Consider the following 57,671-nt stretch of genomic DNA (forward strand, 5'->3'; position numbering starts at 1 on the left):
GGGACGAACCGGGCGCTCAGCCTGCCGCCGACCGCCAACTGGGACACCTGGGGCGTGGCGACCGTACCGCTCGACCTCGCCTCCGGCACCCACCAGATCAGCGTCGTCAAGGGCGCCAACGACACCGGCAACGTCAACATCGACAGCCTGGCGCTGATCCGCCCCGGTGACGCCTACCCGGCGCCGGCGCCGGCCGCGCCGCAGCCGTGCCCGTTCGGCACGGTGTGCGAGGCCGATCAGGGCACTCTTTCCGGCGGCGCCCGCACCGCCTCCGACCACAACGGATACGCCGGTGAGGGCTTCCTGGCCGGTCTCGAGAACACCAGCTCCTCGGCCGCGCTGACCGTGACCGGCGTGCCGGCCAAGGGCACCTACCGGGTGCAGGTCCGCTACGCCAACGGCAAGGCCGGCGCCCAGCCGATCCAGACCCGCACGATGACCGTCAACGGCACCACGGTGACGCTGCCGGCCACGTCGAGCTGGGACTACTGGCGTACGGTCGAAGCGCCCGTGACCTTGGACAAGGGCACCAACACGGTGACGCTGGCCTGCCCCACCGCCGCCAGCTGCAACGTCAACGTGGACACGGTCGCCCTGGTCCGGGCCGGCACCCCGCTGCTCGCCCCGCACGCCGCGCTCGGCGGTTACCGCCGCGGTCTCGACGGCGTCAACGGCGCCGCGCTGACCGAGCCCGGCCTGCTCTACCAGGACGGCTGGTCGCTGCTCGACGACTCCGCGTCGGCGCTGTACAACACCCGGACCGGCAAGGTCACGCCGCGTTCGGGACAGGCGCAGGACGGGTACGTCTTCGCGTACGGCCAGGACTACACCCGCGGCCTGAACGAGCTGTCGAAGCTGACCGGCCCCACGAAGCTGCTGCCGAAGTGGGCGTACGGCGTCTGGTACTCCGAGTACTACGACCGTACGGCGTCCGAGTTCCAGGACATCGTCAAGCGGTTCGAGTCGGAGAACGTGCCGCTGGACGTCCTGATCGTCGACACCGACTTCAAGGCGCCGGACCGGTGGAACGGCTGGAACTTCGACACCTCCCGCTTCCCCGACTACAAGGCGTTCCAGTCCTGGCTGACGAAGCGGGGCATCCGGACCAGCCTGAACATCCACCCGAGCATCCTCGGCTCGGACCCGAAGTTCGCCCAGGCCCAGGCCACCGCCAAGGGCAAGCTGAAGAAGACCGGCTGCAACGGCGGCGCCGACTGCTACACGTTCGACTTCGGCGACCCCGACCAGCTCAAGGCGTACTTCGACCTGCACTCGTCGCTGGCCGACCCGGACTTCTGGTGGCTGGACTGGTGCTGTGACGCCTCGACGTCCACGCAGGCCGGCGTGACCGGCGACGCCTGGATCAACCAGCAGTACGCGGCCCGCGACGGCTTCGCGTTCTCCCGGGCGTACGGGTCGCTGCAGGCCGGCGGCTACGGCAACCCGACGGCGGTGCCGACCGGCCCGTGGGCCGACAAGCGCACCACCCTGCACTTCACCGGTGACACGGTCTCCACCTGGGAGACGTTGCAGGCGCAGGTCGGCTACACGCCGGGCGAGTCGGCCGCGACCGGCCTGGCCGCGGTCAGCCACGACATCGGCGGCCACACCGGCGGCCTGTCGACCGAGAAGGGCGCCGAGCCGGACAGCACGAAGCTCCCGGACGACCTCTACGCCCGCTGGGTGCAGCTCGGCACGTTCCAGCCGATCGACCGCCTGCACTCCAACCACAGCGACCGCCTGCCCTGGCAGTACGGCCCGGCCGCCAGCGCCTCGGCCAAGAAGTTCCTCCAGCTGCGGGAGAAACTGCTGCCTTACACGTACGCGGCGGCCAAGGAGGCCACCCGGACGGGCACCCCGATCGTCCGCCCGATGTACCTGGCCTACCCGGGTCAGCAGGAGGCGTACGCGACGGCCGGCTCGCAGTACCTCTACGGCGACGACTTCCTGGTCGCCCCGGTCACCACCCCCGGCGACACCGCGACCACCACGGTCTGGTTCCCGCCGGGCCACAACTGGAAGGACTACTTCACCGGCAAGGTCTACCAGGGCGGCACCACCGCTCAGGTGACGTCGACCATGGCCACGATGCCGGTCTTCGTCCGCTCCTGACCGCACCGCTCCCCGCGCGCCCCCGGCCTCCGTCAGGCCGGGGGCGCGCGCCCGTCATGATGGAGCGATGCGCCTGGTCTCCCTGCTCCCGTCGGCCACCGAGATCGTCTACGCCCTGGGCCTGGGCGACGACCTGGTCGGGGTGACCTTCGAATGCGACGAACCGGCGTCGGCCCGTGCCGAGAAGACGGTGGTGGTCGGCGGCCGCGACACGCGCGGCCTGACGCCGGCCGAGATCGACGATTACGTACGGACCCGCATGGCGAACGGCGAGGACCTGTACACGCTGCACGCGGGCGCGCTGGCCGCCCTCGACCCCGAGCTGATCCTGACCCAGGACCTCTGCCGGGTCTGCGCGCTCCCGTCCGGGCACGTCAACGACGCGCTCGACCATCTGGGCTGCCGCGCCGAGGTGCTGTCGCTCGACCCGTACACCTTGAACCAGGTCCTGGAGACGTTCCTCGAGGTGGGGATGGCCGCGGGGGTGCCCGAGCGGGCCGAGGCGCTGGTCGCGGGCCTTCGCCACCGCCTGGCCGCCGTCGCCGGGGCGGTCGCGGGCCGTACCCGCCCGAGGGTGGCCGTGGTCGAGTGGGTCGACCCGCCGTTCACTGCCGGCCACTGGGTGCCCGACCTGGTCAGCGCGGCCGGCGGCGTCCCGGTCGCGGCGCGCGGTGGGCAGCGCTCGATCGAGACGACGTACGCCGACCTGGCCGCCCCCGACCCGCGAATGGTCCTGGTGACCCCGTGCGGCTTCCACCTGGACGGCGCCGCCGCCCAGGCCGCCGCGGTGGTCCCCCACTTCCCGGGCGCCCAGGTCTGGGCCCTCGACGGCGACAGCCTGATCGTCCGGCCCGGCCCGCGCCTGATCGACGGCGTCGAGACGATCGCGGCCATCCTGCACCCGGCCGCGTTCCCCCAGGGGCCTAGCCCGAGATCCGCTCGACGTCTTTCTTGAGGGCCTCGGCCTCCTGCTCGGTGACGTCCTTCAGGGCCTCGGCGATCTTGTCGAGCGGCACCCCGGCCCGGGTCAGCGCTTCCACCCACCGCTCGTGAACCGACTTGTCGGCGACATTCGACATGCCCCCAGCCTCTCAGCTGACCCGCCCCCGCCACCGCCTAACCGGGGAAAACCGGCGGTCAGTGGGCCAAGGCGGGGTGGCGGGCCGGTGCGGGGTCGGTCGCCCAGCGGGAGCGGGCGGCCTCGCGGACCCGCATGGCGCGGTAGAGCCAGCGGATGTCCAGGCCGAACGACCAGGCCGGGGTGGCGACCGCGAGGGCGAGCACGGCCACCGTCACCGGCACCGGGAGGAACCCGGCCATCGCCACGACGAGGCCGACGCCCTGGACGACCGCGGGGATCTTGCGGGAGAACCGCGGCGGCAGCGGGGCGTTGAGCCACGGCCACGCCCAGGACGCCGCGACGAACACGTAGCGGAAGGCGCCGATCGCCACCCACCACCAGCCGTAGTGGTCGCCGGCGTAGACGCTGAGCACCAGGACCAGGAACGAGTCGACCTCCATGTCGAACCGCGCCCCGAGCGCCGTCGCCGTGTTGGTGCGGCGGGCCACCTGCCCGTCCACGCCGTCCAGGGCCAGCGCCACCGCCGCGATGGTGACCAGCACCGCCGTGTTGACCGGATCGGTGAACGAGGTCACCACCATCGCGGTCACGCCGCCGGCCAGGATCGCGCGACTGAGCGTGACCGCGTTCGCCGCGCCGAGCCGCGTCATTCCGGCCCGGCCGAGCCCGGCGCCGAGCAGACCGCAGAGCACCAGGCCGTACGCCGCCCCGGCGACCAGCCCGCCCGCGGTGAGGCTGAGGGTGCTGCCCAGCAGAGCCAGCAGGGAAAGCTGGGCGGCGAGACCGAGCACCGGCCCGCGCGAGGGGCCGGTCACTGCTTCGGCGGTACTGAGGGTCACCGTGGCTCCTCCGGTTCACAAGATCGGCCGCCGCGTATGGTTGCCGTCGTCAGCGCTTTACACGAGCGGAACCGGCGAACGGTTCAGCCTGCTGAAGGGAACCTCCCATGTCGGGTGACGCCGAGGCGTTCTGGCTCGCCGAGGCCGGCCGGGGTGAAATCCGCCCGGAGAGGGTCCGCGAGCCGGGTCCGGACGAGGTTCTGGTGCGCACCCTCCACAGCGGCGTGAGCAGGGGAACCGAGACGCTGGTGTTCACCGGCCGGGTGCCCGAGAGCCAGTGGCCGGCGATGCGCGCGCCGTTCCAGGAGGGCGACTTCCCGGCCCCTGTGAAGTACGGCTACCTCAACGTCGGCGTCGTCGAGAAGGGCCCGGAAGATCTTCTCGGCCGTACGGTCTTCAGCCTCTTCCCGCATCAGACCCGCTTCGTGGTGCCCGTGTCGTCGGTCACCGTGGTCCCGGCCGAGGTTCCGGCGCACCGCGCCGTGCTGGCCGGCACCGTCGAGACGGCCGTCAACGCCCTGTGGGACGCGGCCCCGCTGATCGGCGATCGGGTGGCCGTGGTCGGCGCCGGCATGGTCGGTGGTTCGGCGGCGGCGATTCTCGCGCGCTTTCCCGGGGTACGGATCCAGCTCGTGGACATCGATCCGGCCCGTGCCGGCCTCGCCGCGCGGCTGGGCGTGCCCTTCGCGCGTCCGGACGAGGCCCTGGGCGACTGCGACCTGGTGATCCACGCGAGTGCCACGCCGGCCGGCTTGAAACGTTCTCTGGAGCTGCTGGCCTACGAGGGCACCGTCGTCGAGCTGAGCTGGTACGGCGACAAGCAGGTCGACGTGCCCCTGGGCGAGTTCTTCCACTCGAAGCGCCTGACCGTACGCGGCAGCCAGGTGGGCGGCATCCGGCCGGATCACCGCCGCTCGTACGCCGACCGGCTGGCCCTCTCGCTCGATCTGCTGCGCGATGACCGGTTCGAGGCGCTGATCAGCGGCCGGTCCCCGTTCGGGGACCTGCCCGAGATCATGCCGCGGCTGGCCGACGGTAGCCTTCCGGCACTCTGCCACGTGATCGACTACAACTGAGGAGGAGCTGATCTTGTTCAGCGTCACCGTCCGCGACCACATCATGATCGCCCACAGCTTCTCGGGTGAGGTCTTCGGACCGGCTCAGAAGCTGCACGGCGCGACCTTCGTGGTGGACGCCACGTTCCGCCGGCCCGAGCTGGACGACGACAACATCGTCGTCGACATCGGCCGGGCGAGCGAGGAACTGCACGCGATCTGCGGCGGCCTCAGCTACCAGAACCTCGACGACGACCCGGCCTTCAAGGGCGTCAACACGTCGACCGAGTTCCTGGCCAAGGTGATCGCCGACCGCCTGGCCGACAAGGCCGCCGCCGGCGACCTGGGTCCCGGCGCGGCCGGGCTGACCGGCATCTCGGTCACCCTGCACGAGTCGCACATCGCATGGGCCTCGTACGAGCGCGATCTGTGAGCTCATCACCACTCTGGGCGGTGCTGCCGGGCGGGATCGACGACCCGGCGGCACCGAGCGGCGGCAACCGCTACGACCGGCAGGTCCTCTGCCGCCTGCACCGGGACGTCCACGAGCTCGCGATCGGCGGCACGTGGCCGTCGCCGAGCCCCGCCTCCCGGCGCGCCCTGCAGTGGGCGCTGGCCGACATCCCCGACGGCTCCCTGGTGCTCGTCGACGGCCTGGTCGGCTGCGGCGTGCCGGAACTGCTGGCGCCGCACGCCCGGCGCCTGCGCCTGGCCGTCCTCGTGCACCTGCCCCTGAGTGACGAGACCGGTCTCGCGCCCGAGCAGGCGGCGGACCTGCGCGCCAAGGAACGCGCCGCCCTGCACCTGGCCACCACGGTGATCGCCACCAGCGAGGCCGCCGCCGCCCACATCACGGCCATGCACGACCTGCCGCACGTGGAGGTCGCCGCGCCCGGGGTCGGCCAGTTCCCGCCCGCGGAGCCGCACCCCGACGGCCACCGCCTGCTCTGCGTCGCCTCGGTCTCCCCCCGCAAGGGCCAGGACCTGCTGGTCGGCGCCCTCGAGAACGACCTGCCCGGCCTGCGCTGGAAGTGCACCTTCGCCGGCGCCCTGGTCAACCCGGTCCCGTACCTGAGCGGCCGCATCCAATTCGTCGGCCCCCTGGCCGGCGCGGACCTCGACGCCGCGTACGCCGACACCGACCTTTTCGTCCTGCCGTCGCGCAACGAGACGTACGGCATGGTGGTCACCGAAGCCCTGGCCCGCGGCATTCCGGTGCTGGCCACCTCCGTCGGCGGCGTCCCCGAGGCCCTGGGCACCACCCCGCTGGGCCTGCCCGGCATGCTCGTGCCCCCCGAGGACCGTCCCGCCCTGGCCGCCGCCCTGCGCGCCTGGCTCACCGACCCGGCCCTGCGCGCCTCCCTGCGCGCGGCCGCCCTCCAGCGCCGGGAGACCCTGCCCACCTGGACCGCCACGGCCGAGCGCGTCACCGACATCCTCGACGGCATGCCACCAGCGTCGCCGTCGCGCACCACCCCGGCCCCGCCCGCCACCCGGGCGCCGGCCTCGTCGATCGAAGGAGAGTCCGCATGACCGGTGAGTTCAGCGAGTCGTGGCTGGGCCTGCGTGAGCCGGCCGACGCCGTCGCCCGCGCGGCCGACCTGGTCGAACGGCTTCCCGAGCCGATCCATGTGATCCGTGACCTCGGCTGCGGCACCGGCTCGCTGGGCCGCTGGCTCGCCCCGCGGCTGCCCACCCCGCAGCACTGGATCCTGGCCGACCGCGACCCCAAGCTGCTGCACTACGCGACCTCGCACCTGCGGCTGCCCGGCGTCACCGTGGAGGGCGCCCTCGGCGATGTGACGGCGCTCACGGCGCAGGACCTGGACGGCACCGATCTGGTGACCTGCTCGGCGCTGCTCGACCTGCTCACCGAGGACGAGATCGACTCACTGGTCGCCGCGTGCGCCGCGACCGGAACGGCCGCGCTGTTCACGCTGTCGGTGGCCGGCGAGGTCACGTTCGAGCCCGCGCGGCCGGAGGACCAGCAGGTCGTGGCCGCGTTCAACGCCCACCAGCGCCGGGTCGAGGGTGGCCGCGCCTTGCTCGGGCCGGACGCGCCGGCGTACGCCGCGAAGGCTTTCGAGAAGGCGGGCGCGACCGTGGTGACCAGGCCGAGCCCGTGGCGGCTCGGACCGGAACACCCGGAGCTGACCGCGGAATGGCTGCGCGGATGGGTCGCCGCCGCCCGCGAACAGGAGCCGAGCCTCGTCCTGGACGACTATCAGGCCGCCCGTCTGGGTGACTTGCCGAGCGTGTCGGTCGGACATGTCGATCTTTTAGCGATCTTCGGCTGAACCCTTTGTGCCCGCCCCGGCGTACTAGGGGAAAGACGGGCTATCGAAGGGGACGGCGAAGTGACGCGATCGATCTGGGTGTGGCTGCGGATCCTGGGAGGAGCCGGAATCCTCGGCTTCCTCCTGTGGCGGCTGGGCACCGGCGCCTTCCTCGACGGCCTGCGGGTGATCGACGGCCCCTTGCTCGCCCTGGCGTTCGGCATCGGCGTGGTGACGACGGTCTTCAGCGCCTGGCGCTGGTGCCTGGTGGCCCGCGGCCTGGGCCTGCGGCTCTCGCTGCGCGGCGCGATCGCCGACTACTACAAGGCCCTGTTCCTGAACGCCGCCCTGCCCGGCGGCGTGCTCGGCGACGTCGACCGGGCGGTCACCCACGGCCGCGATGAGGGCGACGTGGCCAAGAGCGTGCGGGCCGTGGTCCTGGAACGCACGGCCGGCCAGATCGTGGTGATCGCCGTCAGCGTGACGGTGCTGCTCACGGTGCCCTCCCCCGTGCTGACGGTCCTCTCGCGCCACGGCGCCACGGTGGCGGTCGCGGCCGCCGCCCTGGCCACCGTCGGCGTGATCCTGCTGCTCGCCGTCCGCAAGCTGCGCCAGGGCGGCTCACGGGTCGCCGCCGCGGTCCGTACCGGCGCCGCCGAGATCCGCACCGGCCTGCTGGCCCGCCGCAACTGGCCCGGCATCACGCTGGCCTCGACGGTGGTGCTGGTCGGTCACCTGGCGACCTTCGTGGTGGCGGCCCGGGCCGCCGGTTCGACCGCCTCCCTGCTGCGCCTGGCGCCCCTGATGCTGCTGGCCCTGCTGGCCATGGCCCTGCCCCTGAACGTCGGCGGCTGGGGCCCCCGCGAGGCCGTGAGTGCCTGGGCCTTCGGCGCCGCCGGCCTCAGCGCCACCCAGGGCCTGACCGCGGCCGTCGTCTACGGCGTCTTCGCGTTCGTGGCCGCCCTGCCCGGCGCGGCGGTCCTCCTCATCCGGGCCACCGCCGGGTTGCGCACGACCCTCGCCGCACGCCGCGCCGTCCCGGTCTCCCCCACGCCCGCCCTGCCGGTGCCCGTCTCACCCGCGCCCGTTCTCAGCACGCCGGTGTCGGCGCCGGCGCCACTGCCCGTGCTGGTACCCGCGTCCGCGACCGTGCCGGTCTCCGTCGCCCGCTTCGCGGCCCCGATCGCGCCGGAGATGCTGCTCGGCCGCGATCTCGCCCGCACCGGCGCCTGAGAGGCGGCCCTCCTTGGCCTGGCCCTTACGCCGCGGCCCGTGGCCCCGCCCGGGCCGCGGGCCGAACGCAACCCCAGCCGCCGCACAGCCGCACGCAACCCCAGCCTCCACACAGCAGCACGCAACCCCAGCCGCCGCACCGCAGCACGCAACCCCAGCCGCCACACAGCAGCACGCAACCCCAGCCGCCGCACAGCCGTACGCGGCGCACCGGCTCAGGGCCTCGGAGCGGGCCGATCCGCCGCTGCCCTACCCGGGGAGCTGGTCAGGCTGGCTGGAAGCGGTCGGACAGGGCGTAGCGCAGCAGCACTACGTCACCGATCTGGCGGACCTCCGCCAGCGTGGCGCGACGCCCCGGTCCCCAGGGGAAGTCGCCGTCGGTGACGAAGCGCGGCGCCCGCGAGTCACCCACGAAGAACGGGGCGACCACGAGCTGCAACTCGTCGGCCAGGCCCGCCGTGAGGAACTGGGTGTGCATCCGCCCGCCGCCCTCGACCATCAACCGGCGCACGCCGCGGGCGGTCAGGTCGGCCGCGACCAGGCGCAGGTCGACCGGCTCGCCGCCGTCGACGACGGTGGCGACGTCGCCGAGCTTGGCCCGGGCCGATTCGACCGAGGGCGTAGCACAGTAGACGATTTTGTCCACGTCGCCCGCGGTGAAGAACTGGGCGCCGGGGTCGATCGCGCAGCTGCTGGTCACGGTGACCTTGACCGGGTTGGCCGCCTCGCCCCGGGCGACCCGGGCCGCCCGCCGCTCGGCCGAGCGGACCAGCAGCCGCGGATCGTCCTGCCGGATCGTCGCCGCGCCGACGAGAATCGCGTCGCAACCGGCACGAACCTCATCGACACGGTCGAAATCGGCCTCGTTGGACAGCAGAAGCCGCTCCTGCGCCGCGTCATCGAGGTACCCGTCGATGGACATGCCGCAGCTCAGCAACGTGTAAGGACGCTCAACCACCGATGACGCCTCCCGTCGAGCGACCACCGTCACCCTGGCCGAACAGTTGCGTCCAAGATAATCCGGGACACGATTACTGGCACGTTCGCAATCTGTTGCGGTGCGGTGACTCCGGCGGCGGGTATAGCGATCAACGGGGAACCAACGAGGAGGACCGATGATAGAAGCCACGGTGCGGCAGCAGGTGACCGTTCCGCTGCGGTTCGGGGACGGGTACGCGACGCCGGCCCGGGTGATGACCTTCGACGGCCTCGTCGACGGCAAGGAGCACCTGGCCCTGGGCCTCGGTGACTGGCAGCGGGCTCTGAAGAAGTCCGCCGCCGGCGGCCGCGCCCCGCTGGTGCGGCCGCACAGCGAGTGCCTGACCGGTGATGTGTTCGGCAGCCAGCGCTGCGACTGCGGCCCGCAGCTGCGCGAGGCGGTGGAGCGGATCGCCGAGCAGGGTGGCCTCCTGCTCTACCTGCGCCAGGAGGGCCGCGGCATCGGCCTGTACGCCAAACTGGACGCCTACGCGCTGCAGGACGCCGGCCTGGACACGTACGAGGCGAACGTCGCCCTGGGCCGCGGCGAGGACGAGCGCGACTACGCGCCGGCCGCGCAGATGCTGCTGGCGCTCGGCGCCGACCGGATCCGCCTGCTGAGCAACAATCCCGATAAAGCCGTACAACTCGAGAAAAACGGGATCGACGTGACTCAACGGATCCCGACCGGGGTCCACATGTCCCCGACCAACGTGCGATACCTGGCGACCAAGGCGTCGCACACGGCTCACACGATCGAACTACCCCTGGCCGAGTAACCGACGCCCGGGGTCATCCGGCACCATGAGGGGATGGCGGACGACCCCGAGCTCATCCTCACCGCGGTCGACCAGGTGCCGTTCATCCTGGTCGTGTGCGAAGGCCCCGATCTGCGGGTGCTCCTGTTGAGCGGGGCCACACGCGCCGTCCTGCCCGGCCGCGACTACCACGGCCGTCCGATCCGCGAGGTGATCAGCGACCTGGTCGGCCAGCAGATCGTCGACGCGTACTACGAGGTCCACCGGACCGGCCAACCCTTCGACGGCCGGGAGTGGCGGGTCCATCTGGACATGCCGGACGGATCGGTCCATGAGATGTTCGCCGACTTCACGATCACGCCGTGGACCGTGGACGGCGAGCGGCGCGGGGTGATCGGCATCGGCACCGACGTCACCGAGGCGGTGCACCAGCGCCAGGCCGTGGCCGCCGACACCGAGCGCCTGCGCCGCCGGTACGAGGAGAGCCGCGAGGTCATCACGGCGCTCCAGCGGGAACTGCTCCCGGCCGGGCTTCCCGTGTTGCCCGGCGCCCAGATCGCCGCGAGTTACCTGCTGGCCGACGTCGACTCGGCGGCCGGCGGCGACTGGTTCGACGCGATCGTGCGGCCCGACGGCCGCCTCGCGCTGATCGTCGGGGACGTGGTCGGTCACGGCGTGACCGCCTCGGGCGTGATGGGCCAGCTCCGCGCGGTCCTGCAGGACCGCCTCTGCTCGGGCGCCTCGGTGACCGAGGCGATCGGCGCGGTCGATCGGTTCGCCGCCCGCGTGCCGGCGGCCCACGCGGCGACGGTCGCCCTGGTCGTGCTCGACACCGTCTCGGGCGCGGTCGAGTACTGCACGGCGGGTCACCCGGCCCCGCTCGTCGTCGGCGGTACGGGCCGTACGCGGTATCTGCCCCTCACCGGGGGCGCCCCCCCTGGGCACGGGCGGTTCCTTCCCCGTCGGCCAAGCCCTCCTGCAGGACGGGGACCTGCTCCTTCTCTACAGCGACGGCATTCTCGAGCGGCCGGGCCGCGATCACGTGTCGAGCGCCGCCGAGCTGGCCCAGTTCGTCGCGGACAGCGCGGCCGGACGGGCGTTGCGCGACCCGGGGGCCACCCCGGCCGAGCGGGTGTGCACGCAGACCGTCGAGCTTCTGGTGCGCGCGACGGGCCACGGCGATGACATCACGCTGCTCGCTGTGCAGCGCGTGACCCCCGTACCGGACCTGGCTCTTGATCTGCCGGCCGAGCCGGCGGTGTTGCGGGGTGCGCGCCATGAGCTGGGTGCGTGGCTGACGAAGGCGGGGGCCACGGAGCAGGATGTTTTCGTGCTTCAGCACGCTCTCGGGGAATTGATGACCAACGCGGTGGAGCACGCGGCCGCCGGGGAAGGTTCGACGGTGACGGTGACGGCCTCGCTGACGGCCTCGGGCGCGATCGAGGCGGCCGTGACGGACCGGGGCACGTGGCGGGCGCCGTCGCGGCAGGAGAACCGCGGGCGGGGACTGGCTCTGACCTCTCAGCTGGTCGAGAGCCTGACGGTGACGCACGGCACAGACGGCACGGTCGCGCGGATCCGGCAACCACTGACGCGACCGGCCCGGCTTCTGGACATGCGCGATCCTCCGGCGCCGCCGGAGGCGCCGGCCGCCGTGGAGTTCCGCATCGTCGAGCAGGAGGGTGACGACGAAGCACACGTACGGGTGGAAGGACCGCTGGACGCCACATCGGCGTCGCTCGCTCAGCGCGAGCTGTTGCGGCGCAGCCGGGGTGGAACTGTGCCTCTCAGTGTGGAGTTGTCAACGGTGACGCATTTGTCCAGCGCGGGGGTGTCCGCGCTGCACCACGTCGCGGCTCAGCACACGGCTCAAGGAGCGCCGCTGAGCCTCATCGCGTCGCCGGGATCGCCGGCGCAGACGATTCTGGCACTCGTCGCGCTGCTGCCCTCGAGTTATCCACAGTAAAAAGTTATCCACAGGGCCCGGGCAACTTGTCGGTCCACCTCTCTAATATCGCTTCGTGACTTCGCCACCGACTCCCGCCTACGACGTCCTCAATCGCGTCTTCGGCTACCCCGACTTCCGTGGGCAGCAACGCGAGATCATCGAGCATGTCGTCGACGGCGGCGACGCGCTGGTGCTCATGCCCACCGGCGGCGGCAAGTCGCTGTGCTACCAGATCCCCGCGCTGGTCCGCCCGGGCACCGGCGTGGTCATCTCGCCCCTGATCGCCCTCATGCAGGACCAGGTCGACGCGCTGCGCACCCTGGGCGTGCGGGCCGGCTTCCTCAACTCCGCGCAGGACTACGACGAGCGCCGGCTGGTCGAGGCCGAGTTCGTCAACGGCGAGCTCGACCTTCTTTATGTGGCGCCCGAGGGGCTGGGCGTCGCGGCGACCCAGCGGCTGCTCGACCGCGGCAAGATCTCACTGTTCGCGATCGACGAGGCACACTGCGTCTCCCAATGGGGTCACGACTTCCGCCCCGACTACCTGGGCCTGTCGATGCTGCACGAGCGCTGGCCCGACGTGCCGCGGATCGCGCTGACGGCGACGGCGACCAGCGCCACCCGCGAGGAGATCGCGACCCGCCTGCGCCTCGACGACGCCCGCCACTTCACGGCGAGCTTCGACCGCCCCAACATCCAGTACCGGATCGTGCCGAAGAACGAGCCGCGCAAGCAGTTGCTCGACCTGCTGCGCACGGAACACCCCGGCGACTCCGGCATCGTCTACTGCCTGTCCCGCGCGTCGGTGGAGAAGGTCGCCGAGTTCCTCAACCAGAACGGCGTCACCGCGCTGCCCTACCACGCGGGCCTCGACAACCGGGTCCGCGCGGCCAACCAGTCCCGCTTCCTGCGCGAGGACGGCCTGGTCATGGTGGCGACGATCGCCTTCGGCATGGGCATCGACAAGCCTGACGTACGGTTCGTGGCCCACCTCGATCTGCCGAAATCGGTGGAGGGTTACTACCAGGAGACGGGCCGGGCCGGCCGGGACGGCCAGCCGTCCACGGCCTGGCTGGCGTACGGGCTGCAGGACGTGGTCCAGCAGCGCAAGATGATCGAGGGCTCGGACGGGGACGTCAACTTCCGCCGGAACGCCTCGAAGCACCTCGACGCCATGCTCGCCCTCTGCGAGACCGTCTCGTGCCGGCGGTCCGAGCTGTTGGCGTACTTCGGGCAGGACCAGTCCGCCGACAACTGCGGCAATTGCGACACCTGTCTGGCGCCGCCGGAGTCGTGGGACGCCACCGTGGCCGCGCAGAAACTGCTCTCCACGGTGCTGCGCCTGCAGCGCGAGCGGGGGCAGAAATTCGGCGCCGGGCAGTCCATCGACATTCTGGTCGGCAAGCAGACCGACAAGATCAAGCAGTTCCGGCACGACCAGCTCTCGGTCTTCGGCATCGGCACCGAGCTGCGCGAGACGGAGTGGCGCGGGGTGGTCCGCAAGCTCCTGGCCGCGGGCCATCTGGCGGTCGAGGGTGAGTACGGCACGTTGGTGCTCACCGACAGCAGTGCCGACGTCCTGCGCGGCCAGGCGAAGGTCGCGATGCGCCGCGAGGTCGCGCCGGTCAAGACCCGGGCCCCGAAACAGCGCGCGGCCGCCGCGGCGCCCGCGGCCGACCTCTCCCCCGCCGCCGCCTCGGTCTTCGAGCGGCTGCGCACGTGGCGCGGGGCCACGGCCAAGGAGCAGGGCATGCCGGCGTACGTCATCTTCCACGACGCCACGCTGCGCGCGATCGCCGCGCTCAACCCGGCGACCCTGGCCGAGCTCGGCACGGTCAGCGGTGTCGGCCAGAGCAAGCTGGCCAAGTTCGGCCAGCAGGTCCTGGACACCCTGCACGGCGCCGGCGCCCCCGCCGGCTCCCCGGAGCCCGCCGCGCCACCGGCCGCCCGCATCGCCTCGCGCTTCGGCGACGCCCCCGAGCCCGCGACACCGACAGCACCCAGGTCGGCGACAGCACCCAACCGCGCCGCGGCACCCGAGAGCGCGGCACCCGAGCGCGCGGCGGCGGTGGCGGGTCGCGGCGCGCCGGATGAGGCCTACCCGTTCGACTTCAGTGAGGAGCCGCCGGACGAATTCGACTACGATTTCGAGCCGCCGCCGCCGGACTACCGCTGACGCGAGCGAGCGAGCGGTCGGGCGGGCAGGCAGGACGAACAAAGGGCTGAGGGCTACCGGGTGGTGACGTTGACCATCCAGTGGATGCCGTATCTGTCCTTCAGCTGGCCGAACGTGTCGCCCCACATCTGCTTCTCGAAGGGGACCTCGATCTCGGCGCCCTCGGCCAGTTGGGGCCAGATCTCCTCCAGGCCCTCGCCGGCGTCGCCGGACAGGCTGCAGACGATGGTGTTTCCGGGGGTTGTCGTGGTGCCGGGTGGGGCGTCGGCGCCCATGATGGTGTAGCCCTGGGGGGTCTCCAGGCGGCCGTGCATGATGCGGTCGGCGGAGGTGGGGTCGGGGGCGCCGAACTCGCCGTACGTGTTGACCGTCAAGTCGCCGCCGAAGACCGAGCGGTAGAAATCGAGGGCCTCGCGGGCCGTGCCGTCGAAGCTCAGGTAAGGGTTGAGCCGGGATGCCATCGCGGACTCCTTGGGCGATGAAGGCTTCTCCCGGCCGAGGGTAGACCCCGGGCCCGGCGACGTTCAGCCGCGCGGGTGAGGTCTACCCGGTCGTGGACGGGTCAGCGGTGGTCCGAACCCGCCGACTCGACCGCGGCCCGGCCCGCCTCCAGGCGGGCGATCGGTACGCGGAACGGGGAACACGACACGTAGTCCAGGCCCACCTCGTGGAAGAAGTGCACCGACTCCGGGTCGCCGCCGTGCTCGCCGCAGACGCCCAGCTTCAAGCCGGGGCGTGTGGCGCGGCCCTCGTCGGCCGCGATGCGCACGAGGCGCCCCACGCCGTCGCGGTCGATCGACTCGAACGGGGAGATGCCGAAGATGCCCAGCTCCAGGTAGCGCCAGAAGAACGCGCCCTCCACGTCGTCGCGGGAGAAACCCCAGCCCATCTGGGTCAGGTCGTTGGTGCCGAACGAGAAGAACTCGGCCGCCTCGGCGATCTGGCCGGCCGTCAGCGCCGCCCGCGGCACCTCGATCATCGTTCCGATCAGGACCTGGACGCCTGAGGAGCCGACCACCTCGGCGATGATCTTCTCGGCTTCGGTGCGGACCGTCTCCAGTTCCTGGACCGCGCCGACCAGCGGGACCATGATCTCGGGGCGGGGGCGGCCGCCCTCGGCCGCCAGTTGCACCGCCGCCTCGGCGATCGCCCGCACCTGCATCGCGAACAGGCCGGGAATCACCAGGCCGAGGCGGACGCCGCGCAGGCCCAACATCGGGTTCTGCTCGTGCATGCGCCGCACCGCGGCCAGCATCCGCTCGTCGTGCTCGGCCTCCTCGCCGCGCTCCTTCGCCACCGCCACCTGCACCGCCAAGTCCTCCAAGGACGGCAGGAACTCGTGCAGCGGCGGGTCGATCAGCCGGACCGTCACCGGCAGGCCGTTCATCTCGCGGAAGATCTGCAGGAAGTCGGCCCGCTGCAACGGCTGCAGGGCCGACAGCGCGTCGTTGCGCTCCGCCTCAGTGCGGGCCAGGATCAGCCGCTCCACCAGCGGGCGCCGGTCGCCCAGGAACATGTGCTCGGTGCGGCACAGGCCGATCCCCCGCGCCCCGAAGCGGCGCGCCCGGGCCGCGTCGGCGCCCGTGTCGGCGTTCGTCCGCACCGCCAGCCGGGCCGCCGAGTCGGCGTGGGTCATCAGCAGGTGCACCGCCGAGACCAGCGGCTCGTTGGCCAGCGCCGGATCCAGGTCGCCCTCGAAGTACTGCACCACCTCCGACGGCTGCACCGGCACCGCGCCCAGGTAGACCCGGCCCGTCGTACCGTCGATCGACACCGTGTCGCCCTCGTGCACGACCTGGCCGTTCACCGTGAACTGGTCGCGGCCCACCTCCATCTCGTCGGCGCCGCACACGCACGTCTTGCCCATGCCGCGGGCCACCACCGCCGCGTGCGACGTCTTGCCGCCGCGGGCCGTGAGGATGCCCTGCGCCGCGATCATGCCGGGCAGGTCGTCGGGGTTCGTCTCCCGGCGTACGAGGATGACCGATCTGCCCTCGGCCGCGGCCGCCACCGCATGGGCGGAGGTGAACACGACCTCGCCCGCCGCCGCGCCCGGGGAGGCGCCGACGCCCCGCGTGATCGGGGAGGGATCCGAGGAGAGGTCGAACCGGGGGAACATCAGCTGGGCCAGCTGGGCCCCACTGACGCGGGTGAGCGCCTCGTCGAGGGAGATCATGCCCTCGTCGACGAGCTGGGCCGCGATCGTGAACGCGGCCGCCGCCGTCCGTTTGCCCACCCGGGTCTGCAACATCCACAGCTTGCCGCGCTCGATCGTGAACTCGATGTCGCACAGATCGTGGTAGTGGCCCTCGAGCTGGGCCATGATGCGGAGCAGTTCGTCGTACGACTTCTTGTCGATCTTCTCGAGGTCCTGCAACGGCACCGTGTTGCGAATGCCGGCCACCACGTCCTCGCCCTGCGCGTTCTGCAGGTAGTCGCCGTAGATGCCGCTCTCGCCCGTCGCCGGGTCGCGGGTGAATGCGACGCCCGTGCCGGAATCGGCGCCGAGATTACCGAAGACCATCGCCACGACATTGACGGCCGTGCCCAGGTCGGCCGGAATCCGCTCCTGCCGCCGGTAGAGCACGGCGCGGTCCGCGTTCCACGACCGGAACACGGCCGCGATGGCCAGATCCATCTGCTCGCGGGGGTTCTGCGGGAATTCGTGGCCGGTGTGTTTGGCGAAGACTTTCTTGTACGCGGTGACGAGTTCCTTGAGATCGTCGGCGTCGAGCTGAACGTCGTCCTTCACGCCTTTGCGGACCTTCGCCTCGTGCAGCGCGTCCTCGAATTCGGCGCCGGGAACGTCGCACACCGTCTTGCCGAACATCTGGATGAGGCGCCGGTAGGAGTCCCAGGCGAAGCGGTCGTTGCCGCCGGCCTGCCGCGACAGTCCCGCCACCGACTCGTCGTTGAGCCCGACGTTGAGGACGGTCTCCATCATGCCGGGCATGGAGAACTTGGCCCCGGAACGCACCGACACCAGCAGCGGATCAGCGGGGTCGCCCAGCGAACGGCCCATCTCGCGTTCCAGGGCGGCCAGATGATCATCGATCTCCTCGGCCAGGCCCTCCACGTGCGAGCCGTCGGACAGATAGCGCTGGCACGCCGATGTGGTGATCGTGAAGCCGGCCGGGACCGGGAGGCCGAGGTTCGTCATCTCCGCGAGATTGGCGCCCTTACCGCCCAGCAGATCCTTGAGATCCTTGTTTCCCTCGGCGAAGTCGTAGACGAACTTCTCCATCGCCAGTCACCTCCGGTTTCGATTCCGCGGCCGAACTGGTTTCTGCCCCGAGATTCGTAAGGCTATGCAGAGATCCGCCTAATAGTTAACTGTCCCGTGGGGTATTGCACAGGCCACCATCACCTCCTGTTCGGTAAGCGCTTTCTCCGCGCAGTTCCGCGCAGCGACCCCGGCGAGTAGCGTGGCCACGGTGGAAAACCTGCGGCGGCGATGCGAGTCGCGCCTGCGTGGGATCCGCGTGCCCGATCCGTTCGATCTGGACACGTTCTGCGCCGAGGTGGCCCAGCGGCGCGGCCGTCCGCTGATCCGCCGGCCGGTGCCCGGTCTCAGCGCGGACGCGCCCTGCGGCCTGTGGATCGGCACCACCGAGGCCGATCACGTCTTCTACGATCCCGGCACGTCGCCGTTGCACGCCGAACACATCGTGCTGCACGAATTGGCCCATATCCTCAGTGGGCACTCGGGCGCGGGCGCCGGAAGCGAGAGAGCGCGCCTGTTCCCCGATCTCGACCCGGCGACCGTCGGCCGGGTGCTGGGCCGGGCCGCGTACTCCGACACCCAGGAACGTGAGGCCGAGATGATGGCGTCGCTGATCCGGGGCCGGTCACCGCGGCCGCCGCGCACGACGCCGGGCCGGCTCGCCGAGGCACTGGGCCTGGAGTGATCCTCTCGGCGATCCTGCTGGCCCTGCTCTGGGGCATGGCGATCGTCCGCTTTCCCACCCTGTTTCGCGACACCCGCCAGCGCGCCCTCTGGGCCTCACTCGCCGCGGTGACGCTCGGCAAGACGTTCGCGTTTCCACCGATCCTCGCCGGGACCGGGGCACCCGCTCTGCCCCATCTGTGCGGCGTGCTGGCCGCGTTCTTCCTGCTGCGCTTCGTCGCCCTGGTCACCGGGCGCGGCGACAACCGTCAGCAGACGGCGCTGGCCATCGGGGTTCTGGCCGCGCTGATCATCATCGCCGCCACCGGCACGGCGCCCGCCCCGCGCGTTCCCACCCGGCATTTCGCCTACTGGGTGATCCTGGAGGGCTACCTGGCTTACGTGCTGGTCAACGCGACCACTCTGTTCTGGTCGACGAGCCGCCAGGTCGGCCCGGGCCTCCCCCGCTTCGCCCTGCGCATGATGGCGGTCGGCACGGCGATGATCACCGTGTTCGCCGTCTTCCGCGTCAGCGCGCTGCTCGCCGAGGACCTGCGGACCGTCGAGCCGATCGCCGAGCAGATTCAGACCGTCGCGGTGCTGCTCACCGTCACCGGCGGCATGCTCGCCGCCAGTCCGCGGGCCCGGAGCGCGCTCACCGCGTACCGCAATCTCCTGGTTTTGCGGCCTTTGTGGAAGGCCATGCGGGACACCTTCCCCGAGATCATCCTCTTCACGCCGCGCCGCGCGATCGTCGAGCTCGCCGGCGTCGACGACATCCACCTGCGCCTTTACCGACGCGTCATCGAGATCAGGGACGGCATGCTGGCCCTGCGCCCCTACCTCGAGCGCCCCGAGCCCGGAGCGGACGAAACGGCAAATTCAGAGGCCGATGCCATCGTACGGGCTCTGGAGCGCCGAAAAGCCGGTGAACCCCCTTCGAAGAGCTCGGCGGAGGCCGCGTGGGCGCCGGTCGGCTCGACCCTGGCCGACGAGGTCGCGTGGCTGAGCGCGGTCAGCCGGGCCTATCGCCGGTCCGGCGTTCGGACTCCCACACCTTCCGGATCAGCTCGCTGATCGTGTCCCGCCCGCGCGGCGACACGTCGGCCGCCCGCAGCGCGATCTCGGTGACCCCCGCGTCGCGGAGGGTCCGCAGCAGCGCCAGCTGACCGTCGACGCGGGCCGCCTGCTCATCGTCCAGGAAGTACGCCACCGGCACCCCGAAATAGGTGGCCAGGGCGGTCAGATGCTGGATCGTGGGGTTGCCGCGGCGCCCGGTGCGCAGCTGCCAGATGTACGTGTGGGAGATCGACACACCCTGATCGGACCGGATCGTCTCGGCCACGGCCATGTAGCTCGGCTCGCCCTGCCCGGCCGGCCGGACCGAGCGGAACAGGCGATCGAGCTTCTCCGCGATGGGGAAGGCGCCCACCACGCCCTCCTCCCCGATGCCCGGCGCACGATGAGGTGCCCACCATACAGCGAACGGCGTCCATGAGCAGGGACCGGCGGGACCGGTCCATGCACATCCCCCGATGCAGGACGCCATAAACTGTGGTTGATGAGCCCGCACGAGCGTAAGCCAGCCGGACGGGGCGCTCAACCCCTTTATGTCGCACCCGCTCGGTAGGCTTCGTCGCATATCGATGCGCCGAGAGGGGCCCGCCGTGACGACAGTTGTCGAGAGTCCGGAAGTCTTCACCCTGCTCACGGAGCTCACCACCATGGTCGGGCGGGAGGATCCCTATCCCCGGTACGCCCGGCTGCGGGAGATCTCGCCGATGGTCCGGGCCGGCGACAACGCGCTGGTCGTGACCCGGCACGCCGACTGCGCGGCGGTGGCCCGCGACCCCAAGCTGGGCCACATGCCGGCGCACATGCTGGCCTTCGTCGGCTTCCCCGACTGGGCCGAACATCCCGCCCTCCAGCAGTTCTTCACCAGCATGATCGCGCAGAACCCGCCGGACCACACCCGGCTGCGCCGGCTCGTCAGCTCACGTTTCACCGCACGCCGCGTGCGGGAGCTGCGCCCGGCGATCGAGCGGATGGTGGGCGAGCTTCTGGACGACCTGCGGGGCGCGGGCGAGGCCGATTTCGTGTCGGCGTTCGCGTTTCCGCTGCCGGCCAACGTGATCGGTGAGCTGCTCGGCGTCCCGAAAGAGGACCGCGCCCAGTTCCAGACTCTGGTGCGTGACTGGTCGCAGGTGCTCGACATCATCACGCCGGAGATTCTGGAGAAGGCCGACCCCGCGGCCAAGGTCATGCGCGATTATCTGACCGCCCTGGCCGCCGAGCGCCGGAAGGCCCCGCAGGACGACCTGCTCAGCGCTCTGGTCAGCGCCGAGGAGGAGGGTGACCGCCTCACCGAGGACGAGTTGCTGACGATGGCCGCGCTGCTGTTCGCGGCCGGTTTCGAGACGACCACCAACCTGCTGGCCAACGGCCTGGTCGCGCTGCTGGACAACCCGGATCAGGTGCCGGCGCTGCACGAGGACCCGGAGGCCGCGGTCGAGGAGCTGCTGCGCTTCGACTCGCCGGTGCAGTTGCTGGGCCGGGTGGCGTGGGACGCCACCACGATCGCGGGCGTGCCCATCGAGCCCGGTGACCGTCTCGTCGCCTACCTGGGTGGCGGCAACCGTGATCCGGAGCGGTTCGCCGACCCCGACCGGCTCGATCTGCGCCGCGGGGACAACGCGCCGCTCTCGTTCGGCGGCGGCATCCACTACTGCCTGGGCGCACCGCTGGCGAGGCTGGAGGCTCAGGTGGCTTTCCCCGAGGTGATGCGCCGACTGCCGAAACTGGCACGCGCCGAGGGCGCCGAGCGGCGGAACAGCCTGACCCTGCGCGGTTACACCCGCCTGCCGGTCACCACATGACCTGGACAAATAAGGGCGCCGCTGTGAATTCCACGGGGGAAGAACTCACAACGGCGCACTCGGAACATTAGACCAGTGCGGCCGGGCTGTCCATCCCGGGAGCCGCATTCACAGCTGGCTTTGAGATTCAGCCGACGCGCTGCACAACCGATCCGACCAGCTTCTGCCAGTCGGCCGAGAAGTTGGGCGACGTGCTGGCGTTGTTCAGCTGATAGATCGCGTACGCATCGACGAGCACCACGTTGCTCCTGGACAGCACCGCCACCGCGGTGTCGGCCGTGCCCGGGTGTTTCGGCTCGTACTTCTTGTGCCGGATCACCGCGAAGCCGTCCCAGCCGCTCTCGGTCAGCGTCTTGATCTCGACGGTCTCGGTGTAGGCGGGCTCGGACTTGTCGTTCGTGACGGTGGCCGGCACCGACACGTCGGCCTGGCAGCCGTCGGCGACCGCGCGCAGCGCCGCCTGACCGGCCTTGGCCGCGCTCACGTCCCCGTACACCAGCGCCTTCTGGTCGAGGGTCTGCGCGCCCTTCTCCCCCTCGTCCACGAAGGACGCGGCCACGACCTCGCCGCCCGGCGGGACCGCGGGCGCCGTCGAGGTGCCGCCGCAGATGCTCACCATCTGCTGGGGGTCGGGCGCCTGGGCCGGCGCCGCCCACGTCGGCCCGATGTCGGCCGCCTGCAGCAGCGCCCCGCGCATGGTGGTGGCGGCGATGAGGCCGGTCGGCTCGGGCGCGGGGTCGTCGTCGCCGGACGAACATCCGGCGGCCAGGAGCACGACGCAGAGCGCGGGGGCGGCGATACGAGCGAGCATCGGGCCATCTTCGCAGAACACATACCGTGACGGATCCGGGCGCTCCGGGTTAGGTTGTCGGGGTGACCGACCTCGATGCGCTGGCCCGGCGGCTGCGGGCGGAGCTGGGCCCCGACCAGGTCATCACCGACCGGCAGGAGCTGCGGACGTACGAGTGCGACGGCCTCGCCCACTACCGGGTGGTCCCGGCGATCGTCGCGCTGCCGCACACCGCCGCCCAGACCGCGGCCGTGGTCAGGGCGTGCGCCGCGGCCCGGGTGCCGTTCGTGGCCCGGGGCTCGGGCACCGGCCTGTCCGGCGGGGCGCTCCCGCACGCCGACGGCGTCCTGATCGTGACCGCGCAGATGCGCCGGATCCTCGACGTCGCGCCCGAGGACGAGCGGGCGGTGGTCGAACCCGGCGTGATCAACCTGCAGGTGACCCGGGCCGCCACCCCGCACGGCTACTACTACGCGCCCGACCCGTCCAGCCAGCAGATCTGCTCGATCGGCGGCAACGTGGCCGAGAACTCGGGCGGCGCGCACTGCCTGAAGTACGGCTTCACCACCAACCACGTCACCGGGTTGCAGTTCGTCGCCCCCGACGGCGACCTGGTCCGGATCGGCGGCCGGGCCGAGGACCCGCCCGGGTACGACCTGCTCGGCGCGTTCGTCGGCTCCGAGGGCACGCTCGGCATCGCGACCGAGGTGACCGTACGCCTGACCCGCCTGCCCGAGTCGGTGCGCACCCTGCTCGCCGCGTTCCCCGGCGTCGACCAGGCCGGCGCCGCGACCAGCGCGATCATCGCGGCCGGGGTGGTGCCGGCCGCCATCGAGATGATGGACGCGCTGGCCATCGAGGCGGCCGAGGCGGCGGTGGCCTGCGGCTACCCGGCGGGCGCGGGGGCGGTGCTGATCGTCGAGCTGGACGGGCCGGCGGCCGAGGTCGAGGCCCAGTTCGAGCAGGTCACGGCCCTGTGTGAGGAGGCCGGCGCGTTCGAGCTGCGGATCGCGGCCGACGACGCCGAGCGGGCCCTGTTCTGGAAGGGCCGCAAGTCGGCCTTCGCGGCCGTGGGCCGGATCAGCCCCGACTACATCGTCCAGGACGGCGTGATCCCGCGAACCGCGCTGCCGCAGGTCCTGCGCAAGATCGACGACCTCGCGGCGGAGAACGGCGTCCGGGTGGCGAACGTCTTCCACGCCGGCGACGGCAACCTGCATCCGCTGGTGCTCTTCGACGACGCCGTCCCGGGCGAGGCGGAGCGGGCCGAGGCCACCTCGGGGGCGATCATCGACCTCTGCGTCGAGTACGGCGGGTCGATCACCGGCGAGCACGGGGTCGGCGCCGACAAGGCGAAATACATGCCCCGCATGTTCGGCGACGACGACCTCGACACCATGCAGCTGCTGCGCTGCGCCTTCGACCCCGGCGGCCTGGCCAACCCGGGCAAGATCTTCCCGACGCCGCGACTGTGCGGCGAGCGGCCCGGCCGCCATCGCGCGGCCGACGCCTTCGGCGACGCCGAGGTGTTCTGACATGAGCGCCCTGGACGACCTCACGCGGCCGGCCACCGGCGACGACCACGTGGGCGGCGTGCCCGCCCGGCTGGTCGCGGCGCCGGCGTCGACAGCGGAGGCGGCCGCGCTGATCGCCGCCGCGCGCGACCTGACCGTCGTCGTCCGCGGCGCCGGCACCAAGCTCCACTGGGGGCCGCCGCCGGACCGGCTCGACCTGATCATCGACACGACCCGGCTGACCGGGATCGTCGAGCACGCCGCGGGCGACCTGATCACGGTGCTCCGCGCCGGGACGCCGCTGTCCGAGCTGTCGCTGGGAGATCAGCAACTGGTGCTCGACGGGCCGCCCGGCGCGACGGTCGGCGGGACGGTCGCGGCGAACACCAGCGGGCCGCGGCGGCTGCACTACGGGACGGTCCGCGACCTGCTGATCGGCATCACGATCGTGCGGCCGGACGGCAAAGTCGCCCGTTCCGGCGGCAAGGTGGTCAAGAACGTCGCCGGCTACGACCTGGGCAAGCTCTTCACGGGTTCCTACGGAACCCTCGGGCTGATCACCGAGTGCGCCTTCCGGTTGCATCCGCGTGCGGCTTCGAGGCTGTACGTCCGTACAACCGCACCCGCCTCGGCCGTCGCGGCCGTCCTCGGCGCGCAGGTCGTGCCGAGCGCGCTCGAGATCGATTCGGCCTCCGGGGAACTGGCCGTCCTGCTCGAGGGCACCGCCACCGGCGTACGGGAAAGAGCGTCTGTGGTCGAAAAGCTGATCGGCGGGCAGATCGGCGACGAGGCGCCGGCCTGGTGGGGTGTGGCGCCGTGGGCCGACGGCGAGATCGGGATGAAGCTGTCGGTGCCCAAATCGCGGGTGCCGGCCCTGGCCGACGTGGGCTTTCCGGTGCGTGGATCGGCCGGTACGGGCGTGCTGTACGCGGCGCCGCGCGACATCACCGAGGTGGAACGCCTGCGGGCGGAGTGCGTGCGGCTCGGCGGGCACGCGGTCGTGCTGACCGCGCCGCCACCCGTCCGCGACATCCTCGACATGTGGGGCCCGGTGCCCGGCCTCGTGCTGATGCGCCGGATCAAGGACCAGTTCGACCCGGATCGCCGGTTCGCGCCCGGCCGCTTTGTGGGAGGCATCTGAATGGTCGACGCCACCTGGGGCACCGGTGAGCCACCGCGCGACGTGCTCGGGCCGGTCGCCGGTCCGCCCGCCTTCGACGACGACCATCCGCCCCGGGCCGACCTGGTCGCCGACTGCGTGCACTGCGGCTTCTGCCTGCCGGCCTGCCCGACGTACACACTCTGGGGCGCCGAGGCGGACTCGCCGCGCGGCCGCGTCTACCTGATGAACCAGGGACTGAACGGCGAACCGCTCAGCGACTCGATGGTGGCGCATTTCGATCGGTGCCTGGGCTGCATGTCCTGCGTGACGGCGTGCCCGTCCGGGGTGAAATACGACCGGCTGATCGAGGACACCCGGGCCCAGATCGAACGCCGCCACAGCCGCTCACCCCGGGACCGGGCGCTACGCTCGGCGATCTTCGCGGTGTTCCCGTACCGGCGGCGGCTGCGCCTTCTCCGAGGTCCGCTGCGCGCCTACCGCGCCGCCGGCCTCGACCGGCTGATCACGCCGCTGCTGGCCCGGCTCTCACCGACCCTGGCCACCCTCGAAGCGCTCGCCCCTCACCCACGACGGATTCCCCCGCCCCCGCGCCTGGTTCCGGCCCGTGGTCAACGGCGGGCCGTCGTGGGCATGCTGACCGGTTGTGTTCAGGGCGCGTTCTTCCCCGAGGTCAATTCCGCGACCGTACGCGTCCTGGCCGCCGAGGGCTGCGACGTGCTGATCCCGCCCACGCAGGGCTGCTGCGGCGCGCTGAGCGTGCACAACGGCCGCAAGCCGGAGGCGCAACGCTTCGCCCGCAAGCTCATCGACACGTTCGAGCACACCGGCATGGACTACTTCGTGGTCAACGCCGCCGGCTGCGGCTCGTCGCTGAAGGAGTACGACGTCCTGCTGGCCGACGACCCGGCGTACGCGGCCCGGGCCGCCGCGTTCACGGCCAAGGTCCGCGACCTGGCCGAACTGCTGCACGACCTCGGCCCGGTGGCCGACCGGCATCCGCTGCCGCTGACGGTCGCCTACCACGACGCGTGCCATCTGGGCCACGCCCAGGGCGTACGGAATCAGCCCCGCTCGCTGCTGAAGGGCATTCCCGGCCTGACCGTACGCGAGATCGCCGACCCCGAGATCTGCTGCGGCTCGGCCGGCGTCTGGAACATCCTCAACCCGGTCCCCGCGGCCGAACTGGGCGACCGCAAGGCCACGAACGTGCTGGCCACCGGGGCCGACCTGCTGGTCACGGCCAACCCCGGCTGCCTCATGCAGGTAGCCTCGGCGATCCGCCGCCAGGGCGGCACGATAGCCCTGGCCCACACGGCCCAGGTCCTGGACGCGTCGATCCGCAACCTGGGCCCGTCGGCGTTCGCGTAGCGCTACGACACCGGGGTCGCGGCGCCCGTCTTCCAGTGCTGCAGCCCGTCATGCAGGTTGCACTTCACCAGGTGCGTCGTGAGCCCGTACTGGAAAGCGCCGAGGCACAGATCGAAGCCCCGCTTCCAGCCGCCGATGCTCTTGATGACCCAGGCGTCGTACTGGGGCATCCAGAACGCCTCCCACTGCTTGTTGTTGTTCCCCTCGCCGACCCAGTCGCAGGTGCCGAGCCCGATGTTGAAGGGGTCGTCGGAGCGTGGTGAGGCCTCCAGGCAGGAGGTCAGCGTCGTGCCCTGACTTTGGATCACCCACATCGGGTGCTTGCTGCCCTCCCAGTTGTCCTCCTTCTGGTGCAGCCAGAACTTGGCCAGAGCGTTCGGCGACGTCGCGCAGCTCCGGAGGTACGGGTTGTAGCCCAACCCCCGGTCGTCGTGGACCCAGAGGCACATGCTGCGGTTCTGCCCCGCGTTGTGATACGCGTTGGTGAAGGCCCGGCTGTAGACGCCGACGGCCTGAGCCGGCAAGGCCCAGGCCGTGGTGATCAATAGAAGGACAGCGGAAAAGAGCACGGTGATACGTCTGAGCATGAACGAGTCCCCTCTCTCGGTTTCTCAGTGCGAAACATAGTTCCGCGTGGAAGCCGATCGATCAAGACCCTAGAGATCGCGCTCCGTGGTGCCGCGCTCGACGCAGAACTCGTTGCCCTCCGGATCCTGCATGGTGACCCAGCCCAGGCCGCCCTCGGCCCGGTGGTCCTCGTACAGCTTGGCGCCGATGCCGACCAGCCGCTCGACCTCCTCGTCGCGGGTCCGCTCGTCCGGCATCCAGTCGATGTGCAGCCGGTTCTTCACCGTCTTGGCCTCGGGCACCCGGATGAACAGCAGGCTCGGCACCGGCTCGGGCGCGGCCAGCAGCACCTCGTCGTCGTCCGGCAGGTCCTCGTCGGACAGCGGCCAGCCGGTGACCTCACTCCAGAAACGGGCGAGCTCGTACGGCTGCGAGCTGTCGACAGTGATGTGGCGAAGGATCATGCCGTCAACCTACCGCCACGTCCGCACCCACCACGGCAGCTCCAGCGGCGCGAACGGATCAGCCACCCACCGCCGCCGGCGCCGCTCGTCGGCCGGCTCGACCAGCGCCCACAGCTCCCGCCGCGCCCGCCGGGACAGCCGCCGCAGCGCGACCTCGATGACCGCGCGCGGGTCGTCCGGATTCCGCCAGTCGTAGCCGGGGCCACCCCACGGAACCGCCGCCCCCCGATCGCGTGGCCCACGCCAGACACCGACCGCCTCGGCACACCGGCCGTCCGGCCATCCGAGAGCCCGGTCGACCTCGAGCAGCCGGCACACCACAGACGAGGAGAGCCCGGGCACACCCACCGGCCGGCGCGCAGCCCGCCGGTGATGACGACGGAGCCGAGCTCGTACGGCTGAGGGCGCCCGGCGCGACACGAACACTTCCGAGAATCGGTGGTCACACGATGGTGCCACACCCGGGCGGTTCGTAGGCTCCGGTCATGACCGCTCGGCAGTTGGTTGACGGCTCCTTCCCCGTTCCCGAAGCGTTCGCCGCCGAGGGGTTCCGCCTCGAGTTGCTAGGGCCGCGGCACAACGAGGCGGACCACGCGGCGTGGACGTCGAGCATCGAGCACATCCGCTCGACACCCGGCTTCGATCGCGCCTGGCCACCAGCGGCGGGCATGACCCTCGCCGAGAACCTGGCCGACCTGGAAAGCCATGCGGACCGCTCGGCCCGGCGCGTGGACTTCGCGTACTCGGTAATCGAAACAGCCACTGAAGACGTGATCGGCTGCGTGTACCTCAAGCCGTCCCCCACCGGAAACGACGAGGCGCTGGTGTCGTCGTGGGTCATCGCCACCCGAGCCGATCTGGACGGCCCCCTGACCGACGTCGTCGGCGCCTGGCTACGAGAAGCCTGGCCGTTCGAGGTCGTGCATTACCGCTCGGGCAGTTCTCCGATGACGATCCGCAAGAGCGCCGGATAGGAGACCGATTGTCAGTGCCCGCTCCCACGGTGCGGTTTTGAGAGCGACGGGATGACTTCCGCGCCTCGGAATTAGGCTTACGGCAGCCACGCTATCAACATGTGAATCATTCCGTATCGGGATCGCTATTCTCGCCTTTTCGCGGCTTGTTGGGCATGACGACTTTGAATTCAATGGCTCGATTATCATCGGTAGTGGTCCAGAGCCAGTCCTTATCGTGACCCTCAATTACCACCTCGTACGTCCAGCCGACATTGATTCCGCCATAGTTCGCGAAAAGGCTCTCTTGGAACGATGGCGTGATGCTCGACACTCTACCGGCGAGCTCTTCCTGAGCACTCCATCGCAAAAAGAATGCGAAATATGGATCAGAGATGTGCAGAGTCATCAGCTCGGCATCATAGTCAACAACCGGTTCGCCTTCGATTTGATCACGAGCGATCTTAGACATTTCGTCTAATACCCGTGCGATCTCTTGGCCGCGTGGTGGATTATCGCTGACGATTTCTCGCATTGCGGTACGCAGGTGTTCATAGGTAATACTTATTAGAGGGCCGGTGTAACCAATAGCCATGAGGACCGCCCCGTAGATATCTACAATGAGCCCGTTTTTAAGCGTGCGAGGCTTGCGGTCGGTCCGTTGCCTCGGGCCTCGGGCCAGCATATCAAAAGCAGACTTCGATGCAGCTGATGATCTTTCAGAGAAAAATGACTGCCAATTTGGTTCGACTAGAAACTGAATTTGCTCCTGCGTTTCCCGAACTCCGGAATCTTTAACAACATTCAGGCAGAAGTCTTGCATGAGGTGCGGGCTAGCAAAGCTCTCTGATGCGAGGTGGGTGGCAATCCGGCCCCCTTCGTCTATAAGGCCGAGCGCGTCGAACCCTTTTTCAGCAATACCAAGAAGCTCATCGTTCGACCAGAATCCAATGTCTAGCTGCTGTACGCGCCCAGTCATTTCTTTCTCAACACGGACAACGTCATACGCGCGATGCGGAACCGCGAGGACAATTACGGGGACTCCATCGAATACGAGATCCTTCAAAGAGCGAACAATTTGGAGCTGTTCCTCAGATGGAATGTAATGAAAATCGTCGATCACGAGTGGACGCTGACAGTTCCTCAACGCCTTCCGTGCCGCGTTTTCGGTGTAACGCGTGCGGATAATTTTGTCAGTGAGACTGGTAGCGACCTGTTCTTGGGCGATTTTCCCAGCCTTGGCGACGCCTGGAATTACACCTAGCTCTCCTGAGACAGTCCGCATCTCACCGTCGGTTTCTTGCCGGCCGAACTCCACTGAGGCTTGCACTTCAAGTTCATCGGCGATCACGCTCCAAAACTGCCCGCTAGAGCTAATCGATCCCCCAGACAAATATATGGCATTCTTGTGCTTCAGTACGCTCTTGATAAGAACAGTCTTCCCCGTCTTCGTAGGACCGGAGATGGAGAGAATCCGATGTCCCTCGTCCAAGTAGTCCTCAACCTTTTGCTCAAGCTTGAGTTGGGCACGTGGGTTATAGGTGATCGTCGGGAGCCCGCCAGCGACGAAAACTTTCCCCACCCGAAGTCTAGGTTTTCCGGTCACTGACCCACGATATCGGGCTCGTCAAGCGTCCACGGTGTCATCGGCTCTGTCGCACTTGCCTACCGTCACAGTGGACAATCAGGTGGAACACGGGCAGCGCGGACAGGCGGCCGGAGGGGTTGACCGAATTCGGTCTAGGTCTAAATCTAAGCCGACGGGTAGGCTTACATCGACAACCCGGCCTCTACCGGCGAGGCCGATGGGATTAGATCTTGAAACCGATGGACCTGAATCCCCAAGGTCACAACTCCCCACGGACGAGGCCGGATGTGTCGCCTACGACTTGACGCCAGGGATTGATCAACGTCCGGCTGACCACTTGCTGGTACCTCCAAGCCGAGGGGATGGAACATGCCGACGAAGCTGCCGGAAGAACCGAACTTTGACTGCGTCGTCGCCACCAACTGGGGCAACCAGACCTAGCAGGTCTGGACTCGCGCGTCGACGGATACATGGACCAGCAGCTCATACGGCTACCTCAGCTGGGGCCGAACTCCAAGAACAAGGCGACGCAACCATTCTGACGCCGCACAAGCCTCGACGCATTCTAAACCGGCCGCAAGGAGGGCCGATTCGAGGCGTTACGCGAGGTTGATGCAAGCGCTATGGCCTTGGCAATTCAAAGGACGTCGCCCCATTAAGTGGCTGCCTCGGCATCGGTCAACTCGTAAGGTTCGACTACGTGCCGGCCGCGCCATATCTCGAGCGTATCCCCGTTGGATTTCAGCTCGCTGAAGGCTTGGGCCAGCGAAAACAACGGGGCGCTCGGAAAGTGGCTGGGGCACGCCGATCCGGCGATCACGCTGTGAGTGTACGCGCGCCTGATACCGGAGAGCCACATGCAGGCGCGCCGTGAGCTGGACGCCTTGCTCGGCGGGCTCTCCGGCATCGACGGCCCGGGGACGGCCCAGACCGGGGACGATCTATGAAAGCGCGAACGACGGGTGAGGCGGCTGGTTGTAGGCGGTGTTCTGCCAGGCCAGGGCCTCTCGGTACTGGATGTCGTGCAGCAGGGTGACCACCCGGCGGTCGGTCTGGATCGGGGTGGAGTAGATGCGCAGGGCCGTGTTGTTGCTTGTCGGCCAGATGACCTCCTCTCGCCAGTCGCCCAGGATGTCGCCGGACAGGGACGGGGTGGACTTGGTGCCGTTGTTCGAGTGGACGCCTGCGGCCGTGAGCAGGCGGGTGTCGGACGACGTGCCGTACTTGTCGATGTGGGTGCCGTCCAGGAGCTCGCGGGTCGGGTCGCCGTCCCACCAGACGACGAAGTTCGTCGAGCTGGGCTTGCGGCTCGCGACGACCGAGCCGTTCGGGTTGCGGACGCCGTCGGCCAGGGACGACCAGGATTCGGCGCCGGCGCTTCCGGCCCAGATGTCGGCCGAGACGCCGCGGCCGTTGTCGCCGCCGGCCGGGGTGCTCCACAGGATCTGGCCGGTGCGGGCGTCGGCCATCCACGACGACGGCTTGCTCGCGTCCTCGTCGACCTTGAAGACCTCCAGGCCGGCCCGGGACGGGTTCAGGTCGCCCACGTGCAGGGCGTCGCCGTGGCCGAGGCCGGTGTTCCAGAGCCGGGCGCCGTTGTCGTCGACCGCCAGCGAGCCGTAGACGATCTCGTCGCGGCCGTCGGCGTCGACGTCGGCCACCGCGAGCTGGTGGTTGCCCTGCCCGGCCGTGCCCGGGTTGGTCGAGCTGTTGCTGTCGAAGGTCCACCGGCGGGTGAGCGTGCCGTTGCGGAAGTCCCAGGCCACGATGACCGTACGTGTGTAGTAGCCGCGGGCCATGATCAGGCTGGGGCGGGCGCCGTCCAGGTACGCCGTGCCGGCCAGGAAACGGTCGACTCGGTTGCCGTACGAGTCACCCCAGGAGGAGACCGTGCCGCGCGGGGGCACGTAGTCCACCGTCGACAGGGCGGCACCGTTGCGGCCGTCGAACATCGTCAGGTATTCGGGGCCGCTGAGGATGTAGCCGCTGGAATTGCGGTAGTCGGCGTTCCCGTTGCCGATGGTCTGCCCGGTGCCGGAGATGGTCGCGTCGGCCGTCTTCATGGCCACTTCGGCGTCGCCGTCACCGTCGTAGTCGTACACCTGGAATTGGGTGTAGTGGGCGCCGGCCCGGATGTTGGGGCCCAGGTTGATCCGCCACAGCCGGGTGCCGTCGAGGCGGTACCCGTCGACGTACACCGGGTCGGTCACGCCGGACTGCGAGTTGTCCTTGGCGTTGAGCGGATCCCATTTGAGGACGAGGTCGAGGCGCCCGTCGCCGTCGAGGTCGCCCACGCTGGCGTCGTTGGCCGCGTAGAGCGAGCTGTTCGGGTTCTGGATCGGCACGTCGAGGTAGCCGTTGCCGAAGGTGAGGCTCGGCCCTTCGGCGGCCTGCTCGGCGCCGTTCACGACCGGGCGGATCGTGTACGAGGCGGAGGCGGCGGCCCCGGCGTCCAGGTAATTCGTCGACGCGGTGATGGGCGCCGAGTTGAGCTTGGCCGAGCCGCGGTACAGGTTGAATCCGGCGCCGGCCGGGTCGGTGGCCAGCCATCGCCAGCTGACCAGGTTGCCGCTGCCGGAGCGGACGCTGATCAGGCCGCGGTCGAGCCGTTCGCGCTGCCGGCCGTCGGCGGCGTCGGCCGGCGTCGCGACCATGATCACCGCACTCGCGGTGAGGACGGTCAATCCTGCCGCCATCTTTGCCCTGCTGGACACCGGGGTCTCCTCTCGCTAACTTCGGGAGCGCTCCCAGATTGACGCCCATCGATTAATGAGTCAAGGAGGAAGCCATGCGGAGATGGCGAACGGGCCTCATCGCCGGGTTGCTCGCCGGCACCGCCTCGCTCGTCGCGGCGGCGCCCGCGTCGGCCGCCGCCGGCTGCCGGGTCGAGTACCGGACGACCGCCCAGTGGCCGGGCGGGTTCGGCGCCGCGGTCGACGTCACCAACCTCGGTGACCCGGTCAGCTCGTGGACGCTGACGTTCGCGTTCCCCTCGGGGCAGACCGTCACTCAACTGTGGAACGGCTCGGTGACCCAGTCCGGCGCCGATGTGACAGTCCGCAACGCCGGCTGGAACGGCTCGCTCGCCACCAGCGCCACCGCGTCGTTCGGCTTCAACGGCTCCGGTGCGGCGGTCGCGCCCACGGCCTTCTCGCTGAACGGCACGGCGTGCAACGGCGGGACCACACCTCCCGGGAACGAGCCCGTGAAGATCATGGCGCTCGGCGACTCGATCACCGGCTCGCCCGGCTGCTGGCGGGCCCTGCTCTGGCAGAAACTCCCGGCCGACCGGGTCGACTTCGTGGGCACGCTGCCCGGGCAGGGCTGCGGCTTCCCCTACGACGGCGAGAACGAGGGACACGGCGGCTTCCTCGCCACCACCGTGGCCGACCAGAACCAGCTCGCCGGCTGGCTCGCGGCCACCGACCCGGACGTCGTGCTCATGCACTTCGGCACCAACGACGTCTGGAGCAACCTGCCGCCGTCGACGATCCTGGCCGCGTTCACCAAGCTCGTCACCCAGATGCGGACCCAGAACCCGGCCATGAGGATCCTGGTCGCCCAGATCATCGGCATGAACGCCAGCAACTGCGCCGACTGCGGCCGGCGCGTCATCGATCTCAACGCCGCCATCCCGGCCTGGGCCGCCGGCCTGTCCACCGCCGCTTCCCCCATCACCGTCGTCGACCAATGGACCGGATTCGACACCGCGACCGACACGTACGACGGCGTCCACCCGAACGACGCCGGCAACGTGAAGATCGCCGACCGCTGGTACCCGGCGGTCGCCGCGGCCATCGAGTGATCCCGTAGTTTGTCGCGGTGATCGAGACAGCGACGTGGGACCCGCCACCACGCCGGCCGGGGCCGGCCAAGGCGTACCTCGGGGCGGCTCTGGGCCTGGTGACGACACTCGCCGTCACCGTCGTCGCGGTCCGGGGCCTGACGGCCGCGACCGAGACCCGCTACGCGACGGGGACCGACGTCTGCGGCGCGCTCGAGACCGGGCCGCTCGCCGCCGGCCTCGGCGTCACGTCGCCCCGGCCGGAGAAGGGACCGCTCCCCTCGATCTGCCGATACGCGGTGTTCGACGCCGGCCGGCGGCAGGGCGCCGGTCAGCTCAGGATCGACCGCTTCGCCAGTTCGTTCGAGGCGTCTTTGGCGTGGCAGGGGCAGGAGAGCGACTGCGACGACCTGGAAGCTCTGCAGACCGCCCTGATCGACAGCACGCGGGCGACGATGGCGCACTTCGGGTAGGGGGTCACCTGCGCGAGGGGAATCCCCGCGGCCGCGCGAACGGCCGGGGTGACCTCCTCTTTCCATCGCGCCGGTTTCGCGTAGTTTTCGTCGCATGTTTCGGGATCTGCGGCGGCTCACGCGGGGGCACCGCCGGTGGATCGCGGTGGCGGCCGGGCTCAGTCTGCTCGGGTCGGCGCTGGCCCTGGCCCAGCCGCTGCTGGCGGGGGCGGCGGTGGACGCCGCCACCGGCGGGCGGGTGCCGTGGCCGGTCTTCGGGGCGCTGGCCGGGCTGTTCGCGGCTCAGGCGGTCGCCCACGCGACGGCTCGGTACGTGCAGGCGTACACCGGTGAGACCATGACCCGGCAACTGCGGCTGGCCGTCATCGTGCGCCTGCTGCGGGTGCGGATGCCGCTGCTCGACCACGTCCGCACCGGTGACGTGATCGCCCGCGCCTGCGGGGACACCGCCGTGGTCAAGACGCTCGTCGCGCAGAGCCTGGGCACCGGCGTGGCCGGCGTGATCGCCCTGGTGGCCGTCGTGGCGCTGCTGGCCCGGCTGGATCCGTCGCTGATGGCGCTCGTGGTCGCGCTCTTCGCGGTGTCGGTGCTGAGCCTGCTGGCCGTCGTGCGGCGGCTGCGGGCAGCGTCGCACACGGCGCAGGACGCCGAGGGGGCACTCTCGGCCGACCTGGAACGGGCCCTGGGCGGGATGCGCACGGTCCGGGCCTGCCGGGCCGAGCCGGTGGAGGCCGATCGGCTCCGCGGGTCGGCCACCCGGGCGTACCGGGCCAATCTCCGCATGGCCGAGCTGGCCGCCCTGGCCGGACCGGCGAACGACCTCGCGGTCAGCGGGGCTTTCCTGACCGTGCTGCTGGTCGGCGCGACCCGGGTCGCCTCGGGCGAGACCTCGCTCGGCCGGCTCGTGGCCTTCACCCTGGCCATGACGTATCTGTCGGCGCCGATCTACGAGATCTTCCAGGCGGTGGGCGCGGTCCAGCAGGGCTCGGGCGCGCTGCACCGGATCAACGAGGTGCTCGCCCTGCCGGTCGAGCGGGACCAGCCGCGGGCCGTGGTGCCGGTCCGGCGGCGGCCGCCGGTGCTGGAGTTCCGGGACGTCTGGTTCGGTTACGACCCGGGCCGGCCGGTGCTGCGCGGCATCCGCTTCACCGTGCCCGAGCGCGGCCACGTCGCCCTGGTCGGCGCGTCCGGCGCCGGCAAGTCGACCATCTTCGCGCTGGCCGAGCGCTTCTACGAGCCCGACCGCGGCACCATCCTGCTGCGCGGCCGGGACGCCCGCTTCATCCCGTACGCCCGGCACCGCTCCATCGTCGGCCTCGTCGAGCAGGACTGCCCGCTCCTGGCCGGAAGCCTCAAGGAGAATTTGCTGTACGGGGCGCGGCCCACCGCCGAGCGTGACCTCGACCGGGTGCTCGCCATGACCGGGCTGACCGCGCTCGTCGCCGCCCTGCCCGACGGTCTGCACACCCCGGTCGGCGAGCGCGGCGGCCGGCTCTCCGGCGGCCAGCGGCAGCGCGTGGCGATCGCCCGCTGCCTGCTGTCGCGGCCCGACCTCATCCTGCTCGACGAGCCGACGGCCCACCTCGACCCGGACAGCGAACGGGCCTTGGCCGCGACGATGCGCGAGGTGGCCCGGGTCTGCGCCCTCGTGGTGATCGCCCACCGCTTCTCCACGGTCCGCGCGGCCGACCGGGTGCTGGTCGTCGACGACGGCGTGGTGACCGACGACGGCACGCACGACCAGCTGATCGGATCCAATGAGTACTATCGCCGGCTCGCGGCGTGAACTGTTGTGGATCTTGTCATATCGATGAACGGCGAACTGTGGCGTAGGTTGCCCGGCAAAGCACCGATCGGTGCTGTCGACAAAGGAGAACCATGCGCCTGGTCCGCATCACGTCGGTGCTGGCCCTGGCGGGCGTCGCGGCCTGGTCCGCGCTGCCCACCGGGGCCGTCGCCGCCGCGCCGACCCCCGGCCCGGCCGCCGTCACCCCGGCGACCGGGCCGGCTTTCGCCGCCGCACCCCGGGCGGTCACCCTGATCACCGGCGACACCGTCAAGGTGAGCAGCGTCGCCGGGCAGACCACGGTGGACGTCGTGCCGGCTCCGGGCCGGGAGAAGATCCCGTTCCTCACCTCGAGCGCCGGCCACGACGTCGAGGTCGTCCCGGCCGACGCCGCCGGGCTGCTCGCCGCGGGCCGTCTCGACCCGCGCCTGTTCGACGTGTCCACGCTGCTGAGCTTCGGCTACGACGACACCCGGCGCACCCTGCCGCTGATCGTCGCCGGCCCGGCCGTCCCGGCCGGCGCCCGGGCCACCCAGCAGCTGCCCGACGTCGGCCTGGTCGCCTACGAGCAGGACCGGAGCAAGCCGGCCGAGCTGTGGAAGAGCCTCACCACCGCCGGCAAGCTGCGCTCGGGCGTCACCAAGGTCTGGCTCGACGGGCAGCGCAAGCCCACCCTCGACGTCAGCGTCCCGCTGATCGGCGCGCCCGCCGCCTGGCAGGCCGGGCTCACCGGCGCCGGCGTCAAGGTCGCCGTCATCGACAGCGGCGTCGACCTCACCCACCCCGACTTCGCGGGCCAGGTCGCCGGCGCCGTCGACTTCACCGGCTCGGGCGACCTGACCGACCCGGTCGGCCACGGCACGCACGTCGCGTCGACGATCCTCGGCACCGGTGCCGCCTCCGGTGGCCGCTACAAGGGCGTGGCCCCGGGCGCGAAGCTGCTCAGCGCCAAGGTGTGCGGCCTGCAGGAGTGTTACGAGTCGGACATCCTGGCCGGCATGCAGTGGGCCGCCGAGCAGGGCGCGGCCGTGGCCAACATGAGCCTGGGCGCGGCCGACACCCCCGACATCGACGTGCTCGAGCAGGGCGTCAACGACCTGACCGCCAAGTACGGGATGCTGTTCGTCATCGCGGCCGGCAACTCCGGCGAGGCGGGCGACAGCACCGTCGAGTCGCCCGGCAGCGCCGAGCAGGCCCTGACCGTGGGCGCCGTGACCAAGACGAAGGAGCTCGCCTCGTTCTCGAGCCGGGGACCCCGCGCCGAGGACGCCATGGTCAAGCCCGACCTCACCGGGCCGGGCGTCGACATCGTGGCCGCCCGCTCGGTGGACGGCCAGTTCCCGCCGGTCGACGGCGCCGAGGCGTACACCTCGCTCTCCGGCACCTCAATGGCCACGCCGCACGTGGCCGGCGCCGCCGCCCTGCTGGCGCAGCAGCACCCGCAGTGGCGCGCGGCCCGGCTCAAGGCGACCCTGACCGCCGCCGCCGACCCGGGGGCCGATCTCACGCCGTACGAGCAAGGGTCCGGTCTGGTCGACGTCGAGCGCGCCCTGGACCAGCCGGTCACCGCCGACCCGGTCAGCGCCGGTTTCCCGCGCGACGGGACGACCCGGAAACAGAGCATCACGTACGCCAACAGCGGCACCCAGCCGGTGACGCTGTTCCTGTCGCTGGGCACCGACGCGCCCGCCGGCGTCTTCACCGTGAGCGCCGACAGCCTGACGGTGCCGGCCGGCGGAACGGCATCGGTGACCGTGACGGCCACCGTCGTGGCCGGGCTCGAGGAGCAGCCGTACGGTGGTGAGCTCCTCGCGACCGCCGGAAAGGTGCGCGTCGTGACGCCGGTCGCGATGTACCTGACCCGGCACGTGCTCACGGTGAACACGCCCGGCGTGACCGGCGACAACCCGCGCTGGGTCACCATGCTGACCGACCTCGACCGGCAGACGGTGACGGCGTTCGCGCACACCGGCGCCAGCGTCCGCACGCCGGTCGAACCGGGCCGGTACGTCGTGCAGTCGTACCTGATGACCGGCTCCGAGGAGGATCCGGAGCTCACGGCCCTGTCCGACCCGCGGGTGGTCGTCGACCGGGACCGCACGATCACCATGGACGCCCGTACTGCCAAGCCGGTCAGCATCACCGTGCCCGACAAGAAGGCCGTGCCGGCGTACAACGAGACCGGGTGGACCATCCGCGACAAGGCGCCGGAGATCTGGGGCGGCAACGACCCGTACGGCGTCCTGATGAACCTGAACTTCGAGCGGCTCCGCACCGGACCGGCGGCCGGCGGTGGCCAGGCGCCCGGCTACGTGTCGTACCTGTCCGGCAAGTGGGCCGCCCCGAAGGCCGTCTACCACGCCTACTTCTACGAGCGCGGCCGCATGCTGGCCGGCCGGACCACGGCGCTGCGCGCGAGCGACCTGGCCACGGTCCGCTCGACGATCGGCTCCGACGTGGACGGCGTCCAGGTCACCCGTCTCGCCGTCGCCCGGGCGCCCGGCAACTCGGCCGTCTACCGCAGCACCGACGGGCGGCAGAGCCCGCTGAGCTTCGCCTACGACGCCCCGGCCACGATCACCGACTACTACAACCGCGACCAGCGGGCGGAGTGGCAGGTCAGCAGCAGCCAGCTCGGATACACCCACTACGAGTCGGCGTGGACGTCGTGGCAGCCCGGCCGCACGTACACCGAGAAATGGGCCACCGGCGTCGAGGGCCCGGTCTTCCCCGAGCCCGAGTTCGATCAGCAGTTCGCCGCCCGCTACTGGGGCGACACGATGGGCGGCCCCGGTCCCCTGCACGGCGACGGCAGCGGCCACGAGGGTTTCCGCTTCCCCCGCGCCGGCCAAGCCGACGTGCGGATCTACCGCAACGGCGCCCAGGTCGCCCAGTCGCAGTGGACACCGCAGGCCACCGAGGTACCGGCCGCCGCGGGTGACTACCGGGTGCACGCGGTCTTCCGCAGCGACCCGGCCTTCACCCTGTCCACACTGGTCGACGCCGAGTGGACGTTCCGCTCGTCCCACGTCCCGGACGGCAAGCTCGTCCACCTGCCGATGACGGCGATCCGCTACACCCCGTCCCTGGACGCGACCACCACGGCGGCCGCCGGCCGCCTGATGACCCTGCCGCTGTCCCTCGACCGTCAGGTCGGCGCGGCCCCCGCCGCCGTTCGCACCCTGACGGTGGAGGCCTCCTTCGACGACGGCAAGACCTGGAAACGGCTCCCGGTCCTCCGGGCCGGCACAAAGGCCACCGCCGTCATCCAGCACCCGCGCGGCGCGGGCTTCGTGTCGCTGCGGTCCACGACCACCGACTCGGCCGGCAACGGCACCAAGCAGACCATCATCCGCGCGTACCGCTACCGGTAGCCCGTCGATACGCGGCCTTCCTCGCCCACTCGGCGGGGAAGGCCGCTTTCCGCGCGGAACGGGATCATCCATACGAGCCCGGGGGTCGCATGATCGGACTTCGATGACGGCCGATCCACCGACCGCCCGGATCCACCTGGTGCGGAACACTTCGGCGCAAGGGAAGCAGGCGCTGGTGGCAGGATGGTCCATGTCTGAACTGATCATGAAGACGTTTTTGGGCAACGCCCAACGGTTTCAGAAGACCAACGACCTGGCCGCCCTGGACCAGGCGATCGCGGCCGGCCGGACGGTGGTCGGCGCGGCCACGGACGTCGACGACTGGCGCCGGTACATCACCGTGCTGGCGCAGTCCCTGCTGGCCAAGTACAACGCACAGAACGACCGGGCGGCCCTGGCCGAGTGCGTGCAGGCCTTCCGGGCGGTAGCGCACAACCTGCCCGCCGGGCACCGACTGCGCCCGGCGGTCTTCACCGGGCTGGGCGAGGCGCTGCGCGAGGTCGCCAAGACCGAACGCCGAGCCGACGCCGCCGACGAGGCGATCTACTGGTTCCAGATGTGTGCCGCGCAGCCGTCGAACCTGCGCGGCAAGGCGTTCTTCGGGGTCTCCACCTGCCTGCATATGAAGGCGAACTGGACGGGCGATCTGAACCTGTTGCGGGATTCCGTGCAGAACGCGCGGCACGCGGTGGCCTGTGCGGTGGACGACGGGCAGCGCGCCCTCCACCTGATCTACCTGGCCGCCGCGCTGGCGCTGCTCCATCGCCGCACCGAGCAGCCCGAGGTCATCCGCGAGGGCGTCGAGGCCGCGCGGGCGGCGATTCGGCTCAGCCCCGACGAACAGCAGCGCCGGACCTGGGAGAAGACCCTCATGCAACTGCAGGCCCAGGCCGCACTCGGCGGCTGGTACGAGTGAACGGCCACCAGCCCGTCGAGTACGAGCTCGTCCCCCAGCCGCCGCAGCCCTCCACCCGCGTCCGGCGCGACGACGAGACCGTCGTGCTGTCCACCTGTCCCCGGTGCCTCGGGCCGATGGCCCAGCTCGACGGGGAGGCGGCACCGGCGAAGGGGATCCGGTTCCCCCGCCGGCACACGGCCGTGCCGGCCTGGGAACCCGACGTCGTCGAGTGCCAATGCGGTCTGCCCCACCCCGGGCGGCCGGAGAACGCGCCGGCCTGGGGCTGTGGGGCCTTCTGGAACGAGTTGGCCACCGGTGGCTGACCGGGCCGGGCCGGCGCTGCCGACCCGGGACGATCTCCGCTGGGCGCGACTCGCCCGGGAGCTGCCGTTCGAGGAGCTTGAGGCGGCCCGCAAGCAGGCGGAGCAGTGGCGCAACGCGATCGGGGGCCTGACCGCGCTGCTCGGCGTCGCGGCCCTGGTCCGGGGACGCAACGATCTCACCAGCATCCCGTCGAACTGGCGCGTCTCGGTCGCCCTGGTCCTCGCGGCGGCCTTCCTCAGTCTTCTCCTCGCGTTCGCGCTGTCGGCGTACGCGTCGTTCGGCCGGCCCGGGGTGCGGATCCGCCTCAACGGCAGCGCCCTGCGCCGGTGGAGCGGCGCCCGGACGAGGCAGATCGGCCGTCTCGTCCCGGTCGCCGCGGCCGCCGCCGCGCTCGGCATCGTCCTCACCGGTGTCGCCGCGTTCCTCACCTGGTTCGCTCCCGCGACGGCCGGCCCGTCCCGGCCGTACGCCGTGCGTACCGCCACCGGCCAGCAATGCGGCGAGCTGATCGGCGTCGACCGGGGCCGGATGGTGCTGCGGACCGGACCGAACAGCCTGTGGTCGACGCCCCTGGCGGAGGTCATCTCGATCAGCGAGGTGAAGGCATGTTGACGCGGCCGGATCTCGCCTTCGCCATCAGCGTCACCGAATACGACCACCCCGGCGCCGCCGCCCTGCCCCGCGGCCGCGACGAGGTCGACCGCGTCTTCGCCGCCCTGGAGAGCGGCGGCTTCACCGTCGACCCGGACCACCTGACCGGCCGGGTGGACCGCGAGAGCGTGCTCGCGTACCTCGCCCAGGCCGACCGCAAGGCCCGGCGGGTCGTTCTCTACTGGACCGGGCACGGTGTCTCCGACGAATCCGGCTCGTGGCTGTTCACCAGCGGAACCGACCCGGCCGATCCCGCGGGCACCGGCGCCCTGGACCCGGCCGCCATCGCGTCCGCGCTCGGCCGTCTGGTCGGGGCCGGTCAGGTCGTGATGATCCTCGACTGCTGCGGATCGGGTGACGCCGCGCTCGACATCGCCTCCGAGATCGTCACGAGGCGATCGCCGGACGTCGGTGACCACGAGAGCCTGCCGGCCATCTCGCTGATCAGCGCCACGTACGGAAGCGCCGAGGCGCAGCCGATGCTGTTCGCCAGCGCCCTCGCGGACGCCCTGACCAAGGGCCCGCCGTCCATGGTCTGGCCGGCCCAGCGCCGGGAGGTGACGCCGCAGGACCTCGCCGACGCGGCCTCGGCCTGGCTGCGCTCCAACCGGGCCACCCGGCTCCAGCGCGCCCGCGCGGCGGGGGTGCACGCCGGCAGCGGCTTCTTCGCCAATCCGCTGTACGACCTGGGCGCCCGCGATGTGCTCATCGGCGGTGACCTGTTCGTCCGGCGGACCGCCGTCCTCGACCGGATCGAGGCGTGGAGCCGCCGGGCCGGGCACGGGTTGTTCCTGCTGACCGGGTCCATCGGCACCGGGAAGTCTACGGTCGTCGACCAGTTGGCGGCCGACGGCGCGTGGACCAAGATGTCACTGTCCAAGCTGGACCTGCGGACCGCGACCGTCGACCTCGCCCGGCGTCTCCAGCTGATCGGCGAGCGGGACGACATACTTCCCGAGCAGTTGGTCGAGCGTTACGCCGCGGCGGGCGGCGGCAACCTCGCATTCGACTCCCTGGACGAGGCGGATCCGGAGAATCGGCTGGAGATCGCCCGGCGGCTTCTGCTGCCGCTGGCCGCTCTGCCGGGCGGACGAATCCTCGTCAGCCGCCGGTCGGGCGCCGGCACGGCCGACGGCGCCGGCGAACTGGCCGATCTGCGAGCCGGCGCCACCGGAGACGCCGACCTGGACGACGACGCCACCGCCGAGCAGGACATCCGGCGCCTGGCGACACGGATCCTCGAAGCGCGGCCCCTGTCGCCGTACCGGGGAAAGAGCGATCTGGCCCGCCGCGTCGGTGAGGTGATCGCCGCGCGCACCGGCGGCATCTTCTTCGTCGCCACCCACGTGGCGATCCACCTCACCCGGGCACCGAGGGCGCTGGAGCCGGAGGACCCCGATCTGGCCCGCATCCTCACCGAAGGAATCGGCGGCGTGGTCGCCAAGGACTTCCAGGACCGGGGCGTCGACGCCGACCGGCTGCTGGACCTGCTGACCCCGCTCGCGTGGGCCGCCGGCCGCGGTGTTCCGGTCCGCGGCGCCTGGCCGGCGATGGTCGACGCGTTGCGCCCGTCCCCGGGTTCACCGTCGGCCGAGGCCGACATCACCGCCGCGCTGGCGGAGATGGACGAGTTCGTGACGGCGACGGCCGCCGGCGGCGGCGAGCGGCGGTACCGGCTGCGCCACCTCGCGATCGCCGACTATCTGCGCAGCCGGTCGGGGCGGACCGACGAAGAGGCGAACAAGGCGATCGTCCGGGCGCTCAAGCCGGCGGCCGGTGGATGGCCCGCGACCTCCTGGTACGTCCGCGATCACCTGGTCGAGCACGCCGACCGCGCGGGTGTCGTGCCGGACCTGCTCGACGATCCGGACTTCATGGTCTTCTCCGAGCCGCGCCGCACCCTGGTCGCCGTGACCCGCGCGGAACGCGGCGACGCTGTCAAGGCCGGCTTCGACCTTTATCTGCGCGCCGGGCCCCGGCTCGCCGACAACTCCCTGGCCATGCGCGTCTTCCTGCTGGAGTCGCTGCGCCGGGAGGGAACCCGGGCCGACGCGCCGGAGGGCCCGTCGTTCTCGGTGGCCGCCCCGTGCCGGACGCGATGGACCACCGCCCGCGCGCCGTCCCGGCATCGGCTGATCCGCACCGGCCCGGACGACCCGGACATGTTCGCCGCCGTCCGGACCTCGGCCGGCGGGCGCATCGCCGTGACCACCAGGCACCCGGGTTCACCGGACTCCGGCATCGAGATCTGGGACCCCACCTTCACGGTGCCGCCGCGGGTGCTTCGCGGGCGGGCCGGCAAGGAGGTCACCGCGTTGACCGCGGCGCCGCGCGACGAGCGGGACGACATGCTGGTCGTCGCGTACGGCGGCGGCAACTTCCTGGAGGGCCGCCTGCTCGACGGGGACCGGGTGATCTGGACCCACGAGGAGGTCCAGGCGCACGCCCTCTCGTGCGTGTGGGCCGGCGGTTCCTGGGCGGTCGCCGCGACCGACCTCTCCCGGGTCCGGCTGTTCCGCGCCTCCGACGGGAGCCCGCTCGGCACGATCGGCGGGGAGGGCGGCAACCCCAAGGGTGTGCTCGGCTTCCGCACCGGCGGCGTCGATGTCCTCTGCTACGTCACCGACAACGCGCTGACCTTCTGGGGCGCTGACCGCCTGGACCGGCTCGGTGTGGTCCGGCTGGACCAGCCGTGGTCGGCCGCCGCCATCGTCACGCACGACGCGACCCCGGTCATCGTCGGCGCCCGGGCCGACTCCCGCCTGGAACTGCGGGCGGCCGCGACGGGGCGGCAACTCGCCGTCGCGCCCGACCGGCTCAACACCATCGCCGATCACATCGTCCCGGTGGGCTCGGCGGTCGCGGTCGCCGCCGCGGACGAGATCTCGGTGTGGGGCACGCGTCCGCTGGAACGGGTCCATCGCTACACCGGGCACGCCGACCGGGTCAACGGCCTGGGCGTCGTCCGGGACGGCACGGACCGGAGCTACATCACCAGCGCCGCCCGGGACGGCACGGTGCGTGTCTGGTCCGATTCCCGCTCCACACACTGGAGCAAGTGGGATTCCGAACCACCGATCGGCTACTTCGAGCGCGTCCACTCGGCGAGTGTGGACGGGCGCCCGGTCATCCTCGTCGAGGACGTTCTGTCCTGGGTGCTCCTCGACGAGGACGACGGTTCGTTCGTGACCCGGTTCGACAAGAAACGCGCCCGTTCCCGCATGGCCGGCATGCAGTCCGACCTGGACCGTTTCGATGTCTGGGCGATCGCCCGGGCCCGGACCGACTCGCTGGCCATCGCCGGGCAGCACCAGGGCGTTCAGGAGATGTGGTCGGTCACCGACCGCGCCGACTACGGCCTGCCGACGCCCGGCTCGCCGAGCGACCACGGGTGCCGGGTGCTGGTGCACACGCCGGAGGGGCCGATGCTGGTCACCGGCGACGGGGGGAACCCGATCGGCGTCTTCCGGCTCACCGGCGGCCGGCTGTGCACGCTTCAGGCGCCGCCGGGGGCGCGGGCGCGGCTCACCGTGACCACCGGGGCCACGGATCTCGTCCTGGTGGAGAACCCGGACGGCACCCTCGCGGTGCACGACCCGATCGACGGCCTCGTTCGCATCCGGCTGCCGCTGGGCGAGACGTCGGCCACGCCGCTGGCCGCTGTCGCCGACCTGGGTCAGGGCACCGCCGCGGCGCTGGTCGCAACGGGCGAGCTGGGCGTCCAGTGGCTCGACGCCCAGGGCCGGCGGCGTCCCGTGGCGGATCGCGGGTACCGGCAGCGGGCGACCGTCGTCCGGGTCGCCGACGGCCACTTCCTGGTCCTGGCCGACCGGGACCGGGTGCTGCTGATACGTCCCGCCGACGGCTCCATCGCCACCGCGATCCCCTTCGTGGGCCCGGTCAACGACGTCATCTCCCCGGCACCCGGCCGCCTCTGCCTGATCGCCTCCGCCCGCGTCGTCCTGGTCGAGCTGGCCGACACCTTGCGCTAGCCTTCCGCGCGCCGCCAGGAGTGCTGGGGCTCGTAACCGAGCAGGCGGCGGGCCTTGTCGATGGAGAGCAGGGTTTCGTTTCCGGTGAGCTCGCGGGTGACCGGGATGTCCGGGAAGTACTCGGCGGCCAGCGAGGCGCTGGACCGGCTCATCACGGTGTCGGCGTTGGCGATCACGAAGACCTCCATGCCCGTGGCGTCGTAGGTGAGGGCCCGCCGGACGGCCTGGGCGCCGTCGCGGGCGTCGATGTAGCCCCACAGGTTCCAGATGCGCTGCCGGGGGTCGGCGTCGAGCGACGGGAAAGCCTCGTAGTCGGCGGGCTCCATCACGTTCGAGAAGCGCAGCCCGATCGCGGTCAGATCGGGGTTCCACCGGCAGAACTGCTCGGCCATCGTCTCCTCGAGATGCTTGGAGAGTGAGTACGAGGTCTCGGGCCGGGCCGGATAGTCCTCGTCGACCGGGATGTACGGCGGCGGGTTCTCCGGCCCGAGCGGCAGCCCCAGCAGCGTCTCGCTGGAGGCCCACACGATCCGGCGGATGCCGGCGAGGCGGGCCGCGGCGAACACGTTGTAGCTGGCGGTGATGTTGTTGGTGAACGTGGCCGCGTTCGGCCGCAGGCCCGGTGCGGGGATCGCGGCCAGGTGCACGACGGCGTCGATGCCGTCGTAGCGGTCGTCGATGGCGGTCAGCGCCTCGGCCACCTGCCCGTAGTCGGTGAGGTCGACCAGCGTGAACGGGGCCGACGGCTCCCGGGGCGCGACCCGGTCGAGGTTGACGACCTGGTAGTCGTGGTCGAGCAGGTTCTGAACGACGGCGCGGCCCAGTTTGCCGCTGCCGCCGGTGACGGCGATGCGAGGCATGTCTCTCCTCGGGTGGTGGTGGCTCCCGGATTCTAAGCTTGTTTCATGGCGCGGATCATGGTGGTGGGCGACGTCGGGGGTTTCCCCGGCGAGCTGACCCGCGTCACAGGCGACGGCGAGGCGGTCGTCGTGCAGGTGGGCGATCTGGTCGACCGCGGGCCGGACAGCGCCGGGGTGCTCGACGTGGTGCGGCGGCGGCTCGAAAGCGACCCCCGGCGGTGGGTGCAGCTGATCGGCAACCACGAGTGGCAGTACCTGGGCGGTGACCGGTTCTGGCCGGAGCCGCTGCCCGAGACCGCGGCGGAGCTGCTGCGGGAATGGTGGCGCCGGGAGTGGATGGGGGTCGCGGCGGCGGTACGGGCGGCGGACGGCGAGGAGTTCCTGATCACCCACGCCGGGCTGACCGTCGAGACCTGGCGGCAGCTGGGCGAGCCGGTCACGGCGGCCACGACGGCGGCGCTGCTGAACACGCGGCCGGACGAGGTGGTGGGCAGCTACCGGGGGCCGCTGTGGGCCTCGGCCGGTTCCGAGGTGTACGAGTCGTGGCTGCGCGAGGCCACGCCGATGCCGTTCTCGCAGGTACACGGCCACGACACGATCGTCGACTTCACCCGGCGGCAGTGGCGGTGCGGCGAACGGCTACGGCAGCGCTCAGCCGCCGACTGGGAGGCTCGCCACACGGTGACCCGGGTGAGCGGCGGCCGCTTCATCGGCGTCGACCCCAAACACGGCACGACGGGCGCCCCGTCCTGGTCACCCTTGATCCTCGACGGGGCGACCCTGCTGACCTAGGTGTGATGTCCGGCCAGGTTGTTCAACCGGGTGATGCCGATGGCGGTGTGGGGTCGGTGATGGTTGTCATCGTGTAGGAACGCTGGCAGAGCTGCGCGCCGGGCCTTTTCGCTGGTGTAGGGCTTGGCGAAGGCCCAGCCGTCGGCCAATGTGCGGTGGAACCGTTGGTTCGCGGCCGGTATGGCCGGGGTTTTCACGGTGAGGCCGAGCTCGGCGCAGGTCGAGGTCCAGAGCCGGGATATGCAGGCCTAGCCGTTGTCCGAGAGCACCCGATCGACGGTGACACCGCGCTCGGCGAACCAGATGACTGCGCGGCGCCCATCATCCTCAGATCGAGTGGTCACACTCCCTCGACCAACGTCTCCGAGCATCACACCTGGGCGTGCAGCCCGACGAGGGCCACCCGCCCGGGCGCGACGGTGGCGGGGCGGCGGGTGAAGCACGCCGGGGTCGAGCGCGACCGCTCACGCAGGTCGCCCGGGTGGGGTGAGCGTTCTGGGCGCGCAGCGCCCTGCTCGCCCCGCCCGGGCCCTCGACGGGAGTTGCGGTCCGTACCCACCACCCCGCTACGACATTCCGCTTCTGACTTCGATGTCCTTAACGGACCGCCAACTCGCCCAGCTCCGACCAATCGCTCTGGTCGACGTTCTGGCTGATGATCTTCGGGGTGGCCACCAGGTAGGGCGGCAGATCCTGCTGCGCCTGCTTGAAGTGGGCGCTTCCGACGTGGGCCGCGCCCGCGTCTCCGTCGCGGAAGGCCTCGACCAGAACGTACTCGTTGGGGTCGTCCAGGCTGCGTGACCAGTCGAACCACAGGCATCCGGGCTCGGCCCGGGTGGCCTCGGTGAACGGGCGGGAGATTCGCGGCCAGTCGTCGGCGTGCTCGGGCTTGATCGAGAACTTGGCGGTAATGAAAATCATCTTGGAAGACACACACCTTTCGCACGATCAGTCATCTGGGTTCCTCGGCTCGGCGCTCGACACAGGCTGAGGGGCATGACGGGCGCCGGGGTGTTGCAGTCGGTGGAACGGGCCATGCGGGTGCTGGACCATGTCGCGGCGGGTCGTGCGTCGGGAGGCGCGGGCGGCGGCCTACTACGCGGCGCTGCGGGACGAGGAGATGATCGTGGCGCACGTTGAGGAGTGCCCCGAACATCCGCGGATCAACCCGCTGGGGGTGGGTTTTCGCCAGGTGCCGCATGCGACCGCCTTCGGGAAGTTGATGCTGGCCATGCTGCCGGGGCTGCTCGACGGGGTGCGGTTGCCCGGCGTGACCTCGTCGACCGTCACCGAGCGTTCGGTGCTGGACCGGCAGTTGCGCCAGGTGACCGGCACCGGGCTGGCCCTCGAGGTGGACGAGTTCCAGGCGGGGCTGAGCTGCATGGCGGCGCCGGGGACGCCGCGCCGCGTTCAGGCCGAGCATCTTCCGCTTGGTGGTGGCGGTCAGTTCGCCGTACTCGCGCGCATGTCGTCCGGGATCGGGAAGCCGGCGAACTCCTTGATCAGCCACTGGGGCTGCCAGCCGGCGTAGTCGCTGCCGAACAGCAGGCGGTCTTCGCCGAGCCAGTAGAGCAGCTCGCCGATGATCTGCGCGAAGTAGCGGGGCCGGCTGTGCAGGAACGGCATGGCCATGGCGCGGCCGCCGTAGACGTTGGGTTCCTGGGCGTTGGCGGACCGGCGGTCACGACCTCGTGGGCGCCCAGCTGGGACGCGAACTCGCGGGCGCGCGGGTTCGGGTCGACCACCACCACCCGGGCCGCGGTCATCGCGACCAGGCACTGGACGCCGATGTGGCCGAGACCGTCGGCGCCGATCACGACGCAGGTCGCGCCCGGGAACCGCGAGTTCTCGCAGTGCACGTCGTCGCCGCGCCGGCACGGCCCGCACAGCCCGCAGGTCACCAGCGGGTGCAGGATCACGGCGTCGCCCGGCGCCACGTTGCTCACGGCCGGGCCGACCTCGCGCACCCAGCCCGCGTTCTCGTGCCCGATCACGTAGGGCAGCTGGACGCCGGACTTCTCGGCCCACTGCCCCTCCACGATGTGCAGGTCGGTGCGGCAGAGCCCGGCCGCACCGACCTGGACCAGCACCTCGAAGGGCCCGGTCACCCTCGGCTCCGGGATGTCGTCGATTGAGGGCCTTTTCCGTACGCGTGTACTCGAACAGCCTTCATGGCCCGGACTCTGCGCCGTGGCCGCCCTAGTGGGTCAGCTCCGGTTCAGATGGTGACAACGGCTTCTCCCCCGGCTCGGGCGCGGCCAGCTTCGACGGCCACCACATGTGCCGGCCGACGTCCAGGTTCAGCGCCGTGACCAGCACCGACCGCACGATCAGGGTGTCCAGCAGGACGCCGAAGGCCACCGCGAAGCCGATCTCCACGAAGGACACCAGGGGCAGGCTGGCCAGCGCCGCGAACGTGCCCGCGAGCACGATGCCGGCCGAGGTGATCACCCCGCCGGTGGCGGCCAGGCCGATCAGCGCGCCCTTGCGGGTGCCGTGCTGCTGGGCCTCCTCCCGCACCCGGGTCATCAGGAAGATGTTGTAGTCGATGCCGAGCGCGACCAGGAACACGAAGACGAACAGCGGGAACGACGTGTCCTCGGCCGGGAAGTCGAAGATGTAGCGGAACACCAGCACGCTCACGCCGAGGGCGGCCGCGAACGACAGCACCACCGTGGCGATCAGAATCAAAGGCGCCACGATCGCCCGCAGCAGCAGCCCCAGGATGATCAGCACGACCAGCAGCACGAGCGGGATGATGAGCCGGTTGTCGTGCTTGTTGGCGTTGTTGATGTCGAGCAGCGCGGCCGAGGTCCCGCCCACTATGGCGTCGGCGCCGGGAACGGCGTGCACCGCGTCGCGGACCCGTTCGACGGTCCGCTGTGCCTCCTCGCTGTCGGGCGAGGACTCCAGGGTGCCGTCGATCAGCGCCTTGCCGTCCTTGACCACCGGGTCGGCCACCGCGGTGATCCCGTCGACGCCCGCGAAGGCCGTCTTGACCTCGGCCGCGGCGCCCGCGCTGGCGATGACGGTGACCGGCTGGCCGCCGCCCGCCGGGAAGTGCGCGGCCAGGACCTGCTCGGCCTTCACCGACGGCTGCTCGGTGGTGAACTGCTCGGCCGTGGTGAGGCCGACCGCGTTGAGCTGGAGCAGACCGAGGGCCATGGCGCCGAGGGCCAGGGCGGTGCCGATCCACACCCGGCGGGGCCGCTTGGCGATCCGGCCGCCGAGCCGGGCCCAGAATCCGGTCGCTGTCGGCTCGGCCGTGCCGAACTTCGGCTTGACCGGCCAGAACAGCCAGCGCCCGCAGATCACCAGCATGGCCGGCAGCAGGGTGACCATCGCGGCCAGGCCGACCACGACGCCGATGGCGGCGACCGGGCCGAGGCCGCTGGTCGAGTTCAGCTCGGCCAGGGTCAGGATCGACATGCCGATGGCGACGGTGGCGGCGCTGGCGATGATGGCCGGGCCGGCCCGGTGCAGGGCGAGCTGCATCGCCTCGTGCCGGTCCTCGTGGCGTCTGAGCTCTTCCCGGTATCGGGCCACCAGCAGCAGCGCGTAGTCGGTGCTGGCGCCGAAGACGAGAACCGTCAGGATGCCGGCGCTCTGCGCGTTCACCACCAGGTCGGCGTACTTGGCCAGCAGGTAGATGACCGCCTGGGCGGCGACCAGGGCCACGCCGGCGCTGATGATCGGGAACAGCCAGAGGACCGGACTTCGGTAGGTGATCAGCAGGATGATCGCGACCACGATCAGGGTGGTGTAGAGCAGCGTGCCGTCGATGCCGGCGAAGGCGTCGGCCGAGTCGGCCGCATTGGCCACCGGACCGGCGAGATAAGCGCCCGGACCAGCCACCTGTCTTATCTGGTCGGCTACATCCGGCAAAGCCTCCCAGCCATCGGCGTCGATCTTGACAGGAACGATGATCTGAACAGCCTGCTTGTCCTGCGATGGAATCGGCCCGATGACCTCGCCCGTCACGCCGGGCACGTTCTTCATCTCGGCCGCGGCCTTCTGGGCCTGCGCCATGTCGGCCTCGGTGATGCCGCTGGTCCGCTCGTAGATGACGATCGCGGGTGCGATGTCGTCCGGCTGGAACGCGCGGCTCTCCTCGATGACCTGCGTCGACTCGGCCCCACCGGGCAGCCAGGCCGAATTGTCGTTCTTCTCGACGCTGCCCAGCTTGCCGGCGAGCGGCGCGGTCAGGACCAGGATCACGATCCACAGGCCCAGCACGATCCACTTGGCACGGCGGCCGCAGACAAATCTCCCCATGATGAATTCCCCCCGGCGCGCAGCGTAAGCCCGCCGCTACCGGGCGGGAAGCCCCCGAACGCCTACCTCAGGGTTATCTCAGGGGAGATCCACAGCGGACGATGATGGTGAATAATCCTTCGGGTGACGAACTGGGAATACGCTCGGCTCGAGTACCGCTCCGCGGGCACGCTCGGCGCCGACCGCTTCATGGACTGGACAGCGACCTTCCACCACCCCGGTGGCACGCTGCGCTGGGGCACCGATGAGCGCTACGACGACCTGCGCCACCTCAACCGGGCCGGCGCGGCCGGCTGGCAGGCGTACGACCGGGCCGCGATGCACGTGCACAACGAGCCGCACCGGTTGAGCAGTGTCACGTACTCGATGCGCCGTCCCGTGCCCTAAATTCAATAGGCGTGAGCAAGGAAACCGGACGCAAGCTGATCGCCTCGAACAAGAAGGCCCGGCACGACTACGCCATCCTCAAGACCTGGGAGGCGGGACTCGTACTGGCCGGCACCGAGGTGAAGTCGCTGCGCGAGGGCCGCGCCTCGCTGGTCGACGCGTTCGCCGCCGAGCACGAGGGCGAGATCCTGCTCTACGGCCTGCACATCGCGGAGTACGGGTACGGCAGCTGGACCAACCACGCCCCGCGCCGTACCCGCAAGCTCCTGCTGCACAAGCAGGAGATCGTCAAGATCCTGTCCCAGCTGAACGACGGCAACGGACTCACCCTGGTTCCGCTGTCGATGTACTTCAGCGAGGGCTGGGCGAAAGTCGAGCTCGGGATGGCGCGCGGCCTCAAGTCGTACGACAAGCGTCAGGTGATGGCCAAGCGCGACGCCGAGAAGGAGATCGCGCGCGAGATGGGCCGCCGCCTGAAGGGCAGAACCCGCCGGTAGGATGATCATGGTGGAATTCGGACTTGATACGTTCGGCGACGTCACCGCCGACAGTCACGGCAAGCGCCTCCCCTACGCGGAGGTGATCCGCAACGTCGTCGAGCAGGCCATGCTCGCCGAAAAGGTCGGCGTCGACGCCTTCGGCCTGGGCGAGCACCACCGCGACGACTTCGCCGTCTCCGCCCCCGAGATCGTGCTGGCCGCCATCGCCGCCCGCACCTCGACGATCAAGCTGGGCACGGCGGTGACGGTCCTGAGCTCGGACGACCCCGTACGCGTCTTCGAACGCTTCGCGACCCTGGACGCGGTGTCGAACGGCCGCGCCGAGATCACGCTCGGCCGCGGCTCCTTCACCGAGTCGTTCCCGCTGTTCGGCTTCGACCTGCACGACTACGAGAAGCTGTTCGAGGAGAAGGCCGAGCTGATGGCGGAACTCCTCAAAGAGGGTCCCGTCACCTGGTCCGGCACGGTCCGCCCGCCCCTGACCGACCAGCAGGTCTACCCCAAGTCCTCCTCGGGCCGCATCCCGACCTGGATCGGCGTGGGCGGCAGCCCCGAGTCGGTGGTCCGCGCCGCCAAGTACGGCTTTCCCCTGGCCCTGGCCATCATCGGCGGCGAGCCGGTGCGCTTCGCGCCGTACGTGGAGCTTTACCACCACGCCCTGAAGGAGTTCGGCCAGCCGGACCAGCCGGTCGCCGTGCACTGCCCCGGCTTCGTCGCCGACACGGACGAGGAGGCGGTGGAGACCTTGTGGCCGCACGCCCGCACGATGCTGAACCGCATCGGCCGCGAACGGGGCTGGCCACCCATGGCCCGCGACCGCTTCGACCACGACATCACCGAGGGCGCCTGGCACGCCGGCTCCCCCGAGACGGTGGCCCAGAAGATGGCCCGCACCATCAAGGAGCTGGGCATCCAGCGCTTCGACCTGAAGTACTCGGCCGGCACACTCCCCCACGAGCAGATGATGAAATCCATCGAGCTGTACGGCACCCAGGTCATCCCGCGCGTGCGGGAACTCCTGGGCTCGTAGCGGGGACGTCGAGCAACAGCCGCAGGGCCTGAGCAAGGTCCTGCGGCCCGGCGTCGGGCAGTGCCGCCCGCAACTCCCGCCAGGCCTCCGACGGCTCCTCCAGGCGAACAGCGTCCATCATCGCCGCCATGGGAATTCCCTCGTAGAGACGGGGCGCCCGCAAATCCTCGGTTGCCTCTAGCAAAGCGGGAATACGGCACACCGCGGCGGCCACCGTGGGGCGATATTTTGGATCATCGGTCAGTATGCGCACGATAGCGACAAAGTCCTCATCGGCTCGGCCGTCGGCCGGAAAACGCGCCACCACCCGGGAAATGAGCCCACGAATCTCATCGAGCTGCTCAGTGGCCGTTCCGGGGGGCGGCATGGAGACGAACCACATCGGGCCGCAGCCCGCCGCCTCTGCCACCAACCAGAGCCGCATCCTGGTGTACCAGTCCGGAGCTTCCCAGCCGACCTGCCGGTTCACCGTGGCACCGATGGCGTAGTTCTGCAAGGTGCCGTCATCGCCGATCAACTCGTAGTAGCTCATCTCGGCTATCGGAGTGATCCAGCTTTGCGGGCCGGTCCCCCGCCCGATCACGGCGGTATCGGTCTCGGACAACCTGAAGAAGCCGAGCATGGCGTGCCAGCCTTCGGCGCCCAGTCCGCACCGCCACAACATCACGGCCTCTCGCCAGTGCGTCATGACCGGCTCCGGCAGAAGGTCGGCCAGGCGCAACGTTCCGTCGGCGGGCTCGCACGCCATGCGCAGCAGGAACAAATTGGCGGAATAGGCCGACAGCTCACGCAGGTGGTCGATGCCGGACGGCCAGTAGCCCGCGCTGCGGGGCGGGCGAGCGCCCTGGCGGAACTGCCGGATCAGCGCCGTCAATGCCGCCGCAATGCCCCTTCGCTCCCGCTCACCGAGCCCGCCGAGCATCTCGGTGGTGAACTGTTCGATCGGCCGGCGCGTGGCCAGCGCCTGGTGCGACAGCAGCGTCCGCAGCTGACCGTCGTCCGGTTCCCGCTCACGCCACCCGCCGGAGGCTTTGTCGGCGATGTCCCGCAGCTCCTCGACGACCTTACGGGCGATCAGATATTCGCCGAACGTGGCGTGCAGGAACTCGTAGACTCGTTCGGTTCGGTGCAGGCCCACCGCCTCGGCGGCGTGCACGAAGAAGAACTCTGCGAGCAGCCGCCGGCCGGTCACCTCGGGGCGCTCCGCCGCCCGATTGACTCCGGCCAGGGCGGTCAGGTCGTCGCCGAGCTCCGCCTCCGAGACGTGCTGCCGCCCGCGGTTGAACATGGCGAGGGCGGCCACGCAAAGCCGGTCGATGGCGGCCGTGGTCGCGTCGTGGGCCTCAGCGGACTTCTTCTTCTCCGCCTCGCGCCGGACGAAGGTCGTGATCAGCCTTTCGTAGAGGGCGGTGATCGACATGCCGGCGTCGAGGGCCGGAGTGGCCGGGTCCGCCGCATAGATCGCCAGCAGGAGAAGCAGCAGCGGTTGCGAGGCCAGGTGAGGTTGCCGGAGCACGACCCCGAGCGTGAGGCGGCGCACGTCACCCGCCGCGATGCCGAGCGCGTTGCTGGTATTCCAGCGCCGAAGCCACTCCCGCGTCTGCTCCTGCTCGAATTCCTCGAGCTTGACCACGAACAGGGTGCGCGGGGTGTCCACCCGCTCGGCCACGACCGTCCGGGAGGTGACCACCACGGACACGGGCCGTTCCTGATCCCGCTCGAGCCGCTGGAACGCGGCCACCTCCTGCAGATATCCGCTACGGTCCGACGGGCTCGCCTGCAACAACTCGTCGAGCCCGTCGAGGATCACGACCCGGCGCTTGCCCCCAGCCCGGCCCGCGAGTTCGGCCCAGGCGATCTCGGTGTTCGTGGCGAGCCGCAGACCCTCCTCGATCTGGTTCAAGACCGGAGCGTGGGCACTGACCGCTCGCAGGGGAACCCACACGACGACGAAGTCCGTCTCCGCCAGCCGCGCGGCGAGGATCTTCGTCAACATGGATTTGCCGGCACCTGGATGACCGAGGACGAGCATCGGCAGTTCCGCGCCCTCGCGCGACCCGGCACGCGTGCCGAGGGTCGCGAGCAGATCGGTTCGCAGCGGTTGCCCTGCCCACCAGGTCTCGTCGCCGATCCGGGTGTCCTCGGCCACCTGGCAACCGCGGTACCGCGGTTCGATGAACAGGTCATCGATCAGAGGGAAGGTGATCGGTGTGCTCTCCCGGTCCACGCCGCCTGGCACCACGCGCTCCCGCAGCCGGGCCCGGTTGGCCCGGACCAGTCCCACCGCGGGGTCCAGAGGCCGCTCCCGCTCGATCAGGCCGGCGAGGACGTCGATCCGGTGACGGGTAGCAGCGTGCTCCGAGAGGTCGATTCGGATCGCCATCTCGGGGACGGCGACGGCAAGGTCCTCGTAATACGACTGATAGCGCCGGACGGCGTCATCGGCGAGCACGTAGACGTCGAACATCCGGAAGCCGTCGAGCCCGGCCAGAAAACGCTGCGTGCGCTTCCCGAGGTCGAGCATCCAATCCCGGACCACGTCCAGGTTCTCGACGAAGCCGGCGCTCGCATCGGGAGCGTCGAGCTTCCGCAGGTACAGGCAGTCGATCAATTGGTCGCGTTCCGACGCACGAGATCCGGTCAGCAGCGCCCGCCGGTCCTCGTCGGTCAGGCCGGCGGCGATCCGGCGCCGCTGCACCTCCTCGAAGAAGGCGGCAGCGGCGATCGTCGTGTGCGCCGCGTCGATCAACTCGGTGCGGCGGGCCGGGTCTGACACTCCTTCGATCGTGGGTGCCAGCCGGCCGACCGCCCGTCGCAACAACGCGATGGCCTCGTTCTTCTGATCCACCCAGCCCCACAGGGCGGCGAGCAGTCCGGCCGGCGCCAGGGCGGCACCGCCGACGGCGGCGACCCCCGCGCCCACGCCGGCCGCCAGGATGAGGCCACCCAGTGCGGCGTCCAGTTTGTCGACACCCGGCGTCCCGGCCCGACCCAAAATCTCCAATGCACCTCGGAAAGACACCGCTGATTGGCTCCGCACACACCGAATGGTAGCCACGGTCGTCATGTGATCACTCGGCGTAGTTCACGCCGGCGGCTGGTCACGGGCGTACTGCTCGACCCGCCTCGGCTGCGCCGTCGGCACGCCCGCTGACAGACGAGCGCCCCGTCTCGGCCCGGTGGGGGCGAGGACGGGGCGGTCGCGGGGAGGCTTACTGGTCGGCGTCGGGGTCCGCGGTGCTGGCGGTCACACCCACCTTGGCGGCGGTGCAGAGCTTGGCGTACGCGCCGGCGCAGAGCTTGGCCTTGTCGACGAAGCCGGCCTTGACCACGTTGTTGATCGTCTTGCTGGTGATCGCCTGGGGAAGGATCGACTTGAACGGGATGTAGGCGCCCGACTCGGGGTCCTTGATCTGGTCGGAGACCTGCGGCTTCTGGCCCTTGAACAGGGCGATGGCCAGGTTCGCGGCGGCCGCCGCCTCCTGCTCCAGCGGCTTGAAGATGGTGACGCACTGGTCGCCGGTGAGCAGCGCCTGCAGGCCCTCGAGGGTGGCGTCCTGACCGGTCACCGGCACCTTCTTGTTGAGGCCCTTCTTCTTGAGCACCTTGATGACCGCGCCGGCGATGCCGTCGTTCGCCGCGAGCACACCGTCGATGTCCGGCACCTGCTGGAGCATCTGGGTGAACATCTTCTCGGCTTCCTTCGGGTCCCAGTCCGGCACCCACTGGTCCGGGCCCTTCTTGGCCTGGGCCGAGTCGAACAGGGGCTGCAACTCGGCGTCGTAGCCCTCCTTGAACAGCGTGGCGTTGTTGTCGGCCTTCGAGCCGTTCAGCTCGGCGATGGTCGGGTTGGTCACGCCCTTGAGGCAGGCCTTGAGCTCCTGCGCCTGCAGCTGGCCGACCTCGTTGTTGTCGAAGCTGACGTAGTAGTCGGCGCCGCCGTTGAGGGTGAGCCGGTCGTAGTCGATCGTCGGGATCTTGTTCTCGCGGGCCTTGTCGAGGACCGTCTTGCCGCTCGCGGCGTCGAGGTTCGCGATGATCAGCACCTTCACGCCGCTGTTGATCATCGAGTCGCCGATCTTGACGAAGTTGGCCTCGTCGCCCTGGGCGTTCTGGATCTCGACCGGAATGCCCGCCGCGTCGAACGCCTTCTTCAGGTACTTCGGGTCGTCGTTGCCCCACCGCTGCGAGCTCACGGTGTCGGGCAGGATCACGCCGACGCGGGCCTTGCCGCCGCCGCTCGTGCTGGTGTTACTGGCGTCGCTCGAGTCGTCGGAGTCGTCACACGCAGTCATGGTGGCTGTCGCCATCACACCCGCCATGGCGAGGGCCAACAATTTCTTGCGCATGGGGAAGTCGTCCTCTCCGGTGGAACCCGAGCTGTGGAACGCCCGAACGAGCGGACCCAGTATCGGATACCCGTCAATGCACTCGACAAGGGGTACGGTGCCGGAGAGAAAAATAGTTCATTTCCGGTCGGTAAGCACGCGTCAACTACGTACGGTATCGATACTCATGATCATGCCCTGGTCAGGGGTGTGAAAAAGGTCGGCGGCACCCCGTACCGCCGACCTTCCGGATAAGTCCGGCATCACGCTACTTTTCGGTTGATCCACCAGATCGCGGTCGCGGCCAGGAGCGCCGAAACCGCCAACAGCAGCCCCAACTCGCGCCACTGCAGCAGCCAGAACCGGTCCACCGGAATGTATGAGGCCTTCTGCGTCAGGTTCAGGGTTCCGAGGTATCTCTCGCACGCCCGCGGCCCACCGGCGTCCCGCCCGCACTTGGCCGGGTCGACCGGGCCCGTGTACTCCTCGCCGTCCGGCCCGGCCGTGACGTTCGACAGCTCCCAGGCCTCCTCGACCGGCAGGGCCATCTTGACCTTGATGGTGTTGTCCGAGCCGATGCCGAGCGATTCGATCTTGGCCGGGTCGAAGGCGGTGGAGCTGGTGACCGGGGT

At 70.5% G+C, this 57,671-nt stretch carries 48 protein-coding genes and 5 pseudogenes (2 of these 53 cut by a window edge); 32 read left to right on the plus strand and 21 right to left on the minus strand.

Annotated elements, in window-relative coordinates; all coding sequences use genetic code 11:
* Both AB0C26_RS33210 and AB0C26_RS33215 read left to right on the plus strand, forming a co-directional pair.
* Positions 1-2,112, plus strand: the 3' portion of a protein-coding gene (locus AB0C26_RS33210) for a TIM-barrel domain-containing protein (protein ID WP_360255641.1). 651 nt of this gene lie to the left of the window's left edge; only the last 2,112 of its 2,763 coding nucleotides appear in the window; its start codon lies off the left edge, out of view; the stop codon is at positions 2,110-2,112.
* A gap of 67 nt (positions 2,113-2,179) precedes the next feature.
* Positions 2,180-3,067 carry an ABC transporter substrate-binding protein gene (locus AB0C26_RS33215; RefSeq protein WP_360255643.1) on the plus strand — a complete coding sequence of 296 codons (888 nt, stop codon included), beginning with the start codon at positions 2,180-2,182 and terminating at the stop codon, positions 3,065-3,067.
* On the opposite strand, the gene AB0C26_RS33220 is transcribed toward AB0C26_RS33215, so the two are convergent.
* Both AB0C26_RS33220 and AB0C26_RS33225 read right to left on the minus strand, forming a co-directional pair.
* On the minus strand, positions 3,036-3,191 hold the full coding sequence (locus tag AB0C26_RS33220; RefSeq protein WP_360255645.1) for a hypothetical protein: 156 nt from the start codon (positions 3,189-3,191) through the stop codon (positions 3,036-3,038). The genes AB0C26_RS33215 and AB0C26_RS33220 overlap by 32 nt on opposite strands.
* A 58-nt stretch (positions 3,192-3,249) precedes the next feature.
* On the minus strand, positions 3,250-4,032 hold the full coding sequence (locus tag AB0C26_RS33225; protein WP_360255647.1) for a CDP-alcohol phosphatidyltransferase family protein: 783 nt from the start codon (positions 4,030-4,032) through the stop codon (positions 3,250-3,252).
* A 107-nt stretch (positions 4,033-4,139) separates the two neighbouring features.
* Here AB0C26_RS33225 and AB0C26_RS33230 point away from each other — a divergent pair, with 107 nt between their 5' ends.
* The 5 genes and pseudogenes from AB0C26_RS33230 to AB0C26_RS33250 all read left to right on the plus strand — a co-directional run.
* Entirely contained in the window at positions 4,140-5,108 is a 969-nt protein-coding gene (locus tag AB0C26_RS33230; protein ID WP_360255649.1) for a zinc-binding alcohol dehydrogenase, read from the plus strand.
* A gap of 13 nt (positions 5,109-5,121) precedes the next feature.
* Positions 5,122-5,520 (plus strand): 6-carboxytetrahydropterin synthase, encoded by a 399-nt coding sequence (locus AB0C26_RS33235; RefSeq protein ID WP_360255651.1) that lies wholly within the window; start codon positions 5,122-5,124, stop codon positions 5,518-5,520.
* Entirely contained in the window at positions 5,517-6,620 is a 1,104-nt protein-coding gene (locus tag AB0C26_RS33240) for a glycosyltransferase family 4 protein (protein ID WP_360255653.1), read from the plus strand. Before AB0C26_RS33235 ends, AB0C26_RS33240 begins: the two co-directional genes overlap by 4 nt.
* Complete coding sequence (locus AB0C26_RS33245) at positions 6,617-7,384, plus strand: class I SAM-dependent methyltransferase (protein ID WP_360255655.1); 768 nt, start codon at positions 6,617-6,619, stop codon at positions 7,382-7,384. The genes AB0C26_RS33240 and AB0C26_RS33245 overlap by 4 nt, the downstream gene beginning before the upstream one ends.
* A gap of 60 nt (positions 7,385-7,444) precedes the next feature.
* A pseudogene (locus AB0C26_RS33250) lies at positions 7,445-8,356 on the plus strand (lysylphosphatidylglycerol synthase transmembrane domain-containing protein); the annotation flags it as partial.
* A 505-nt stretch (positions 8,357-8,861) separates the two neighbouring features.
* On the opposite strand, the gene AB0C26_RS33255 reads toward AB0C26_RS33250, so the two are convergent.
* Entirely contained in the window at positions 8,862-9,554 is a 693-nt protein-coding gene (locus tag AB0C26_RS33255; protein ID WP_360255657.1) for a dihydrofolate reductase family protein, read from the minus strand.
* Between the two features lie 157 nt (positions 9,555-9,711).
* On the opposite strand from AB0C26_RS33255, the gene ribA reads away from it, so the two are divergent.
* From ribA to recQ, 5 genes and pseudogenes are all read left to right on the plus strand, one after another.
* Positions 9,712-10,353: a GTP cyclohydrolase II gene (ribA, locus tag AB0C26_RS33260; protein WP_360255659.1), complete on the plus strand. Its 642-nt coding sequence runs from the start codon at positions 9,712-9,714 to the stop codon at positions 10,351-10,353.
* Between the two features lie 33 nt (positions 10,354-10,386).
* A pseudogene (locus tag AB0C26_RS33265) lies at positions 10,387-11,190 on the plus strand (SpoIIE family protein phosphatase); the annotation flags it as partial.
* Positions 11,191-11,308: 118 nt separating this feature from the next.
* Positions 11,309-11,482: pseudogene (locus AB0C26_RS33270) on the plus strand (hypothetical protein); the annotation flags it as partial.
* Positions 11,483-11,533: 51 nt separating this feature from the next.
* Positions 11,534-12,298: an ATP-binding protein gene (locus AB0C26_RS33275; protein WP_360255661.1), complete on the plus strand. Its 765-nt coding sequence runs from the start codon at positions 11,534-11,536 to the stop codon at positions 12,296-12,298.
* A gap of 55 nt (positions 12,299-12,353) precedes the next feature.
* The gene (gene recQ / locus AB0C26_RS33280; protein WP_360255663.1) at positions 12,354-14,456 is read left to right on the plus strand and encodes a DNA helicase RecQ; all 2,103 of its coding nucleotides are present in this window, start codon (positions 12,354-12,356) and stop codon (positions 14,454-14,456) included.
* Between the two features lie 53 nt (positions 14,457-14,509).
* On the opposite strand, the gene AB0C26_RS33285 is transcribed toward recQ, so the two are convergent.
* A complete protein-coding gene (locus tag AB0C26_RS33285) occupies positions 14,510-14,917 on the minus strand; it encodes a VOC family protein (protein ID WP_360255665.1) in 408 nt (135 codons plus the stop codon).
* Positions 14,918-15,018: 101 nt separating this feature from the next.
* Positions 15,019-17,700: a pyruvate, phosphate dikinase gene (gene ppdK / locus AB0C26_RS33290; protein ID WP_360255667.1), complete on the minus strand. Its 2,682-nt coding sequence runs from the start codon at positions 17,698-17,700 to the stop codon at positions 15,019-15,021.
* Between the two features lie 190 nt (positions 17,701-17,890).
* On the opposite strand from ppdK, the gene AB0C26_RS33295 reads away from it, so the two are divergent.
* Both AB0C26_RS33295 and AB0C26_RS33300 read left to right on the plus strand, forming a co-directional pair.
* Positions 17,891-18,364: a hypothetical protein gene (locus tag AB0C26_RS33295; RefSeq protein WP_360255669.1), complete on the plus strand. Its 474-nt coding sequence runs from the start codon at positions 17,891-17,893 to the stop codon at positions 18,362-18,364.
* Positions 18,361-19,419: an MAB_1171c family putative transporter gene (locus AB0C26_RS33300; protein ID WP_360255671.1), complete on the plus strand. Its 1,059-nt coding sequence runs from the start codon at positions 18,361-18,363 to the stop codon at positions 19,417-19,419. The genes AB0C26_RS33295 and AB0C26_RS33300 overlap by 4 nt, the downstream gene beginning before the upstream one ends.
* Here the strand turns inward: AB0C26_RS33300 and AB0C26_RS33305 are convergent.
* Positions 19,358-19,774 carry a helix-turn-helix domain-containing protein gene (locus AB0C26_RS33305; protein ID WP_360255673.1) on the minus strand — a complete coding sequence of 139 codons (417 nt, stop codon included), beginning with the start codon at positions 19,772-19,774 and terminating at the stop codon, positions 19,358-19,360. The genes AB0C26_RS33300 and AB0C26_RS33305 overlap by 62 nt on opposite strands.
* A gap of 292 nt (positions 19,775-20,066) precedes the next feature.
* Here AB0C26_RS33305 and AB0C26_RS33310 point away from each other — a divergent pair, with 292 nt between their 5' ends.
* Positions 20,067-21,218 (plus strand): cytochrome P450, encoded by a 1,152-nt coding sequence (locus AB0C26_RS33310; RefSeq protein ID WP_360256091.1) that lies wholly within the window; start codon positions 20,067-20,069, stop codon positions 21,216-21,218.
* Positions 21,219-21,345: 127 nt separating this feature from the next.
* Here AB0C26_RS33310 and AB0C26_RS33315 read toward each other — a convergent pair whose 3' ends face one another.
* On the minus strand, positions 21,346-22,029 hold the full coding sequence (locus tag AB0C26_RS33315; protein ID WP_360255675.1) for a hypothetical protein: 684 nt from the start codon (positions 22,027-22,029) through the stop codon (positions 21,346-21,348).
* Positions 22,030-22,091: 62 nt separating this feature from the next.
* Between AB0C26_RS33315 and AB0C26_RS33320 the strand changes: the two genes are divergently transcribed.
* The 3 genes from AB0C26_RS33320 to AB0C26_RS33330 are packed head-to-tail and all read left to right on the plus strand — an operon-like array spanning position 22,092 to position 26,013.
* Positions 22,092-23,543 (plus strand): FAD-linked oxidase C-terminal domain-containing protein, encoded by a 1,452-nt coding sequence (locus AB0C26_RS33320; RefSeq protein ID WP_360255677.1) that lies wholly within the window; start codon positions 22,092-22,094, stop codon positions 23,541-23,543.
* A 1-nt stretch (position 23,544) separates the two neighbouring features.
* Positions 23,545-24,663, plus strand: coding sequence for an FAD-binding protein (locus AB0C26_RS33325; protein WP_360255679.1), 1,119 nt, complete (start codon positions 23,545-23,547; stop codon positions 24,661-24,663).
* Positions 24,664-26,013 (plus strand): (Fe-S)-binding protein, encoded by a 1,350-nt coding sequence (locus tag AB0C26_RS33330; RefSeq protein WP_360255681.1) that lies wholly within the window; start codon positions 24,664-24,666, stop codon positions 26,011-26,013.
* Between the two features lie 2 nt (positions 26,014-26,015).
* On the opposite strand, the gene AB0C26_RS33335 is transcribed toward AB0C26_RS33330, so the two are convergent.
* The 3 genes from AB0C26_RS33335 to AB0C26_RS33345 form a co-directional block, all read right to left on the minus strand.
* On the minus strand, positions 26,016-26,600 hold the full coding sequence (locus AB0C26_RS33335) for a hypothetical protein (RefSeq protein ID WP_360255684.1): 585 nt from the start codon (positions 26,598-26,600) through the stop codon (positions 26,016-26,018).
* Positions 26,601-26,669: 69 nt separating this feature from the next.
* Positions 26,670-27,044, minus strand: coding sequence for a VOC family protein (locus tag AB0C26_RS33340; protein ID WP_360255685.1), 375 nt, complete (start codon positions 27,042-27,044; stop codon positions 26,670-26,672).
* 9 nt (positions 27,045-27,053) lie between these two features.
* Positions 27,054-27,392 carry a hypothetical protein gene (locus AB0C26_RS33345; protein WP_360255687.1) on the minus strand — a complete coding sequence of 113 codons (339 nt, stop codon included), beginning with the start codon at positions 27,390-27,392 and terminating at the stop codon, positions 27,054-27,056.
* Positions 27,393-27,529: 137 nt separating this feature from the next.
* Between AB0C26_RS33345 and AB0C26_RS33350 the strand changes: the two genes are divergently transcribed.
* Positions 27,530-28,018 carry an N-acetyltransferase gene (locus AB0C26_RS33350; protein WP_360255689.1) on the plus strand — a complete coding sequence of 163 codons (489 nt, stop codon included), beginning with the start codon at positions 27,530-27,532 and terminating at the stop codon, positions 28,016-28,018.
* 106 nt (positions 28,019-28,124) lie between these two features.
* On the opposite strand, the gene AB0C26_RS33355 is transcribed toward AB0C26_RS33350, so the two are convergent.
* Together AB0C26_RS33355 and AB0C26_RS33360 are read right to left on the minus strand one after the other, a co-directional pair.
* Entirely contained in the window at positions 28,125-29,603 is a 1,479-nt protein-coding gene (locus tag AB0C26_RS33355) for an AAA family ATPase (RefSeq protein WP_360255692.1), read from the minus strand.
* 923 nt (positions 29,604-30,526) lie between these two features.
* Complete coding sequence (locus tag AB0C26_RS33360; RefSeq protein ID WP_360256093.1) at positions 30,527-32,239, minus strand: rhamnogalacturonan lyase; 1,713 nt, start codon at positions 32,237-32,239, stop codon at positions 30,527-30,529.
* 134 nt (positions 32,240-32,373) lie between these two features.
* Here AB0C26_RS33360 and AB0C26_RS33365 point away from each other — a divergent pair, with 134 nt between their 5' ends.
* The 8 genes from AB0C26_RS33365 to AB0C26_RS33400 all read left to right on the plus strand — a co-directional run bounded on the left by AB0C26_RS33365 (position 32,374) and on the right by AB0C26_RS33400 (position 44,867).
* Positions 32,374-33,390, plus strand: coding sequence for a cellulose binding domain-containing protein (locus AB0C26_RS33365; protein ID WP_360255695.1), 1,017 nt, complete (start codon positions 32,374-32,376; stop codon positions 33,388-33,390).
* A 17-nt stretch (positions 33,391-33,407) separates the two neighbouring features.
* Positions 33,408-33,842, plus strand: a complete 435-nt coding sequence (locus AB0C26_RS33370; RefSeq protein ID WP_360255697.1) for a hypothetical protein — start codon at positions 33,408-33,410, stop codon at positions 33,840-33,842.
* Between the two features lie 94 nt (positions 33,843-33,936).
* Positions 33,937-35,628 carry an ABC transporter ATP-binding protein gene (locus AB0C26_RS33375; protein ID WP_360255699.1) on the plus strand — a complete coding sequence of 564 codons (1,692 nt, stop codon included), beginning with the start codon at positions 33,937-33,939 and terminating at the stop codon, positions 35,626-35,628.
* 92 nt (positions 35,629-35,720) lie between these two features.
* Positions 35,721-39,002 carry a S8 family serine peptidase gene (locus AB0C26_RS33380; RefSeq protein ID WP_360255701.1) on the plus strand — a complete coding sequence of 1,094 codons (3,282 nt, stop codon included), beginning with the start codon at positions 35,721-35,723 and terminating at the stop codon, positions 39,000-39,002.
* 190 nt (positions 39,003-39,192) lie between these two features.
* On the plus strand, positions 39,193-39,918 hold the full coding sequence (locus AB0C26_RS33385; RefSeq protein WP_360255703.1) for a hypothetical protein: 726 nt from the start codon (positions 39,193-39,195) through the stop codon (positions 39,916-39,918).
* Positions 39,915-40,223, plus strand: coding sequence for a hypothetical protein (locus AB0C26_RS33390; RefSeq protein WP_360255705.1), 309 nt, complete (start codon positions 39,915-39,917; stop codon positions 40,221-40,223). The genes AB0C26_RS33385 and AB0C26_RS33390 overlap by 4 nt, the downstream gene beginning before the upstream one ends.
* Positions 40,216-40,836: a hypothetical protein gene (locus AB0C26_RS33395; protein ID WP_360255707.1), complete on the plus strand. Its 621-nt coding sequence runs from the start codon at positions 40,216-40,218 to the stop codon at positions 40,834-40,836. The genes AB0C26_RS33390 and AB0C26_RS33395 overlap by 8 nt, the downstream gene beginning before the upstream one ends.
* A complete protein-coding gene (locus AB0C26_RS33400) occupies positions 40,830-44,867 on the plus strand; it encodes a hypothetical protein (protein ID WP_360255709.1) in 4,038 nt (1,345 codons plus the stop codon). Before AB0C26_RS33395 ends, AB0C26_RS33400 begins: the two co-directional genes overlap by 7 nt.
* Here AB0C26_RS33400 and AB0C26_RS33405 read toward each other — a convergent pair.
* Positions 44,864-45,727, minus strand: coding sequence for an NAD(P)-dependent oxidoreductase (locus AB0C26_RS33405; protein ID WP_360255711.1), 864 nt, complete (start codon positions 45,725-45,727; stop codon positions 44,864-44,866). The two genes, AB0C26_RS33400 and AB0C26_RS33405, sit on opposite strands and share 4 nt — an antisense overlap.
* 45 nt (positions 45,728-45,772) lie before the next feature.
* Here AB0C26_RS33405 and AB0C26_RS33410 point away from each other — a divergent pair, with 45 nt between their 5' ends.
* Positions 45,773-46,519 carry a metallophosphoesterase gene (locus AB0C26_RS33410; RefSeq protein ID WP_360255713.1) on the plus strand — a complete coding sequence of 249 codons (747 nt, stop codon included), beginning with the start codon at positions 45,773-45,775 and terminating at the stop codon, positions 46,517-46,519.
* Here AB0C26_RS33410 and AB0C26_RS33415 read toward each other — a convergent pair.
* Positions 46,516-46,833 (minus strand): annotated as a pseudogene (locus AB0C26_RS33415) (integrase core domain-containing protein); the annotation flags it as partial. The gene AB0C26_RS33410 and the pseudogene AB0C26_RS33415 sit on opposite strands and share 4 nt — an antisense overlap.
* A gap of 283 nt (positions 46,834-47,116) precedes the next feature.
* A complete protein-coding gene (locus AB0C26_RS33420) occupies positions 47,117-47,440 on the minus strand; it encodes a putative quinol monooxygenase (protein ID WP_360255715.1) in 324 nt (107 codons plus the stop codon).
* Positions 47,441-47,570: 130 nt separating this feature from the next.
* Here AB0C26_RS33420 and AB0C26_RS33425 point away from each other — a divergent pair, with 130 nt between their 5' ends.
* Positions 47,571-48,050: an IclR family transcriptional regulator C-terminal domain-containing protein gene (locus AB0C26_RS33425; RefSeq protein ID WP_360255718.1), complete on the plus strand. Its 480-nt coding sequence runs from the start codon at positions 47,571-47,573 to the stop codon at positions 48,048-48,050.
* Here the strand turns inward: AB0C26_RS33425 and AB0C26_RS33430 are convergent.
* The 3 genes and pseudogenes from AB0C26_RS33430 to AB0C26_RS33440 all read right to left on the minus strand — a co-directional run bounded on the left by AB0C26_RS33430 (position 47,963) and on the right by AB0C26_RS33440 (position 50,794).
* The gene (locus AB0C26_RS33430) at positions 47,963-48,298 is read right to left on the minus strand and encodes an amidohydrolase family protein (RefSeq protein WP_360256095.1); all 336 of its coding nucleotides are present in this window, start codon (positions 48,296-48,298) and stop codon (positions 47,963-47,965) included. The genes AB0C26_RS33425 and AB0C26_RS33430 overlap by 88 nt on opposite strands.
* Positions 48,253-48,627: pseudogene (locus AB0C26_RS33435) on the minus strand (alcohol dehydrogenase catalytic domain-containing protein); the annotation flags it as partial. The gene AB0C26_RS33430 and the pseudogene AB0C26_RS33435, both read right to left, overlap by 46 nt.
* A 91-nt stretch (positions 48,628-48,718) precedes the next feature.
* Positions 48,719-50,794: an MMPL family transporter gene (locus AB0C26_RS33440; RefSeq protein ID WP_360255720.1), complete on the minus strand. Its 2,076-nt coding sequence runs from the start codon at positions 50,792-50,794 to the stop codon at positions 48,719-48,721.
* Between the two features lie 123 nt (positions 50,795-50,917).
* On the opposite strand from AB0C26_RS33440, the gene AB0C26_RS33445 reads away from it, so the two are divergent.
* Genes AB0C26_RS33445 through AB0C26_RS33455 form a run of 3 tightly spaced genes read left to right on the plus strand, consistent with a single transcriptional unit; the run spans position 50,918 to position 52,711 of the window.
* The gene (locus AB0C26_RS33445; RefSeq protein ID WP_360255722.1) at positions 50,918-51,181 is read left to right on the plus strand and encodes a hypothetical protein; all 264 of its coding nucleotides are present in this window, start codon (positions 50,918-50,920) and stop codon (positions 51,179-51,181) included.
* An 11-nt stretch (positions 51,182-51,192) separates the two neighbouring features.
* The gene (smpB, locus tag AB0C26_RS33450; RefSeq protein ID WP_097324300.1) at positions 51,193-51,678 is read left to right on the plus strand and encodes an SsrA-binding protein SmpB; all 486 of its coding nucleotides are present in this window, start codon (positions 51,193-51,195) and stop codon (positions 51,676-51,678) included.
* A 1-nt stretch (position 51,679) separates the two neighbouring features.
* Positions 51,680-52,711: an LLM class flavin-dependent oxidoreductase gene (locus tag AB0C26_RS33455; RefSeq protein WP_360255726.1), complete on the plus strand. Its 1,032-nt coding sequence runs from the start codon at positions 51,680-51,682 to the stop codon at positions 52,709-52,711.
* Here AB0C26_RS33455 and AB0C26_RS33460 read toward each other — a convergent pair.
* From AB0C26_RS33460 to AB0C26_RS33470, 3 genes are all read right to left on the minus strand, one after another.
* Positions 52,677-55,715: an NACHT domain-containing protein gene (locus tag AB0C26_RS33460; protein ID WP_360255728.1), complete on the minus strand. Its 3,039-nt coding sequence runs from the start codon at positions 55,713-55,715 to the stop codon at positions 52,677-52,679. The genes AB0C26_RS33455 and AB0C26_RS33460 overlap by 35 nt on opposite strands.
* A 208-nt stretch (positions 55,716-55,923) precedes the next feature.
* The gene (locus AB0C26_RS33465) at positions 55,924-57,060 is read right to left on the minus strand and encodes a substrate-binding domain-containing protein (RefSeq protein ID WP_360255730.1); all 1,137 of its coding nucleotides are present in this window, start codon (positions 57,058-57,060) and stop codon (positions 55,924-55,926) included.
* A 242-nt stretch (positions 57,061-57,302) separates the two neighbouring features.
* Positions 57,303-57,671, minus strand: partial view of an ABC transporter permease subunit gene (locus AB0C26_RS33470; protein ID WP_360255732.1) — the 3' portion only. 639 nt of this gene lie beyond the right edge of the window; the window shows 369 of its 1,008 coding nt (coding positions 640-1,008); the start codon falls outside the window, past its right edge; its stop codon occupies positions 57,303-57,305.

This window comes from Actinoplanes sp. NPDC048796, assembly GCF_040650035.1.
GTDB lineage: Bacteria > Actinomycetota > Actinomycetes > Mycobacteriales > Micromonosporaceae > Actinoplanes.

Coding starts and splice junctions, on each gene's coding strand:
- AB0C26_RS33215 (WP_360255643.1), top strand. CDS start 2,180: ATGCGCCTGGTCTCCCTGCTCCCGTCGGCCACCGAGATCGTCTACGCC.
- AB0C26_RS33220 (WP_360255645.1), bottom strand. CDS start 3,191: ATGTCGAATGTCGCCGACAAGTCGGTTCACGAGCGGTGGGTGGAAGCG.
- AB0C26_RS33230 (WP_360255649.1), top strand. CDS start 4,140: ATGTCGGGTGACGCCGAGGCGTTCTGGCTCGCCGAGGCCGGCCGGGGT.
- AB0C26_RS33245 (WP_360255655.1), top strand. CDS start 6,617: ATGACCGGTGAGTTCAGCGAGTCGTGGCTGGGCCTGCGTGAGCCGGCC.
- ribA (WP_360255659.1), top strand. CDS start 9,712: ATGATAGAAGCCACGGTGCGGCAGCAGGTGACCGTTCCGCTGCGGTTC.
- AB0C26_RS33285 (WP_360255665.1), bottom strand. CDS start 14,917: ATGGCATCCCGGCTCAACCCTTACCTGAGCTTCGACGGCACGGCCCGC.
- ppdK (WP_360255667.1), bottom strand. CDS start 17,700: ATGGAGAAGTTCGTCTACGACTTCGCCGAGGGAAACAAGGATCTCAAG.
- AB0C26_RS33310 (WP_360256091.1), top strand. CDS start 20,067: ATGGTCGGGCGGGAGGATCCCTATCCCCGGTACGCCCGGCTGCGGGAG.
- AB0C26_RS33315 (WP_360255675.1), bottom strand. CDS start 22,029: ATGCTCGCTCGTATCGCCGCCCCCGCGCTCTGCGTCGTGCTCCTGGCC.
- AB0C26_RS33325 (WP_360255679.1), top strand. CDS start 23,545: ATGAGCGCCCTGGACGACCTCACGCGGCCGGCCACCGGCGACGACCAC.
- AB0C26_RS33330 (WP_360255681.1), top strand. CDS start 24,664: ATGGTCGACGCCACCTGGGGCACCGGTGAGCCACCGCGCGACGTGCTC.
- AB0C26_RS33335 (WP_360255684.1), bottom strand. CDS start 26,600: ATGCTCAGACGTATCACCGTGCTCTTTTCCGCTGTCCTTCTATTGATC.
- AB0C26_RS33340 (WP_360255685.1), bottom strand. CDS start 27,044: ATGATCCTTCGCCACATCACTGTCGACAGCTCGCAGCCGTACGAGCTC.
- AB0C26_RS33350 (WP_360255689.1), top strand. CDS start 27,530: ATGACCGCTCGGCAGTTGGTTGACGGCTCCTTCCCCGTTCCCGAAGCG.
- AB0C26_RS33360 (WP_360256093.1), bottom strand. CDS start 32,239: ATGGTCGCGACGCCGGCCGACGCCGCCGACGGCCGGCAGCGCGAACGG.
- AB0C26_RS33365 (WP_360255695.1), top strand. CDS start 32,374: ATGCGGAGATGGCGAACGGGCCTCATCGCCGGGTTGCTCGCCGGCACC.
- AB0C26_RS33375 (WP_360255699.1), top strand. CDS start 33,937: ATGTTTCGGGATCTGCGGCGGCTCACGCGGGGGCACCGCCGGTGGATC.
- AB0C26_RS33380 (WP_360255701.1), top strand. CDS start 35,721: ATGCGCCTGGTCCGCATCACGTCGGTGCTGGCCCTGGCGGGCGTCGCG.
- AB0C26_RS33385 (WP_360255703.1), top strand. CDS start 39,193: ATGTCTGAACTGATCATGAAGACGTTTTTGGGCAACGCCCAACGGTTT.
- AB0C26_RS33400 (WP_360255709.1), top strand. CDS start 40,830: ATGTTGACGCGGCCGGATCTCGCCTTCGCCATCAGCGTCACCGAATAC.
- AB0C26_RS33405 (WP_360255711.1), bottom strand. CDS start 45,727: ATGCCTCGCATCGCCGTCACCGGCGGCAGCGGCAAACTGGGCCGCGCC.
- AB0C26_RS33410 (WP_360255713.1), top strand. CDS start 45,773: ATGGCGCGGATCATGGTGGTGGGCGACGTCGGGGGTTTCCCCGGCGAG.
- AB0C26_RS33420 (WP_360255715.1), bottom strand. CDS start 47,440: ATGATTTTCATTACCGCCAAGTTCTCGATCAAGCCCGAGCACGCCGAC.
- AB0C26_RS33425 (WP_360255718.1), top strand. CDS start 47,571: ATGTCGCGGCGGGTCGTGCGTCGGGAGGCGCGGGCGGCGGCCTACTAC.
- AB0C26_RS33440 (WP_360255720.1), bottom strand. CDS start 50,794: ATGGGGAGATTTGTCTGCGGCCGCCGTGCCAAGTGGATCGTGCTGGGC.
- AB0C26_RS33455 (WP_360255726.1), top strand. CDS start 51,680: ATGATCATGGTGGAATTCGGACTTGATACGTTCGGCGACGTCACCGCC.
- AB0C26_RS33465 (WP_360255730.1), bottom strand. CDS start 57,060: ATGCGCAAGAAATTGTTGGCCCTCGCCATGGCGGGTGTGATGGCGACA.